The organism is Sphingomonas sp., assembly GCF_048595155.1.
Classification (GTDB): domain Bacteria; phylum Pseudomonadota; class Alphaproteobacteria; order Sphingomonadales; family Sphingomonadaceae; genus Sphingomonas_I.
In genome coordinates this window covers 1-57,671 of the sequence record NZ_JBMDXN010000074.1, presented here as the reverse complement: position 1 = coordinate 57,671, position 57,671 = coordinate 1, and the positions used below count along the sequence as shown (strand labels likewise).

The window sequence follows — 57,671 nt, the reverse complement described above, 5'->3', positions numbered from 1 at the left end:
GCCGCAGCGCCCGCGACGACCAGCGCGGCCCCGGCATTCAGTAGGACGGCGTCGCGATAGGCGCCGCGCTCGCCCTGCAACAGCGCCCGCAGCGCGGCCGCATTATAGGCCGCGTCGCCGCCACGAATGGCGTCCAGCCCATGCCGCTCGAGCCCGGCATCTTCCGGTGAGATGGTCGCACCGATCGAACATGGCCCGACCGGAACCGTCCGGCTCCGCCCGGCAATCGAAAGCTCGTCCAGGCTTTCTTCGCCGGAGACGACCAGGGCAGCCTCGGTCCCGAGTAATTCCAGCGCTTCGGCGACCGTCGCGAGGTAATCGACGCGCGCAACACCCATCAGCTGCCGTGTCACCCGGGCCGGGTTGGCGAGCGGGCCGACGATATTGAAGATCGTACGCCGCCCGATCGCCCTGCGGATCGGCGCCAGCCGACCCAATGCCGGGTGGTGCGTCTGCGCGAACAGGAAAGCGATGCCCAGATCGGCCAGGCTTTCCTCCGCCCGGGCGGCGGCGCGGTCGAGATCCAGGCCGAGCGCTTCCAGCGTGTCGGCCGCCCCCGCTTTGGAGGACGCAGCGCGATTGCCGTGCTTGGCGACAGGCACGTCGCATGCCGCAACCACGATCGCGACGGCCGTCGAGATGTTCAGGCTATGCGCACCGTCGCCACCGGTACCGCACACGTCGATCGCACCCTCGGGCGCGCGCACCTCGATCATACGTGCCCTCAGCGCGCGGGCGGCGGCGGCGATTTCGACGCTGGTCTCCTCGCGGATCGTCATTGCGGTCAGGAATTCCGCAATGGCCTGATCGTCGACCTTGCCGTCCAGAATGTCGGCGAACGCCTGCTCTGCGGTCTCATGCTCCAGCGGAGAGCTGGGATCGGGCAGGATCGCCAGCGTCGTCATGCGCGTTCGCGCGCTTCCATTCCAGCGAGTCGCATGAAATTGGCCAGCAGGTCGTGGCCATGCTCGGTCGCGATGCTCTCGGGGTGGAATTGCACGCCGTGGATGGGCAGCGTCGCATGGCGAAAGCCCATCACCGTGCCATCCTCCGTATGCGCGTTCGCGATCAACGTGCCCGGTGCCCCTTCCACCACCAGTGAATGGTAGCGTGTCGCCGTGAAGGGTGACGGGATGTCGGCGAACACGCCGCTATCGTCATGCAGGACCGGTGAGGTCTTGCCATGCATCAGCGCCTTGGCGCGCACCACAGTGCCGCCGAAATGCTGGCCGATCGCCTGATGGCCCAGGCACACGCCCAGCAGCGGCTTTTCCTGATCGGCGCAGGCTTCGACCAATTCCAGGCTGATCCCGGCTTCGTTCGGCGTGCACGGGCCCGGCGAAATCAGGAAGGCCTGCGCGCCGGACGACATGGCCTGGCCGACGCCGATGGCGTCATTGCGAACCACCTCAACCTCGGCACCCAGCTCCTGGAGATAGTGCACCAGGTTCCAGGTGAAGCTGTCATAATTGTCGATGACCAGGATCATGCGCCGCGCGGTAGGCGGCTGCTTGCCCTAAGGCAACTGAGACAGCGTTTGGACAGGTTAAGCGAAGGTTGGACCGTGGTGGGAATACGCCCTTCGCGATCAGGACCGGTTTGCCGTCTCTCGCATCTTCACCCACGGATAGGCGCGCGCCATTTCCTCGGTATAACCCAGGTTGAACACGGTGGCGCTTTTCGACGGCCGCTCCGCACGGGTGTATAAAGTCCCGAACAGGCGATCCCAGGCAAAATTGGTGATCCCGAAATTGCCGTCTTCGTCATGATAATGATGCTCCATATGTCGCCTTTTCAGCGTCGCCAGCCAGCGCTGGCGCGGCTTCCAGCCGAGATGCTGCACACAATGGGCGAATTCGTAGAAGCAGGTGCAGAGCAGGCCGGTGGCGAAACCGGCGAGCGCGCCGCCTGTACCGCCGATCAACCACCCGGGCAGGGCGGCGACGAACAGCAAGGTGGGCAAGGTCGTGTGAAGCGCGCCGAACAGGATTTCCAGCCGGTCCGGTTCCATATGATGATCATAGTGGATCCGCTTCCACAGGCCTGCCAGCGCGGGGACTTTGAACATCCACCGGCTGTGCAGCACCCAGCGGTGCAGCCCATACCAGATCAGCGGATAGGCCAGGGCAATCAGCAGGATTGTCGCCAGTGTCGGTACGGGCGGAGCGGGCCATCGCACGAAGGCGGCTGCGCTGAGCAGCGTGAGCGCCAGATAGATGAGGACTGCGTGATGCGAGAAATAGGCGTCCACCAGATCGCGAAGATCCATTTTGCCGAGATGATGGGTCCTGTTCCAGAACCTCTCGCTACCGGACATACGCGTCATGCTGTGCTTCCCGATCCATGATCGGACCGCCTTCGTCCGGGGCCGTGCAGCGCGCTTTGACGGCCGTCAAAGCTGCCGCCGTCAAGCCTGTCGGATCATCGCTGCAGCCATGCGCGCAAAGGCCTGACGCAGGATCGACGCCAGCGGGCGATCAACGCCGATGTCCTGCAGCGCTCGCTCCATTGCGTGGAGCCATTCGCCCGCAGTAGCTGGCGTTACGGCAAGGTCTGCATGCAGGGACATCACGCAACGGCTGTCCTGACGCATGAACCAATCCCGCGGACCGCCAAGCCAGCCGACGAGGAAGCCGGTCAGCGAAGCGCGAATGGGCGCGAGCTCCGCATGATGCATTGCTCGCAGCGCAGCATAACGCGGATCCTGGTCCATCAGGTCGTAGAAGCGATCGACCAGCTGCCGCACCGAATCGATACCGCCGATCTGCTCGAAGGCCGTAGGCATGATACGGGCAGTTTCGGTCACCGGCCGTCCCCTCTTTCAATGATGCATCAGCGCGTGGGACAGCGCCGCTCGAACCGGGCGCAAACGAGCGGCGGCGTGGAGTAGCGCGGGGCGCACCAACCGTGCCGCAGGCCGTTCGTCGGTATAGAGTTGCACGACGAAAGCGGTTGCTGCGAACACCGGCCCTGCGATCAGGCGATGCGCTGCTTCATAACGCCGTAGCAGCAATGGCGCGGCAATATCCTGCCCCACCGCCGCTGCGTGGGAAACGCGCTTCGCCAGCATGGTGGCGCCGCGCAGGCCGAGGTTGAAACCATGCGCTGTCACCGGGTGCATACCCACCGCCGCATCGCCTATCAGCGCCGCACGACGTGTCGCGAAATGATGGCTCCACACGGTCGCGAGTGGATATATGTGCGGGCGACTGACAGTCTGCATGGCGCCCAACCTGCCCGAAGATCGCGCCGTCAGCTCCCGCGCCAGGGTCACCGGATCGCCGCGCGCCAGCCGTGTCGCGGCGTCTTCGGTCAAGGTGAGTACGACGGACGAGTGACGCGGTGACAAAGGCAACAGCGCGATGGTTTGGCCATAGCCGAACCATTCCAGCGCAACACCATGGTGGTCCCGTCGATGGGCAACCTCGACCACGAGCATCGCTTTGCCGAGCCGCTCGACGTCTGCCCCTATGCGGAGCTTCTGCCGCACCTCGGAAAAGCGCGAATCCGCCCCGACCAGCAGCTTGCTCCGGACTGCCCTGCCGTCCTTCAGCACCACCATGGCATGGCGATTGTCACGTCTGATGTCCGCAATGCGAACATCCGTCATCAGCTCCAGACCGGGCTGGTTGCGGGTCGCATCGAACAATGCGCGACGAATATCGTGATTGGCGACGAGCTGGCCCAGCCGGCCTTCGCGGCCTGCTACCGGATCGACCGACAAAGCGACGGCCGATCTACCGTCGAGGACGGCTGCGCGCCGCAGCGGGTGAACTGCCGCCGGGATGATCTGCGACCAGGCGCCCAGCCGATCCAATATATCGACGGAGCGATGCGTCAGGGCGATGGCACGGCCATCCTCCGCGGGCTCGGCGATCGCCTCCCGCGGCTGCCGCTCGATCAGAATCGTCCGCAGTCCGCTGCCGTTCAACCCGCGTGCAAAGGCCAATCCCGCAGGTCCGGCGCCCACCACGATGACGTCGCATTCCATGCGCATGCGATAGGCGCGTTGCGCGCATCCGCCTTGACCACGGTCAATTTCTGGGCAGGCGTGCGACCGCCTGCCTGAGCCGCTTACTGGCCGAAACCGGCCTCGCCGGCGCGGATGATCGCCTCGCGCGCCGCCGCGAACAGCGCGCCCGCTTTGGCTTCGCATTCCTTCTGTTCCGACACCGGATCGCTGTCCGCCACGATGCCCGCACCGGCCTGGACGTTCATCACGCCGTCCTTCACCACCGCCGTGCGCAGGACGATGCAGCTGTCCATGCTGCCGTCGGGCGAGAAATAGCCGACGCCGCCGGCATAGGCGCCGCGCGTTTCCGGCTCCAGCTCGGCGATGATCTCACATGCGCGGACCTTGGGCGCACCCGACACGGTCCCCGCCGGGAAGCCGGCGAACAGTGCATCCAGCGCGTCCTTGCCCGCGCCCAGACGGCCGACCACGTTCGACACGATATGCATGACGTGGCTGTATTTCTCGACCGTATAGCTGTCGGTCACGACCACGGTTCCCGGCTCGGCGACCCGGCCGACATCGTTGCGGCCCAGATCGAGCAGCATCAGATGCTCCGCGCGCTCCTTGGGATCGGCCAGCAATTCGTCGCGATTGGCGATATCTTCCGCTGCGGTCGCTCCGCGTCGGCGCGTCCCCGCAATCGGGCGGATCGTCACCTCGCCATCGCGCACCCGCACCAGGATTTCCGGCGACGATCCGATCAGCGCAAAGCCGGGCAGATCCAGGTGGTACAGGAAGGGCGAAGGATTGATGCGGCGCAGCGCACGATACAGGTCGAAGGGCGGAAGCGAGAAGGGGGTCGTGAAGCGCTGGGCGAGCACGACCTGAAAGATATCGCCTGCGGCGATATAGTCTTTCGCGGCGGCGACCATCTGTCCGTACCGGCCAGGCGCGAGCTGCGGCGTCGCAACCGGCAGCGCCAGCGCGCCTGGCTCGCGGCGACCGACGGGGATCGGCGCGGCGAGTTGGGCTGCCACATCCTCGATCCGCTCGACCGCGCGGGCTACGGCGGACTCCGCATCCCCGGATCCCGCCCAGACCGGCGCGACCAGGAAGAGCGCATCCGCCAGCCGGTCGAACACCAGGATCAATGTCGGTCGCACGAACAACATGTCCGGCAGGTTCAGCGGGTTGGGCGCGGGTCGCGGCAGCTCCTCCACCAACCCCACCGTTTCGTACGCGAAATAACCGACAAGGCAGGATAAAGCCGGCGGCAAACCTTCGGACACGTCGGCGCGACATTCGGCAACGATCGCGCGCAGCGCCTTGAGCGGCCCCCCGTCCATTGGCGTGAACGCCTCGCGGTCGAGGATCCAGTGGCGATTGATCTCCGCGGCATCGCCCTGGGCGCGAAACACCAGATCGGGGGCGAGGCCGAGCAGGCTGTATCGCCCCCGAGTCGCGCCGTCCTCAACCGATTCCAGCAGGAAATCGCCGCGTCCCGGCTGGATCAGCTTCAGCGCGGCTGCGACCGGCGTCTCGGTGTCGGCCAACTGCCGCCGCCAGACCAGCGCCGAACGACCTTGGGTCAGGCTGGCAACGGCGTCGGCATCATGCTCTGCGCCGGCGGCCGCCATTATTGTGCGCCGCCGCCATTGTTGCCGCTGCGCAGATCCTGCTCCAACTTGCCCTGGGCGGTCAGGTTGCGCTTCACCTTCACCTCGACGCGGGCGGCGTTGGCGAATTGCTGCGCATATTCGTCACCTAGCCCGCGCTGCAATTCGCTGCGGGTCGCACCGATCACCATGGGCAGCATCTTGGCGTCGCCGGGTGCGATGCGATCCAGCTTCACGACGAACCAGCTGCCGTTCGGACCCTGCACCAGATCGGCCTTGCCCGGCGCCAGGCGAAACAACGTTCGGATCGGAGCCGGCACATCGGCGCCCGCGCGCGACAATTCGATCTGGCTAAGCGACAGCGGCTGCGGCGCCTTCATGCCCGCGGCCTGGAAGGCGGCGGCAGGTGCCTGGCCGCCATTGATCTTGCCAAGCAGGCTTTGCGCCTGCGTCTTGGCGCGGGCGGCGGCGCGTTCGAAGATGATCTCCTCCGCGACACGCGGTTTGATCTGGGCCAAAGGCACAGGTGCGGCAGCGACCACGCTGGCGACGCCCACCAGCGCAAAGTGTCCGTTCTGATCGAGCGTTTCGACCGTCGGCGCATCGTCCGCGCTGCTGTCCGCGGTGGCCTTCAGCAAGGCAGCAATCGTCGGATCGGCCTTGAAATTTGGATCGCTGGGGGCGGTGCCGTTCGGCAGCAGCGGCGGCGTGGTAACAGCCTGCAGCTTATGCTGGGCGACGACTTCATTGAAGTTGGCGCCATCGCCGACCGCATCCTCCACCTGCTGGACCAATTTGCCCAGCGCATCGTCCGCCTTCTTCTTGGTGAGCGCTGCCGCGATCTCGGACCGAACCTGATCCAGGGAGCGGGCGGGCACCGCCTTGATGGCTTCGACATGCGCGATCGACCAGCCGAGCGGCGATTGCACCGGCGCGGTGGTGCCGCCGGACGGAAGCGCGAAAGCCGCGGCCGCAATGGCGGCGCCATCGCTGGCGGCAAACGCGTCCTTGGTGACGGTACCGGCATTGATGTCGGCGGCGGCGAGGCCCTGGCCGGCTGCGGCCTGGGCGAAACTGGTGCCCTTGGCGACGGCGGTCGCGAAAGCTTTTGCGGCCGCCTCGTTGGGCAATACGACGCGCTGGATCGTGCGGGTTTCGCTCGCGGCATATTTGGCGGCATCCGCCTTATATTGGGCGGCGATTTCCGCCTCGGTCGGGGCGGGCGGGGACACGCTGTCCGGACCGATCAGGGCATAGCGCAGCGCATGCCGTTCGGGCAGCGAATAGCGCGCGATATGGCTTCGATAATAATCGGCCACCTGCTGGTCGGTCGGTGTCGGGATGCCGGCGGGGGCCGCCGCGACCAGCCCGATCACGCCTTCGCGCTTGTCGATCAGGCTCTGGGCATAGATGCGCAGCAGCCCGTCGGGCGCACGCGTTCCGGTCATGATCGGGTTCAGCAATTGGCGACGGATCAGCTCGTCGCGCACATCGTCGTGGAACGTGTTAAAGTTCATCCGCCGCTGGTTGAGCAACGCGTTCATCGCATTTTCGTCGAATTTGCCGGTCGCGCCGCGAAACGCCGGGAAGGAGGCGATCTCACTCCCGATCAGCCGCTCGCTCGCTGCCAGTCCATGGCGTTCGGCCCAGGCGGACAGCACAGCCGCGCCGATCGACTGTTCCACCAGCGGGTTGAGGCCGCCGATGGAGGCCAGGAATTGCGGCATGGTGAGCGCCGGCTGCTGTTCGCGCGCCTGCCGCAGCGCCGTCTGTGCCCGTTCGGAGATGACGTTCACCGAAATCGGCCGTCCGCCGACGGTCGCGACCGCGTCCGCGCTTGGGCCGCCGGTCAGGCTGCCGCCCGGTGTGCCCACCCCCGTCGCGACGAAGGCCAGCATGATCAGGGCGAGAAGCCCTACCGCCAGCCAGGAAGAAAGCGCACGACGAAAGAAGGCGAGCATGGATGTTCCGTGGCCATGAAGGGAGGCGGACCTAATAGAGGGGCGGCCTTAATGCTTCAAGCGCCGGTCTAGCCGGGGCGTGTATGGCTTGCTACCGGCAGCCGACCAGGGAGGACGGATGCGCACGCTGATCGCCGGAAATTGGAAGATGAACGGAACTCGCGCCATCTTGGCCGAGCTCGATCGGATCGCGGCGGCTGCTGCCGCCACCCCCAGTATAGACGTCGCGATCGCGCCGCCCTTCACGCTTATCGGGGAGGCTGTGGGACATGCTGGTGCCGTCATGATCGGCGGACAGGATTGCCACAGCGCGGTGAAGGGCGCGCATACCGGTGAGATATCGGCGCCGATGCTGGCGGAGATGGGCGCCGGATTTGTGATTTGCGGCCACAGCGAACGCCGCGCCGAATTCGGCGAAACGGATTCCATCGTGCACGAAAAGGCGCAAGCGGCGCAAAATGCCGGCCTGATCGCGTTCATCTGCATCGGCGAGGATGAGGCGGAGCGCGACGAAGGACGCGCGCTGATGGTGGTGGCATCGGAGCTCGACGGGTCGGTCCCTGCCTCCTCCACCGCCGCGAACCTGGTCATATCCTACGAGCCGGCCTGGGCGATCGGTACCGGCCGCACACCGACCGCGGACGAGATTGGCGAGATGCACGGCATCATTCGCGCCAAGCTGCTGCAGCTGCTCGGCGAAGAGGGGCGGGGCGTCCGCATCCTGTATGGCGGCTCGGTCAATGCGGGCAATGCGCACACGATCCTGGCGTGCCCGGACGTGAATGGTGCGCTGATCGGTGGGGCGAGCCTGACGGCCGATCAATTCGTGCCAATCATCGAGGCTGCCGCGAACGTCTCGCAATAGTCGTTTTCGCGTGACCCTTTGCGGGATGGGGCGTTAGGGCGTCGCGACTCTCTAGCCTGTGCAGGAGCAATCAATGGCCTTCGAACTTCCCCCTCTCCCGTTCGATAAGGCGGCGCTTGAGCCGCATATGTCCGCCGAGACTTTCGAATATCATCATGGCAAGCACCACCAGGCCTACGTCACCAAGGTGAATGGCTGGATCGACGAGAAGGGCTTGCAGGGCCTCTCCTTGATCGACGTGGTCAAGAAGGCGACGGAGACCAACGATCGCGGCCTGTTCAACAATTCGGGCCAGATCTGGAATCACAATTTCTTCTGGAAGTGCCTGGCGCCGGCCGGCTCGACCCAGCCTTCGGAAAAGCTGAAGGGCCTGATCGACAGCGGCTTTGGCAGCCACGAAGCGCTGCTCAAGAAGCTGGCTGAGGAAGCCGTGAACCACTTTGCCAGCGGTTGGGCGTGGCTGGTCCTGGAAGGCGATGCCCTGAAGGTAACGTCCTTCCACGATGGCGATTCGCCGATCGCGCATGGCGTGACCCCGCTCTTCACGCTCGATGTGTGGGAGCATGCTTATTATATCGATTACCGTAACGCCCGGCCGAAGTTCGCCGAGACGGTGCTCGCCAACATCGTCAACTGGGACTTCATCTCCCAGAATCTGGACGGGCAGGGCGCCAGCCGCGCCGACCAGGAACAGTAAGTCCGCCCCCGGCAGCCGCCGGGAAGGTACCGATCAAGACGGGCCGGTCTCCAGCAGGAGGCCGGCCCGTTTTCTTGTCGGTGGCTTATTCCTCGGGCGGCAGCACGACCTTGTTGTCGTCCGCGGCCAAGCCGTGCCGCATCAGCAGCGGGACGTTGCAGGCGGCAAAGATCACGGTCGCCGGCATCGCGCCCCAGAGCTTGTAGCCGAGCCACGTCGCGGTCGAATAATTGCGCCAGACGAATTCGTTGGCGATGGCCATCGCCAGGAAGAAGAACGCCCAATTGCGGGTCAGCAGGCGCCAGCCTTCCTCCGTCAATCCGGGATAGGCCTGCCCCAGCACCATCTGCAGCGTCGGCTTGCCCGTGACCATGCCCCACAGGAGAACCGCCGACACAGTCACGTAATAGATGGTGGGTTTGACCTTGATGATCCAATCCTTGTGCAGCCAGATGGTAAGGCCGCCCAGGACCAGCACCATTGCCGCCGAAAAGATCTGGATCGGCGTGATCTTGCCGAACCGCACCAGCGATATGATCATGGCCACCGCGGTCACCGCCATGAACAGCCCCGTGGCGATGTAGATATTGTGGCCGGTCAGCGTGAAGGCTGCGAAATAGACGACGATCGGCCCGAGATCGAGCGCGAGGCGCATGCCCATGCCGGGGTCGGGACGCGTCCCTTCGGAGACTTTGTTCATCGTGCCTTCTCCGGGGCGAGACGTTCGATGCCCGCAATGGCGCGGGCGACTTCCTGCGGGTCGAACGGCCGCAGGTCGTCGATGGTTTCGCCAAGGCCGATCGCGTGGATCGGCAGGCCGTATTTTTCGGCCGCGGCGACCAGCACGCCGCCGCGTGCGGTGCCGTCCAGCTTCGTCATGACCAGCCCGGTCACGCCCGCTTCCTTCTGGAAGACCTCGATCTGGCTCAAGCCATTCTGCCCTGTCGTCGCGTCGAGCACGAGCACGACGTCATGCGGGGCGGCCGGGTTGAGCCGGCCCAGCACACGCCGGATCTTGGACAATTCGTCCATCAGCCCGGCCTTGTTCTGCAGCCGCCCCGCCGTATCCACGATCAGTACGTCGATACCCTCGGCGGTACCGCGCTTCACCCCTTCATAGACCAGGCCGGCGGCGTCGCCGCCTTCATTGCCGGAGATGATCGGCACGCCGATCCGCTCGGCCCAAACCTTGAGCTGGCCGATTGCCGCCGCGCGGAACGTATCGCCTGCCACCAGCATGACCGAATAATCCTGTTCGGTCAGCAGATGGGCGAGCTTGGCGATCGTGGTGGTCTTGCCGGATCCGTTGACGCCGATCACCAGGATCACCTGGGGCCGCGGGAAGGCCTCGATCTCCAGCGGTTTGGCCACCGGCGCCAGGATGGCGGCGACCTCTTCGGCGACAATTTCCCGCAGGCGCGCTTCGGTCAGGCCGAGCGGGAAACGCTCGCCCGCCAGCCGCTGGCGGACGCGGCCCGCGGTGGCCGGCCCAAGGTCGGATGCGATCAATGCTTCTTCGATCTGGTCGAGCGTGTCGTCGTCCAGCGCGGCCTTTCCGAACAGGCCGGTCAGATTCTCGCCAAGCTTATCCGACGTCCGCCGAAAGCCGCCGAGGATCCGGTCGTGCCATGCGGTGCTCATGCCGGGATCCCGATGGCCATCTCACCGTCCACAGCGACGATGCGGGCGGTGACAAGGCTGTTGGGAATGGCAGGGGGCAGGGCCACGCGCATGAAATTCTCCGCATGACCGCTCACGCCGTCCAGTTCGACCAATATCTGCGTCACGCTTCCGATTTGCTCCTGTAGCCACGCCGCCTTGCGCGCTGCCGCTGCCGCCCGCAGCCGGGCCGCGCGCGCTTTTACCGTGGGCCGCGCCACTTGCGGCATCCGCGCCGCGGGCGTTCCCATGCGCGGCGAATAGGGAAAGATGTGCGCGAAGGCGATTGCGCAATCGTCGATCAAAGCCAGCGTGTCGGTAAACATGGCCTCGTCCTCGGTCGGGAAACCGGCGATCAGATCCGCGCCGATCGCCATCTCCGGCCGCTTGGCGACGAGGCGCTTGACCAGATCCACCGCCTGTTGCCGGCTATGCCGCCGCTTCATCCGCTTGAGGATCAGATCGCTGCCCGCCTGCAGCGACAGATGGAGGTGCGGCATCAACCGCCGCTCCTGCGCGATCAGATCGAACAGACGATCATCGACCTCGCACGGATCGAGCGAGGACAGGCGCAGCCGGGGCAGATCGGGTACGTGCCGTAAGATCCGTGCCACCAGCGCACCGAGCGACGGCTGGCCCGGAAGATCCGCGCCATAAGCGGTCAGATCCACGCCCGTCAGCACCACCTCTTGGGCGCCCGCATCCACTGCGGCCTTGATCTCGTCGATCACCCCGCCCGCCGGGAGCGACCGGCTTGGCCCGCGGCCATAAGGAATGATGCAGAACGTACAGCGATGATCGCACCCGTTCTGCACCGGCAGGAAGGTGCGCGCATGCGTCGCGCCGGCGAACGTGGGGACCGCAACAGGCCGGGCGCGATCTCTTTGAGCGCTCGCCGGGACATATCCGAAGCGATCGAGCTTGGATCCGTTGGGCACCAGCGCCGACACTTCGGCCATGTTCCGGAACGTTTCCGGCTCGACCTCCGCCGCGCATCCCGTGACCACGATGCGCGCATCCGGCCGCTCGCGCTTTGCCCGCCGGATCGCCTGGCGCGCCGTCTTCACCGCCTCGGCCGTGACCGCGCCGCTGTTGACGACCACCAGATCGCGTTCACCCGCCAGCATCGCCGCAATCTTGGCGCTTTCGGCGATGTTGAGGCGGCAGCCGTGGCTGATCAGCGTCGGCCCGCTCACAGCTCTTCCGCCTCGCCGGTGAAGACATGGGCGGCCGGGCCGGACATGCTGATATGGCCGCCCGGCACCCAATCGATCAGCAGTTCGCCGCCTGGCAAGGCGACCGTGACCGGGCTGTCGACCCGGCCCGCCCGGATCGCAGCGACCGCAGTGGCGCAGGCGCCGGTGCCGCAGGCGCGGGTCAGGCCGGCGCCGCGTTCCCACACCCGCAGGCGGATGCGGTCTGCCGCTTCGATCGTCGCCACGTTCACGTTCACGCGATCGGGAAAGAGCGGATCATGTTCGATTTGCGGTCCGATCCGCTCCAGATCGACCGCGTCGCAATCGTCCACGAAGAAGATGACATGGGGATTGCCGACATTCACCGCGGCCGGATCGCTGAGTTCGTCCCAGCCCACCGGCAGGTGCGCTGTGTCCATGGCATAGGCGAGCGGTATCGCGTCCCAGCTGAAATGGGGCGGCCCCATGTCGACCGTCGCCAGCCCGCCATCCGCGACAAGGTGCAGCGTGCCGCCCAGGGTCTCCAGCGTCGAGCGTTTCCCCAACAGCAGGGCGACCGCGCGGGAGGCGTTGCCGCACGCTTCCACCTCCCCGCCATCGGCATTCCAGATGCGCATCCGTGCGTCCGCCACATCGGACGGCTCGATCAGGATAACCTGGTCGCAGCCGATCCCCTCGCGCCGATCGGCGATGGCGCGCGCGCGGCCGCCATCCATGGCCACGGGCGTGGTTCGGGCATCGATCACGACGAAGTCGTTGCCCAGGCCGTGCATCTTGTGAAAACGAAAGGACATCGCCCGCGCCGTAAAGCCTAGCCGGTGGCGGTGGAAGCGCTTTGCGCCCCGTCAGCGCCGCTCAGCCCTTGAACGAGCACTATTTTTCCGGTCGAGGCCGTCTATAAGGGCGCCCATGCACGAGAAGATAGCGGGAGCGGTACTGAGCGAGGATGGCCCATGGGGCGGCGGCTCGGACGGCGGTGACGGTGGCAAGAAGCCGCGCAGGACGCCGATCGGCGCAGGCGCCGGGCCTTCGGCACTGGATGCGTTGATCCAGCGCGGGCGGGATCGCCTTGGCAATGGCGGCGGCATGGGCGGCGGACAGCGCTTCCCATTGGGCGGGGCCTGGCGCTGGGCGGTACTCGGCCTGGTGCTCCTGTGGGTCGCCTTGACCAGCACCCACACGATCGGGCCGCAGCAGCGCGGCGTCATCACGCGATTCGGCAAATATGTCGGCATGCTGCAGCCGGGCCTGGGCCTGTCCTTCCCGGCGCCGATCGACATCGTCAGCAAAATCGATGTCGACAATATCCATGTGATCGACATCGATACCGGCGTCGACGGCGGCTCGGGCCAGAATTTGATGCTGACCGGGGACGAGAATATCATCGACCTAGCTTATTCGGTGCGTTGGAATATCCGCGATCCCGAATTGTACATGTTCGAGCTGCAGGATCCCGACGGCACGATCCGCGAAGTCGCCGAAAGCGCGATGCGCGAGGCGATCGCCCGGGTCACGCTGGATCAGGCGATCGGCGCGCAGCGCGGCCAGATCGAACAGCAGGTCGCCCAGCATGCCCAGGAAACGCTGGACTCCTATCATTCGGGCGTCGTTATCCAGGGTGTGGCGATCAAGCAGGCCGATCCGCCGACCGAAGTGGTCGATGCCTTCAAGGAAGTGTCGGCTGCCCAGCAGAATGCGCAATCCTATCTGAACCAGGCGCGCGCTTACGCGACGCAGGTCACCGCCAAGGCGCAGGGCGAATCGACCGCGTTCGATGCCGTCTATGCCCAATATAAGCTCGCCCCCGAGGTGACCCGCCGGCGTATGTATTACGAGACGATGGAGAAGGTTCTGGCCAAGACCGACAAGACGATTGTCGAGCCGCGCAACGTGGTGCCCTACCTCGCACCCCCCGCGACGGTGGCAGCCAAGCCGCAGGAGCCCACCAAGTGAGCCTGGGCACCGCAATTACCCGCTATCCCGTCCTGTGGGCCGGCGCCGCGCTGGTTGCCATCGCGGTCGGGATGAGCTCGCTGACGATCGTGCCGGAAACCAGCCAGGCGTTGGTGCTGCGCTTCGGCGAACCGCTGCGGATCATCAACGCCTATAATCCGCGCGAGGAATTTGGGCGGACGGGGGCGGGCCTCGCCTTCCGTATGCCGTTCGTCGAGAACCTCGTCTGGGTCGACAAGCGCGTCCTGAATTTCGACATGCCCCGTCAGGCGGTTCTGTCGACCGATCAGGTGCGCGTCGAAGTCGATGCCTTCGCGCGCTATCGCATCGTCAATCCGGTGCGGATGTACGTGTCCGCGGGCAGCGAGCGCCGCGTCAGCGACGCGCTCAAGCCGATCCTCGGATCCGCGCTGCGCAACGAGCTTGGCAAACGCTCCTTCCGCACATTGCTCAGCCCGGAACGCGATACGGTAATGGATAATATCCGGGTGTCGCTGGCGCGCGTCGCGGCGCAATATGGCGCCGAGATCGTGGATGTGCGCATCAAGCGCGCCGATCTTCCGGACGGCACGCCGCTGGAAAGCGCGTTCAATCGGATGCGGACCGCCCGCCAGCAGCAGGCGCTGTCGATCCAGGCCGAAGGCCGCCGCCAGGCCTCGATCATCATGGGCGATGCCGATGCCGCGGCCGCCAAGACCTATTCGGCCAGCTTCGGCAAGGATCCCGCCTTCTACGATTTCTATCGGGCGATGCAGTCTTATCGCTACACGTTCGGAACGGATGATAATCAACCGCGTGGTGCGGCCACGATCCTGATGTCGCCGGACAACGATTATCTGCGGGAATTTGGCGGTCAGAAGCGATGACGGGATGCGGCGGGTTGAGGCCTACGACTCGACCTGTTGCAAAAATATCTCATTCAATTTGCATTCAGCCGTGGATCGGCACAATTCGTCATCCGTTCCCGGATAGCGGCACCAGGATCTTCGGCTCGCCGTAAAGTCTCAGGAGAGTTTACCAGTGCGTTATGCCTATGCAGTAACTGCCGCGATGCTTCTTGGCGGCGCCGCCGCGACCGTGGTGACCCAGTCGCCGCTCGGTGCCCAGGTGGCGCAGAACGCGCCGTCGCAAATGGCTGCGGTCGCACCGCGGGGCGCACCGATGAGCTTTGCGGATCTGGCCGCCAAGCTTCAGCCGGCCGTGGTCAACATCTCGACCACGCAAAAGGTGCAGGTCAATCGCCAGCAGAATCCGTTCGCGGGTTCACCTTTCGAGGATTTCTTCCGCCGCTTCGGTGGACAGGGCGGCGGTGGCGGCAGTGATGACAACAGCCCGCCGCAGACGCGTGAGGCGATGTCGCTGGGCTCGGGCTTCATCATCTCGGCCGACGGCTACATCGTCACCAACAACCACGTCATTTCGGGCGTGCCGACGGATCAGGGCAAGGTGACCGTGTCCTCGATCACGGTGACGCTGCCGGACCGCAAGGAATATAAGGCCACCGTCGTCGGCAAGGATGCCGCTTCGGACTTGGCCGTGCTCAAGATCCAGGCGACCAACCTTCCCTTCGTCGAGTTCGGAGACTCCACGAAGACCCGCGTCGGCGATTGGATTATCGCGATCGGTAACCCCTTCGCCCTCGGCGGCACGGTGACGGCCGGTATCGTGTCGGCGATCCATCGCTCGATCGGGTCCGGCCCCTATGATCGCTACATCCAGACGGACGCGGCCATCAACCAGGGCAATTCAGGCGGCCCGATGTTCGATCTGAACGGCAATGTCGTCGGCATCAACACCGCCATCTACTCGCCGTCGGGCGGCAATGTCGGCATCGGCTTCGCTATTCCGGCGGAGCAGGCCAAGCCGGTCGTGATGCAGCTGATGAAGGGGGAGCGTATCCATCGCGGCTACTTGGGCGTCGGCATCCAGGAAATGACCGACGACGTCGCCGCCGGCCTGAACCTGCCCAAGAATCGCGGCGCGATCATCTCGCGCGTCGAGCCGGGTCAGCCGGCCGCGCGCGCCGGCGTCCAGCAGGGCGACGTGATCGTCAAGGTCAACGGCCAGGATGTGTCACCCGACAATACCTTGTCCTATATCGTTGCCGGCCAGCCGGTTGGCTCGCGCGTCCGGCTGGATCTGATCCGCAACGGCAAGCCGATGACGCTTACCGCGGTGCTGGCGGAACGGCCGCCGGAAGATCAGCTGGCGGCCGCCGACGGTGACAATGACGATGCGACGCCAGACGGAACGCCCAACGCCCCGGCCAGCATCCGCAATTCGCTTGGCCTGTCCTTGCAGACCCTGACGCCGCAGATCGCACAGCAGCTGGGCCTTGCCAGCGGCACGCGCGGTGTCGTGATCGTCTCGGTCGATCCGTCGAGCGATGCCGGCGCCAAGGGCCTGCAGAAGGGCGATGTGATCCTGGCGATCGCGCAGCGCTCCGTCTCGACGACGGCAGAGGCCGCCGCTGCGGTCGACGCCGCCAAGCGGGCCAACTTCAAGACCGTGCTGCTCCTCGTGCAACGCGGCAACGGCCCCGCGCGCTACATCGGTATCGATCTGACCGGCAAATAAGACTGCGGCGTCGCTCCGGCAGAGGCCGGGGCGACGCTCAGGCTTTGCAGGCCTGCATGCTCTTTGGCGCGGGCCGCGGGCCGGACGCCTGGTACAGGGCCAGATAACCGCCGGCCTGCGGCATCTTGCGCCGCGAGACCAAACGATAGCCGACGGTCCGGAACTCACAATCCAGCAGCGCCGGCGGGGTGCCATGCGCCTGGGTGGGCCGATCGGCATCCACCACCACGACCATGCCGCTGGGATTCAGGGCAGGACGCATCCGCCACAGGAATTCATAGGGTTCGCCGATCTCATGGTACATGTGGACCATGAAGATCCGGTCGAAACTGTGCGGCGGCAGACCCGGATCGACCGGCCTGCCGAGCTTGACCGAAACATTGTCGAGCTGGTCGCGATAGACGCGTTCGGCCAGCCGGTCATGATAGGACCGTACGATGTCCTCGGCGAGAACGCGCCCCTTGGGGCCTACCCGCGCGGCCAGGCGGATCGTATAATAGCCCTCGCCCGCGCCGATATCGGCGACGGTCATGCCGGGCTTCACGCCGGCCGCGGTCATAACCGCTTCTGCCTCTTTCAAACGGTCACGATCCGGCTCGGTCGACCATTCGCCCGATACCGTGTTCGCGATCGGCCGCTCCGCCTTCGGAAAGCCCGTCGCCGTGCGCGGTTCGTCCGGTGTGCTCTGGCTGCATCCGGCCAGCATCAGCACCAGCGCGATCGCGCGGCGCTTCACTCGACATCCTCCACTTCCACCGTCTCGCCCGTCACGCGCTGCGACAATGCGGCGGCCATGAACTTGTCGAGATCGCCGTCGAGCACGTCGCTCGGTGCGGTGGAGGTGACGCCGGTGCGCAGATCCTTCACCAGCTGATAGGGCTGCAGCACGTAGGAACGAATCTGGTGCCCCCAGCCGATGTCGGTCTTGCTGGCATTGGTCGCGTTCGCCTCGGCCTCGCGCTTGCGCAATTCCTCTTCGTACAAACGCGCCTTCAGCTGCTTCATCGCCTCGGCCTTGTTCTTATGCTGCGAACGCTGGTTCTGGCACTGAACGACGATGTTGGTCGGAATGTGCGTGATGCGCACCGCCGAGTCGGTCGTGTTGATATGCTGTCCGCCGGCGCCTGATGCGCGATAGGTATCGATGCGCAGGTCGCTATCGTTCACGACGATGTCGATATCGTCGTCCACCTCGGGATAGACCCAGACGCTGGCGAAGCTGGTATGGCGCCGCGCCGCGCTGTCATAGGGGCTGATGCGGACCAGGCGATGGACGCCGCTTTCGGTCTTCGCATAGCCATAGGCATTCTCGCCCTTCAGCAGCAGCGTCGCCGATTTGATGCCCGCCTGTTCGCCGGCATGGAAGTCGACCAGTTCCACCTTCATGCCGTGGCGTTCGGCCCAGCGCGTATACATGCGTTGCAGCATGCCCGCCCAATCCTGGCTCTCAGTGCCGCCGGCGCCGGCATTGACCTCGACATAGCTGTTATTGGCATCGGCTTCGCCCGCCAGCAATGCCATCACCTTGTCGTGATCGGCGCGCTCGGCAAGATCGGCCAGCGCGCGCACGCCGTCGTCGACCAATGCCTCGTCGCCCTCGGCTTCCGCCATTTCCATCAGCTCGATCGTGTCGGTCCGCTCCTGATCGATCGCATTGACCGCCGCGATCGCGCTTTCCAGCCGGCGGCGCTCTTGCATGACCGCCTGCGCTGCCTTGGGATCGTCCCACAATTTGGGGTCTTCGACGCGATTGTTCAGCTCATCGAGCCGCCGCACCGCGCGATCCCAGTCAAGGAAACGGCGAACCAAAGACAGGGCGGCGTCGATCTGAGCAATATGGGCTTGCGCTTCAGCGCGCATGTAAAAGTCCTTTGGAATTCCAGACCCGGACGGCCGCCGGGCATATTTTCGACGGTGGAGCCGGATCCCCGACCTGCGCCGGGCAATCCGATATAATGGCTCCTAGCTAATAAATCCCCCCCTGCTGCTGCAAGAAGTCGCTGTCATTGTTCACGCGCGGGCGCTGCGCCGCCTTTGGCGGCGGCGGGCTGCTATCGCGGTGGCCGATGGCGCGGCGCGGCTCGCTTTCGGGCTTGAAAGCTTCCCAGATGATGGCCGATTTGGGATCGGCATCATTGGGCCATCCGCCGAATACCTTGCGGCCCGATCGGCGATCGATCCGCACCATGCGAATGCCCGGCGGCGCCTTGAACGGCACCACCGGCATGTCCTTCATCGCCACCTGCGCGAACTGCTTGAAGATCGGCGCCGCCAGCGTGCCGCCCTGGGCATAGCCGCCCATCGGGCGGGGACGATCGAAGCCCATATAGACACCCGCGACCAGATCCTGCGATCCGCCGACGAACCAGACGTTGGTCGGCCCGGTATTCGTGCCGGTCTTGCCGAACAGGGGCCGGTTGAGATCGCGCAGCACGGTCGCGGTGCCCCGCTGCACCACGCCTTCCATGATGTGGACCATCTGATAGGCGGTCATCGCATCCATGATCTGCGCCGATCGCGGGCGGGGGCGGGGCATGGGCCCGCCATTCCAATCCTTGGCGTTGCAGCCTTCGCACGGCCGCGTATCCGCGCGCCAGATGACCTTGCCCTTCCGGTTCTGGACATAGTCGATCAGCGTCGGCTTCAGCGCGCGTCCCTGGTTGGCGAGCATGGCATAGGCGTTGACCATGCGCAGCACGGTCGTTTCGCCCGCACCCAGCGAATAGGCGATGTAGGGCGGGTAATCGCCAACGCCCATTTTCTTGGCAAGCGCCACCACCTTGTCCATGCCCGCGGCCGTCGCGGCGCGCACCGTCATCAGGTTGCGCGACTGTTCGACGCCCCAGCGCATCGTCTGCGGGCCGGCATAGCCGCCGCTGAAGTTGCGGAAGCATTTGGTGCCCAAACTCACGCTCTGCAGGACGCAGAATGGGCCGTCGACGATGATCGATGCCGGCGTCATGCCGCTGTCGAGCGCCGCCGAATAGACGAACGGCTTGAACGACGATCCGGGCTGACGCAGCGCCTGGGTGGCGCGGTTGAAGCTGTTGCGGGAATCGAAGCCGCCCTGCATCGCCACCACCTGGCCGGTGTGGACATTTTCGGCGACCATGCCGCCGGATACGGCGGGAATGGAGCGCAGTGCCCAGCCATTCCCTGCTGGCGCCACGATGACGATGTCGCCGCGGCGCAGGAAGTCGAAGGCGCGACCGCCCACGCCGCGCTTCGGGGCGGACGCGCCCCAGGGGAAAAGTTGCGAAGTGGATCCATCGGCGAAGCCGAGCTCGGCACTGCTGGCCGAACGGCTCAGGATCACGGCCGCGCGCCAGTTGGAATAGCCTACCTCGACCGGTGCGTTGGCCAGCCGGGCAGGCCAGCCTGGCCCGACATCGATCTGCCCGGATCGTCCGCGCCATCCGCCACCCGAATCATAGCGGACCAATCCGTCGCGCAGCGCCTGCTCCACCGCCTTCTGGGCGGTAGGATCCAGCGAGGTGCGCACCCACAGGCCGCCGGCATAGACGCTGTTGGGGCCGTCGCCGATATCATCGCCATATTTGGCGATAAGCTCGCGCCGGACCTCCTCCATGAAATAGCCTTCGAACGGCTTTTCAGCTTCGCGCCGCGCGTCCGAACGTTCGATCGTCCCCAGCGGAGCGGCGGTCGCCTCCCGCGCTTGTTGCGGCGTGATATAACCATTGGCCTGCATCTCGCGCAGAACATAGGCCCGCCGTTCCAGCGCGCGATCTGCGTGCCGGTCCGGATCATAATTGGCGGGCGCCTTCGGCAGGGTCGCGAGATAGGCCATTTCCGGCAGCGTCAGCTCGGCGACGCTCTTGCCGAAATAGGCGCGTGCGGCCGCCTCGACGCCATAGGCGTTCCGGCCGAGGAAGATTTGGTTGAGGTAAAGTTCCAGGATCTGCTGCTTCGACATCGCATGTTCGATGCGGATCGCCAGCGCGGCTTCCTTCACCTTGCGCGTCGGCGAATATTCGTTGCCCAGCAGCAGATTCTTGGCAACCTGCTGCGTGATGGTGGAGCCGCCGCGTGCCCGCTCGCCCGTTCCGCTCTTCCGCGCATAATCGAAGATGGCGTAGAGGAAGGAGGTCGGATCGATCCCGTGATGGGTGAAGAAGTCCTTGTCCTCGGCTGAGATGAAGGCGTGGATCAGCTGGGGTGGATATTCGTCATACGCCAGCTCCACGCGTCGCTCGCGCGCGAAACTGTAGACAGGTGCGCCATCCAGCGCGCGCACATTGGTCGGGAGGGGCGGCTCATAGCTCAGCAACTTGTCGGTGGAAGGCAGCCCGCGCAGGAACAGCACCCAGAATATGGCATAGCCGAGCACGAGCAGCACGAGCAGGATCAGCGGCCAACGCACGCGGCGTCGGGCAAGCAGATGACGAATCGAACCTTCTGGCAGGCGGGGGAGCGCGAATTTCACCGACGTGCGTCTAAAGGCTGATCGGGCGCGGCGAAAGCCAATCCGTTACGATGCGGCCGGGCGGGCATTGCCGGAGCCAAGACGGCGATTCGGCCTCAACCCCTGCCGGGCTTGCGGAAGCGCAGGATGAATTGATCGGTATGTCCGCGGATCGCGGGATCGAAGACCTTGGCGGTATGCGGATCGGCCGGATTCGCCAGCAGCTTGCTCTCGCCATCGAATTTGAAGCCCGCTGCTTCCACTTCCTTGCGCACCACTGCCGGATCGATCCGGTGGAGCGTGTTGGTGTCGGCCGCGCCCGAACCCGCGGCAGCGGCGTGATCCAGCACGATATAGACGCCGCCCGGCCGTAACGCGCGATAAAGCGCCTTGTTGAAGGCGATCATGTCCAGGCCGGCGATATTGTGCAGGTCGTGATAGTTTTGCGAGGTCCACACCACGTCGGCGACATTGGCCGGCCCCGGCGCAAGCGCAGGATCGTGCAGGGCCTGGACGTTGCTATGGGCGGGCTCCGCCGCCAGCGCCTGAACCGCGTCGAGCGACTTGGGGCGGCCGGCATACATCTCATCCGGGACATAGCCGATCACCTTGCCGGTTGGGCCCACCGCCGTCGAGAATAGCCGCGTGAAATATGCGCCGCCGGGCAGCACGTCGATCACCACCATACCGGGCTTTACCCCGGCAAAGGCGAGCATCTCCGCCGGCTTGCGCGCAGCATCGCGGTCGCGGTCCGCCACTGGGCGTGTCGGATCGGTCACGGCAGCAGCAATGGACTGGGCTGATGCGGCGGTGAATGCGGGAATGCCCGCAAGCATCAAGGCGAATGTCAGGCGCGCGACGCGGATCATGGCAATTCCTCTCTATCCCTGGCTTTTCCCACCAGTTGTCGCGCAAAATGCGCCTCCACCGCGCGGCGGATGCCCAAGGCGATCTTGTGACGATACTCGTCCGACATCAACAAGGCGAGATCGTCATCATTGGAAATATAGCCCGTTTCCAACAGGACGGACGGAACGTCCGGCGCTTTCAACACCATCAGCCCGGCATATTTATGGAAGGTCGGCTTCAACCCGATCAGCGGGGACAATTCGCGCTGCAGGACGGCGGCGAAGGCCGATGAGCTGTTCAGCGTCTCCCGCTGCGCCAGATCGATCAGGATCGATGACACGTCATTGGTCTCGCGCGACAGATCGATGCCGTTGATGACGTCCGCCTTGTTCTCGCGGGCCGCCAGCGCGGCCGCCACGCGGTCGGACGAAGTTTCGGACAGGGTGTAGATCGTCGCCCCGCGCGCAGCCGGGTTGGGTGCGCTGTCGCAATGGACGGAGATGAACAGATCGGCCCGCAGCGCGCGCGCAATTTCGCGGCGCTCCTGCAGCACCAGGAAGCGATCGTCGGATCGCGTCATGGCGACCCGCACCTTGCCGCCGGCCAGCAATTCGTCACGAATGGCCCGCGCGATCTTGAGCGCGACGTCCTTTTCGCGCGCATTGCCGCTTTGCGATAGCGACCCGGGATCATGGCCGCCATGACCCGCGTCGATCACGACCAGCGGCGCGTCCGCCCGGCGTGGCCCTTGGACCGGCGGCAGCGATATGCGTGACGGTCGCGGCGGGATGGCGGCGCTGGCGCTGTTGGGCGGCCGCGCGCCACTCGCCGGAGCAGCCAGCAAGAGCAGGGGCAGCAAGGCGATCGGCATGCGCACGGCCGCGTCCTAGCAAGCTCGGTGCTGACTGTGAATCCCATCGCCGCAACGGCGATTTGACGCAATTATCGAATCGATTGGCTGCGCTCGACGTCGCCAAGATTGCGCTGGCGCGGTGGGTTGCCGGGGTGGGGGGTAGATGCTAGGCAAGTTATCGTCCGGCTCGGCGCGTTGAGTATCGCTCCGCCGGTCCACCCCGGCGCGAGGATCGCGGCCGGTGATCCAGGTTGAAGCTGCATGTGCCATTTTTCCCTTACCCATCGTCGAGCCGAACCGGCCGACGACGCGCGGGCAAAGGGCTTCACCGGCGCGAACCGCGCTCCGGATGGCATTGCGGCAGAGGCAATTTTCTACAGCATCGTCGGGATGGGGGACGCGCGTCTTCGCGCCAGCCTTGCGCCCTACCTTTATCGCGCCCGCCGCCGCGTGACGGCCAGGCTGGGCGCCCGGAGACCATTTAATGTCCATGCGTATGTTGATCGACGCGCGCCACCGGGAAGAAACCCGTGTGGCGGTCGTCAAAGGTAACCGCATCGAGGAATTCGATTTCGAGTCCGAAGAGCATAAGCAGCTCAAGGGGAATATCTATCTCGCCAAGGTGACCCGGGTCGAGCCGTCGCTCCAGGCGGCGTTCATCGACTATGGCGGCAATCGCCACGGCTTCCTCGCTTTTTCGGAAATCCATCCCGATTACTACCAGATCCCGAAGGAGGACCGTGAGGCCCTGCTGCGGGAAGAGGCCGAACATGCGGCCGAGGAAGAGGCGCTGCGCGCCCGCGAGGAGGAAGAGGACGAGATCGAGGCGAATGAGCGCTTCGACGACGATGGCGGCCGCGACGATCTCGATGCCGCCGAGGATCATGTCGATCATGATCATGACGGCGATGAGGATGAGGGCGATCGCCCGGCCAAACCGCAGGCTGCCGCCACTGGCGGCGACGACAGCAATGCCGTCGAATCGCTGCGCCAGAAGCGCATGAACCTGCGCCGCCGCTACAAGATTCAGGACGTGATCCGCCGCCGTCAGGTGCTGCTGGTCCAGGTCGTGAAGGAAGAGCGCGGCAATAAGGGCGCGGCGCTGACGACCTATCTCAGCCTCGCCGGCCGCTATTGCGTGCTGATGCCCAACACCAGCCATGGTGGCGGCATCTCGCGCAAGATCTCCAACGCGTCGGATCGCAAGCGGCTGAAGTCGATCCTGGCCGAGCTCAATCTGCCCCGCACGATGGGCTGCATCGTCCGCACCGCCGGCCTGCAGCGCACGAAGCCGGAAATCCGCCGCGACTTCGATTATCTCGCGCGCTTGTGGGACGAAATTCGCGAAAAGACGCTGCATTCGTCGGCCCCGGCCGAGATCTATCGTGACAGCGATCTGATCAAGCGTGCGATCCGCGATATCTACAACAAGGATATCGACGAGGTGATCGTCGAGGGCGGGGAGGGCTACCACGCCGCCCGCACCTTCATGAAGCTGCTCATGCCGAGCCACGCCAAGAAGATCCTGCCTTATTCGGACGCGATCCCGCTGTTTCAACGGTTCGGCGTCGAGGATCAGCTCGCGGCGATGTATCAGCCGGTCGTCCAGCTGAAGTCGGGTGGCTATATCGTCATCAACCCGACCGAAGCCCTCGTCTCGATCGACATCAACTCGGGCCGCTCCACCCGCGAACATAATATCGAGCAGACCGCGACCGCGACCAATCTGGAAGCGGCACAGGAAATCGCACGTCAGCTGCGCCTGCGTGACATGGCGGGCCTGGTCGTGATCGACTTCATCGACATGGAGAACAGCTCCAACAACCGTAAGGTTGAAAAGGCGATGAAGGAGGCGCTGAAGAACGATCGCGCCCGCATTCAGGTCGGCCGCATCTCCGGCTTCGGCCTGTTCGAGATGAGCCGCCAGCGCCTGCGCACCGGCGTGCTCGAAGCCTCGACCCGCACCTGCCCGCATTGCGACGGCTCCGGCTTCATCCGCACGCCGTCCTCGTCCGGCCTGCAGGCGCTGCGCCTGCTGGAAGAGGAGGCGGCACGCGGTCGCGGTTCACGCCTGACGCTGCGCGCGAGCCAGGAAGCGACCTTGTACGTGCTCAACCGCAAGCGCGCCGAACTCGCCGACATCGAAGATCGCTATGGTGTGCTGATCGAAGTGCTGAGCGACGGCCAGCCCGATGGTTCGCGCATGACGGTCGAAGCCAGCGGTCCCCCGCCGAGCCACGCCCCGCGCCTGCCGCAGCAGATCGCGCCCGAGCCCGACGAGGATTTCATCGAGGATGATGAGGACGAGGCGGAAGAGCAGGACGCGGTCGAGCAGAATGGCCGTGAGCGCGAGCCGCGCGAAGAAGGCGAGGGCGGCCGCCGTCGTCGTCGCCGCCGTCGCCGTGGCGGACGCCGAGATGACGCGGGCGAGGCCCATGGCGGCGACGCTGCGGCCGAGACATCGGACGACGCCATTGCCGACGAAGAGGGCGACGACATGCGCGCCGCCAGCGATCCGGGTGAAGGCGAAGGCGGCGGCGAAGAACGCCGTCGTGGCCGCCGCGGCCGCCGGGGTGGCCGTCGCCGCAATCGCGGCGAGGCGCAGGCCGGTGGCGACGCCATCGAGGTCGAGGTCGATGACAGCGCGCCTGTCGCCGTGACCGAAGCCGCATCCGAACCGCTTCCGGTCGAAGAAAGCGCCGCGGAGACGGTCGAGGGGGCTGCACCGGCCGAGCTGGCCGAGCCGGCGAAGCCTGCGACACGGCGCCGGCCGCGCGCCCGCAAGCAGGCCGATGCCGATGCTGCGGTGGAGGCCACGCCGGTCGAGGCGGTGGAAGCCCCCGCTGTCGCACCGGAACCGACTGCCGCCCCCGTGACGGAAGACGCCCCGGCCAAGCCGCGGCGCGGACGTCGTCCCAAGACGGCGCCGGTCGATGCGGAAACAACCGACGCCGCGCCGCCGGCGGCGGAGCCGGTCGCAGCCCCGGCCGAGGCAGAGCCTGCCGCTGCGCCGGCACCGCGCCGCCGCCGCTCGAGCAAGGCGGCCGCAGCGGATGCCGCACCGGCCGTGCTCGCGGAGGAGGCGCCCGCCGCAGCACCGGAAGCGCCGGCAGCACCCGAAGCCGACGCTGAACCCGCCGAACCGGCTGGCGAGCCCCGCCGCGGCTGGTGGCAGCGGACCTTTGGCGCCTGAACATCATCCCGCCCCGTCGCATCGGCGGGGCGGGATCATGATGTTTCAGCCCTGGTTCAGCGGCCCCCGCGCGAAGTGAAGGCGATGTCGCCAAAGCGTCTGACCTGGCTCGTCTGCGCGGCCGTCCTTGCGGTTGCGCTGCCGGCTGAACAGGTCTGTGCGCAGGGCAACGGCCCCTCCATCCTCCGCGACGCGGAGACGGAGCAATTCCTCTCGGATATCAGCGCGCCCATGGCGAAGTCTGCCGGGCTCTCGCCGGGCGCGCTGAAGCTCTACGTCATCAACGATCCCGAGATTAACGCCTTCGTCGCGACCGGGCAGGCGATCTACATCAACTCCGGCACGATCCAGCGGGCCGACAATGCCAACGAGCTGGAAGGCGTGATCGCGCACGAGCTCGGCCATATCGAAGGCGGCGATGCCGTGCGCAGCGGAGACGCGATGGCGTCGGCCGGCCGCATCACGCTGCTGTCCCTGTTGGCCGGCATTGCGGCGACGGTGGTGGCCGGCCCTGCCGGCATGTTGGCGATGGCGGCCGGGCAGAGTGCCGCGCAGGGCAAATATCTGGCTTATAGCCGTCAGCAGGAAGGCAGCGCCGACGCGTCCGCAGTCCGCCATCTCAACGACGCCCATTATTCCGGCAAGGGCATGATCAGCTTCTTCGGCAAGCTGCGCCAGGAAGAATATCGGCTCACGCCCAGCTATACCTCGATCGACCCGTTCGCGGTCGATCATCCGATGACGGCGGATCGCCAGGCGGCCCTGCTGGGCGATCTGGAAAGGTCGCCTTGGTGGAATGCGCCGCCCGATCCGGCCAAGCAGGCCCGCTTTGCGCGGGTGAAGGCGAAGCTCGTCGGTTATCTCGACGAACCGCCGGTCGTCATGAACAAATTCCCCGAACGTGATCAGAGCATCCCCGCCCATTATGCGCGCGCTTATGCATGGCACCGCAGCGGCTATCCCGATGCCGCCAATCGGGAGGTTGCCGCCTTGCTCGCCGCCGCCCCGCACGACCCCTATTTCCTGGAGCTGAAGGGGCAGATCCTGCTGGAAAGCGGCAAGCCGGCCGAAGCGATTCCCGCCCTGCGGGAGGCGGTGGAGCAATCGCGCTCGACGCCGCTGATCGCCGCATTGCTCGGCAACGCGCTCGTCGCCAGCGAGAATCCCGCGAACCTCAAGGAGGCGGCGCAGGTGCTGCGCGTGGCGGTTCAGCGCGATAATGAAAATCCGCAGGCCTGGTATGATCTGGGCCTGGTCTATACCCGCATGGGCGATGAGGCCCGTGCCTCGCTGGCGAGCGCGGAGCGCTTCAGCCTGCAGGGGCAACCGCAAATGGCGGCCGCCAATGCGGAGATTGCGCTGCGCGGCATCCCGGCGGGCACACCCGATTATATCCGCGCGCAGGATCTGGCGCTGACCGCACGTGACGAGGCCGACCGGGAGCGCCGCAGAAGACGATGAGCAAGACAATTCGCCTGCCTCTGGCAGTGGCCGCCATCGCCGCCGCTGCCGTCATCGGCGTGGGTGCCGGCCTGGGCGTCGGTCACTTCCTGCCGGAACGGGTCGCCACCTCGGATCGGGTGGCGGTGCGCAACTACGTGGTCGCCCATCCCGAGATCATCAACGAGGCGATCGACCGGCTGCGGATCGGCGATGATCGCGCAGCGATCGAACGGCCGTTCGGCAGTGCGTGGGCGGGCAATCCCAACGGCGACGTCACGTTGGTGATGTTCTCGGATTATAATTGCCCCTTCTGCCGGGCCAGCGCGGGCGAGATCGATGCGCTGCTTGCCGGCGATCCGAAGCTGAAGGTCGTCTGGCGCGAGCTTCCGGTGCTCGGTCCCGATAGCGATGCCGCCGCGGTGGCGGCGCTGGCCGCTGCCAAGCAGGGCAAATATCGCGCCTTCCACCGCGCGCTCTTCAGCGGCAACCATCCCGATAAGGCTGCCATCGCCATCGCGGCCACCAAGGCCGGGCTGGATCCCGCGCGCTTCCAGGCCGATCAGCGCGCGTCCGACGTCGCTGCGGAGCTGACGGCCAACCTCAACCTCGCGCGGCGCATGCAGATCAACGCCACACCGTTCTTCGTGATCGGCGAGCGGACATTCCAGGGTGCGATCGGCAGCGATATGATGACCGCCGCGATTGCCGAGGCACGCAAGCACGCCGGCTGACGTGACGGTGGTGGCATTTGTGCACGATCGACCGCCGTCATAAAAGCGCAACGTCACCGTCACCGAAAATCTACAAAGTCGCCGCTACCGCCCCCCGCATTGCAATGCAGCAAATCGGGGGAATAAATGGTCCGTTCGCAAATTTCGTTGATCGCACTGGCGTTCGCCAGCCTTGCGGCCGGTGCGGTGCAGGCGGCCCCGACCGATGCAGCGCCGGCCGCGGCCGCGCCGGCGGACCCCGCCGCACCAGCCGATGCGGCGGGCGACGCCGACGAAGGCACGATCATCGTTACGGGCGCCAAGACAACGCGATCGGCCACCGCCATCTCACAGGCAGAGATCCAGAAGATCCTGCCCGGCGTCTCGCCGCTCAAGGCGATCCAGACGCTGCCCGGCGTCTTGTACATCACCGCCGATCCGTGGGGCTATAACGAGCAGAATGCGCAGATCTTCATTCACGGCTTCGCTGCGAACCAGCTCGGCTACACGATGGACGGGCTGCCGCTGGGCGATCAGAGCTACGGCAATTATAACGGCCTGTCGCCGCAGCGCGCGGTCATCTCCGAAAACGTCGCGCGCGTCGTCGTGGCGGCCGGCGCCGGCGATCTCGCCACCGCCTCCAACAGCAATCTTGGCGGCACCGTCGAAACCTTCTCGTCGGATCCGCTAGCGCAAATGGGCCTGCAGGCCGCGCAGACGGTTGGCAGCTACAGCGCCTCGCGCAGCTTCCTTCGTGTCGACAGCGGCAATTTCGGCCCGGGCGGCGCCAATTCGCTGTATCTGTCGGGCGTGCGCCAACGCGCGCGGGCGTGGGATTTCAACGGCAAGCAGGGCGGCTGGCAGGCCAATGCCAAGTTCGTCCATGACGACAGCGCCGGCAAGCTGACCCTCTATTTCGACTATAACGACTTCACCCAGCCGAACGAGGATGCGACCGTCTTCTTCCGCCCCTTGCCCGGCGGCACCGCGTCCCCGGCGCAACTTTACACGCCCTATACCAAGCCGTTCTTCTACCCGGATTTCAACACCTACCGGACGAGCTATCTCAACCCGCTCGGCAATTCGCCGTCGGCGCAGGGCGGCAATTACCGCAATTATTATTCCGACGCGCAGCGCACCGACTATCTCGGCTACGCCCGCTATGATGCGCATCTTTCCAGCAACGTCACCTGGTCGACCACCGGCTATTATCATCACAATGACGGCGCCGGCGTCGTTGCCGGCCCGCTCGGCCAGTCGATCACGACCGCGCAGGCCTATCTCGATCCCAATTATGGCACCTTGCCCAGCAATTGCCGCTTCGGCGCCAATGGCAACGGCGTCCGTCCGTCCGCCTGTACCGGGCTGACCGACGCGCAGGCCGCCGCGTCCGGCGCAGCCTTGGTCGCCGCCACCGGCGGATCGGGCCTGATCACGCGCACCACCGAATATCGCATCTCGCGCTACGGCGTGATCTCCGCGATGAAGCTGGATCTCGGCGCGCATCAGATCGAATTCGGCGGCTGGTACGAACATAACAGCACGACCCAGTGGCGCCGCTGGTATGCGGTCGACGTTAACAATCCGGGCGACAGCACGCCTTATATCCGGCCGCGCGACGTCCAGAACCCACTCTTCACGCAATATCAGGGCGATGCGACCATCAAGCAGCTGCAGCTGCACATCCAGGATAGCTGGCGTGTTACCCCGAAACTGCTCATCCAGGGCGGCTTCAAGACCAGCGCGCAATGGGCCGACGGTCGTTTCCCGGTGCAGCCGAAGCTTGGGTCGCTGTCCGGCCTCACCGGCGGGCTGCCGCAAGGCACGATCAATACGAAGCGCTGGTTCCTGCCCGCCATCGGCGCAACCTATGACGTGACGGGCTCCGAGCAGCTCTACTTCAACATCCAGAAGAATCTGCGGCAATATCAGGCCTATCTGGCCGGCGGCGGCGGCCCCTGGTTCACGGGCAGCCAGGCGGCGTTCGATGCCTTTAAGAGCGAGGGCAAGCCGGAGACGAGCTGGACCTACGAAGGCGGCCTGCGCTCCAACCGTTCGTTCGGCAATGGCGTCAATCTGCAGGCGCAGATCAATTATTACCATGTCGTGTTCAACAACCGCCTGCTCGCCATCTCCACCAACCCGGGCGGCATCGCGGGCGGCAGCATCACGGGCGGTACGTCGATCCTGGTCAATGTCGGCGACGTCCATACCGATGGCGTCGATGCGGCCTTCACGCTGAAGCTTGGACGTGCTGTCTCGCTTTACAATGCGACGTCGTACAACCTGTCCAAATATCAGAGCGACTATACGTCGGCTGCCAGCGGCATCGGCGCCGCGACCGGCACGTGCATTGGCGGCAAGCTGGTCGTCGGCGGCGTGGTCCCAACCTGCGGCAAGCAGCTGCCGGGTACGCCGAAGTGGATGAACAAGACCGTCGCCACGCTGAATGTCGGTCCGTTCGAAGCGCAGGCGATCGGCGTTTTTGTCGGCCGCCGCTATGCGACCTTCAGCAACGATACGTCCGTGCCGTCCTACTTCCTGACGTCGCTGCGCATCGCGGCGCAGATCCCGTCGGATTGGCTCCACCTGCGCAAGGCGGAGCTCGCCCTCAACGTGACCAACCTCACCGACAAGAAGGGCTGGTCGTCGCTCTCGATCGGGTCGGCCACCAACAATTATTCGGCCTATCCGATCGCGCCGCGCCAATGGTTCCTGACGCTCTCGATCGGTCTCTGATATGATCTCGGTCAGCCGCAGGGAGGCGGCCCATATTCTCGCTGGGGCGGCCTGTATGATCGGCGGGGGCGGCGCATTCGCGGCGTCGCTCCCGCGCAGGGTCGAAATTTTCGGGCATCGCGGCGCCTCCGCATTGCGGCCCGAACATACGCTAGCATCTTACGCCAAAGCCATCGTCGACGGGGCCGATTATATCGAACCCGATCTATGCGTGACAAAGGACGGCGTGCTGGTGGCACGCCATGAGAACAACATCATCCAGACGACCGACGTCGCGAAACGCGGCGAGTTTGCGGATCGTAAGACGACGAAGACCGTCGATGGCCAGCAACAGGAAGGCTGGTTCGTCGAGGATTTCACGCTCGCCGAATTGAAGACGCTGCGCGCGATCGAACGACTGCCGCAATTGCGACCGCAAAATGCGAAATTCGATGGCCAATTCGACATCCCGACGTGGCAGGAAATTATCGATTTCGCCGCGGCGGAATCGGCGACGCGTGGGCGCATGATCGGGCTCGTGCCGGAGCTGAAGCATTCCACCTATTTCGCCGGCATTGGCCTGCCGCTGGAAGATCGCTTCCTCGCCAGCCTCGCCGCGCACGATTATCCGCAACGCTGCCCGCTGGAAATCCAGTCATTCGAGATCGCGAATCTGCGCTATCTGCGCGGCAAACTCGGGCGCAAGCCGAACATGCGCCTGATGCAGCTGGTGGAGCCTGCTGCCGGCAAACCTGCCGATGTCGTCAAGGCCGCGAGCGGTCCAAGCTATGCCGAGATGGTGACGCCGCCCGGGCTGGCCGAGGTTGCACGCTACGCCGATGTCATCGCCCCGCCGACGCGCGCGATCATCCCGTTGAACGCAGACGGCAAGCTTGGCGCGCCGACGCCACTCGTCGCCGACGCGCACAAGGCCGGCCTGCTCGTGCATATCTGGACCTTCCGGCCGGAAAATTACTTCCTCGCGGCGGATTTTCGCACCGGGACCGATCCCGCATTCCGCAATGAAGCGGGCTCGATCCGGGAAATACAAACCTATATCCGCACCGGCATTGACGGCTTCTTCAGCGACGATCCCGGTCTCGGCCGTCGTGCGCTGGATGGTCTTTGAACGCGCCGCCACGCATTCGGCTTGTCTTTGATCGATCTTCGGTCAAACTGGCGGGATGAACGCCCGCACCGCCGCGCTAACGCTCTTCCTGGACCGCATCTCCGCGCGATCGCTGCTGTCCGATGATGAGCGTGCGGCGATACTCGCACTGCCGGGCGATGTGATGGTCATCGACGCCAATCGCGATCTCGTCAGCTTGGGCGAAGTGGTCGATCGGACTTGCCTTGTCGGCGACGGCCTGATGGCGCGCTTCGGCGAGACCCGCGACGGCAATCGCCAGATCTCCGCCCTCTATATCCCCGGCGACATGCCGGACCTTTATTCCTACGTCCTGCCGCGCTCCAGTTGGGCGCTCACCGCGCTGACCAAGACGACGATCGTCCGCGTGCCCCACAGCGCGATCCACGCGCTCGTCGAGAAATATCCTTCGATCGGCAAGGCCTTCTGGCGCGATTGCACGCTTGATGGCGCCATCACCGCCGAATGGATTCTCAACATTGGTCGCCGCAACGCCCGCGCACGCATCGCGCATCTCTTCTGTGAGATGGCCGCGCGCTATGAGCGTATCGGCATGCTGGAAGGGATGAGCTTCACCTTCCCGATCAATCAGGCGCATCTCGCGGATGCACTCGGCCTCACCGCCATCCATGTGAACCGTACCCTGGCCGCGCTGCGCAAGGCGGAGATCGTCAGCGTCTCGGGCCGCACGGTCAAAGTCATGGATTGGAACGCGCTGCGATCGGCCGCCGATTTCGATCCCGGCTATCTGCAACTGGATGGTATTGCACCGTCGCTGCTACCGTAAACCGGTGTTGCGGCAAGGTTGATCCAGATCAACTTTCCAACAAATTCTGGAACTTAGCTGCCGGGCAACCTTTGTCTCCTCCATTACCGGAGACGATCGTTGAAGCTCGAGCTTGATTACGCCTATCCCGCCGGATCGAATATCGACGATATCGCGGCCAGCGTCTCCGGCGAGACCGACACGCTGGTCGAGGTCATTCTGGCGGTCCCGTCCCACCTCGAACCCGTGCCCTGCTGTGCAGCGACACGCGCGAGCTTGCGCGGGGGTTTTTCCGTGTCTCAGATGGAGGCGATGCGCCAGCATCGGGAGCTCCAGCGTGCGCTCGAACGATGGGACGTACGGTGTCGCCTGCTGCCGGCCGAACCCGATCTGGCTGATCTTTGCTTCACGCGGGACGCGGCGGTGACCACGCCTTGGGGTTTGCTCGGGCTCAACCCGGCCTTGCCACATCGGGCACGCGAAGTGGATTATCTGCTGCAGTTCGCGCGCAACGCCGGCATCCCCATCTTCGACACGCTGCGCCACGGAACGGCCGAAGGCGGAGATATCTGCATCGCCAGGCCGGGATTGATCTTTATCGGCTGCTCGGGCGAGCGCACCAGTGAGGAAGGGGCGCGGTCTATCGCCGCAATGTTCGAAGCGGCCGGATGGGATGCGGTGATCTACCATTTCGACCCCCATTTTCTCCATCTCGACACCCAATTCTGCATGGTGCGACCGGACCTCGCGCTCGCCTGCACCGACGTGTTGAGCGACGCCTTTCTGGCGAAGCTGGATGGGTTCGGCATCGAGACGATCGCGGTGTCCTACAAGGAAGCGATGCAGCTGGGCTGCAACATCCTTGCGGTCGGACAGGATCGGATCCTGTCATCGCTGCAGAATGATCGGGTCAATAGCCTGCTGCGCGACCGCGGTTTGGATGTGCAGGCGGTCGATATTTCCCAATTCACCCGGTGCGGCGGCGGCATCCATTGCCTGACCATGCCGCTGCTGCGGCAGGCGGTGCGCTAGACCGGGCAGGCCAGCCCGTCGCCCAGCAGCCGCGCACCGCGGCGCAGACCGCGAAAGCCCGTCGCGAATTGCGCCATCGTCTGGACGACGTCGCGCATCTGATCGGGATCGTCTGCCAGTGAGCGCCGCATCGCTTCGCGATCGAACCCGCCGTCCGGACGCATCGACACCGTGATGGCGTGCGGCAAAAGGTGACCGACCTCGTCGGACACGATCCGCACGATCGCAAACGGCAGCCCATGCGCACGGGCCACCTTGGCCGCGATGTGGCTTTCCATGTCGACCGCCAGAGCGCCGTGCCGCTCACCCAGCGCGCGCTTCTCGGCTACCGTGTCGATCATGCGCCCGTCCGCGAAAAAGGCGCCGACGCGCGCGCCGGGCAGCGCCGCCGCAATGGCGTCGCGCCAAGCCGTATCGCACGTATGATCGATCGCGCCAGTCAGCCGATCACCGACGATCCAGTCGCCAATGCGCAATCCTTCGGCAAGACCCCCGGTCAGCCCGTAGCTGACGATGCCACGCGCCCCTACGGTCGCCGCTGCGTCCAGCGCCTGCTCCAACTGGGCCGGCGCACCGCCGCCGGCAATGGCGACGATGCCCGGTCGCTCAACGGTCCGGACCTCCCGTGTGAACCCTGTCACGACGATGATGGGAAGTTTGGTTGACATGGTGTCCAATAAACCCGTTCGTGCAGAGTAGAGACCGAGTAGGCCTGCAAGGCCGTATCGAGGTCTTGTATCGAAGCACGCTTGCCTCGCTGATCCTTCGATACGGGCTCTCGATACGCGGCTTCGCCGCTACTCGACCCCTACTCAGGAAGACCGGAAACAGAGGAGGCTACTTCAAACAGGCGATCAGCCCCGTCACCACCGCCTTGGTCTCGGCCACATCGCGCACGCGTACCGTGTCGAGGCCCAGCGTCTTGGCGGGATAATCGTTGCCGCCCGGGAAGATCGCGTCGCCCAGGAACAAGATCTCGTCCAGCGCCACGCCGACCGTGTCGCTCAGATGCTTCAGACCATAGGCCTTGTCGACACCCTTGCGGGTGATGTCGATCGAGGTCGATCCGCCCATATTGATCGATAGGTCGGGCAGCATGCCCTGCAGGATCGACTGCAAGGTGCGGCGCTTTTCGTGATCCGGATCCCACTTTTCCTTGGCGTCCAGCGGCGCCTGCTGGCCGAGCGCCGAGAAGGTCACCTGGCTGCCGCGATCCTCGATCTGTTCGCCCCAGACCTGCTCATGCGCATAGCCGGCCTGCTCGACCGCGGCCTTCAGCGCGTCGCGGATCTTCTGGCTTTCCTCGTCGCTGAACAGCTCGGCATAGATCTGTTTCCAGGCATCGTCCTGATAACGGTAGAGCTTCGTCCCCGTGGTCGGCTGGACGATGAAGTTCGCCAGCTTCGCGTGCGCCGGCATGCGGCTGATGACCTGCTTCTCGAACTGCGGCCAGTCGCCGCCCGAGATGATGTCGACCATCGCGACGTTGGTCAGCTGCGCCAGCAGGTCCGCCATCTCGTCATCCAGCGGCTGCTTGCTCAGCGCGAGCGTGCCGTCGAGATCGAATGCAATCAGCTTTTTCATATCATCCCTTCAGCATCGGCAGCAGGATCGTCTCGATCGCATGCGCGACGCCATCATCATTGTTGCTGGTGGAAAGATAGCCGGCCTTGGCTTTGACCGCGTCGGGTGCCTGGCCCATCGCAATGGCGATGCCGGCGCGCTCGAACATCGGCACGTCGTTAAACTGGTCGCCCAGCACCGCGACGTCAGCAAGCTCCACGCCCGCCGTACGCGCCAGCGTGGCGACGCCTTCGCCCTTGTTGGCGACCGGGCTGGTCAAATCGAGATAATAGGTCTGGCTCTGGCCGACCGTCGCCGCCGTGCCGATCGCCGCATCCATCTGCGCGTGCAGATCCTTCAGCAGCGCGGGGTCGTCGCTCACCCAGGTCAGCTTGTCGACCTCGCCGAACAGGGGCGTCATATCGGTTTCGATTAGCGGCTGCTGCGCGGACGCCAGCACCTCGTGCGGTACATGCGGATTGTCGGGATCGACAATGTGCCAGCGCCCTTCGGCGAAGATCCACGGCGTCGCCGCGGACTTGCCGGCGATGGCGAAGCTTTTTTCGACCACCTCCCGATCGAGCATGTGGCGCTCGGCCACCGATCCGTCCGGCGCGATGATGGTGCCGCCGTTGAACGCCGCGATCGGCCCGGTCGGCTTCAGCGCCTCCACCAGGAAGGCGATGCCCGACGGCGGCCGGGCGCTGATGATCGTGAAGGGTACGCCCGCGGCCTGCAGCTTGGCGACCGCATCGATCGTCGGCTGGGTCAGCTTCTTGGCATTGTTGACGAGCGTCCCGTCGACGTCGGAGATGACGAAGCGCAGGCTCATCGGCCGATCTCGTGCCACTGGCGGCCATCGCGCTCCAGCAATTCGGCCGCGCCCGCCGGCCCGTCGGAGCCGCGCTTGTAGCGTTCGACCTTGCCCTTGCCCTTGGCCCAGGCGTCGAGGAACGGCTGGACGGCGGACCAACCCGCCTCGATCTGATCGGCACGCTGGAACAAGGTCTGATCCCCCATCATCATATCGTACAGCAAGGTTTCATAGCCGGTGCGGCCGCCAATCTTGAACCGGTCCGCATATTGGAAGTCGAGCGCCACCGGCACCGCCTGCAATTTCGGCCCGGGCTTCTTGACCATGAAATCCATGGAGATGCCCTCGTCCGGCTGTAGCTGCAGAACCAGCCGATTGGGCGGAAGATCGGCTACAGGCGTATCACGGAACAAAGCCAGCGGGACCGGCTTGAAGGTCACCACCACTTCGGTGTCGCGCGCCTTCAACGCCTTGCCGGTGCGCAGATAGAAAGGCACGCCCGCCCAGCGCCACGTGTCGACGAACAGCTTCACCGCGACATAGGTTTCGACATTGCTCTTGGCGGCGACATCGGGCGTTTTGCGATAGCCATCATATTGGCCGCGTACGCTGTCGGCACGCGCCTCCGCCGGGCTCGGTTCGCGCACCGCGACCAGCACCTTGGCCTTTTCGGTCCGCACGGAATCGGCCGACAGATCGTTCGGCGGCTCCATCCCGATCATCGCCAGCAGCTGGAACAGATGGTTGGGCACCATGTCGCGCAGCGCGCCTGTCGCGTCGTAGAAGGCGCCACGCGTGCCGACGTCGACCGTTTCGGCCGCGGTGATCTGCACGCTGTCGATATAGCGATTGTTCCACACCGCCTCGACCAGCGGGTTGGCGAAGCGGGCCACCATGATGTTCTGGACCGTTTCCTTGCCCAGGAAATGGTCGATCCGGTAGACCTGCGTCTCGTCCACCTGCGACAGTATTTGTGCATTGAGTGCGCGCGCGGAGGGCAGGTCATGCCCGAACGGCTTCTCCACCGCGACGCGGCGGAAGCGGCCGTCCGTCTCCTCCATCAAGCCGGCCTTGCTCAGGCTCTCGATGATCGGGCCGAAAAACTGCGCGGGCGTGGCCAGATAGAAAGCGGCATTGCCCTCGCCCAGGCGGGCCTTCAGATCCTCGAATACCTGCGGCTGGGTGAAATCGCCCTGCAGATAGGAGATGCGGCTGCGCAGCTGGTGCCAACAGTCGCCCTGCGGCGCGAACTCGTCGAGGCCAGCCCGCAAATCCTCATCGCCACCGTCGCGCGATCCGATGCCCAATATGTTCAGGCCGTCGCCGATCAGCCCGTCGCTGCACAGATTGGCGATCGCGGGCACCAGCAGCCGGCGGGCCAGATCCCCAGTCGCGCCGAAGATGACAAGGGTGGCCGGCGGCGCTTGCTTCAGTTTGGCGGCAGCCATGTCGGTCCCTCATGCCTGGAAGTGATGGCGCGCAGCCCCTTCGATCCGGCGCCGCACGAAAGGAAACGCCCCGCACCAACTCGGTACGGGGCGGCATCATAGTCTACTGGGGTATCTCGACATGCCCGCCGAAGCCGAAGCGCATCGCCGACAAGACCTGATCGCCGAACGTATGCTCGACCCGGCTGCGGTAGCGCGCGAACAAGGCGGTGGTCAGCACATTGGCCGGTACGGCTTCTTCCATCGCCGCCTCCACCGTCCAATGGCCTTCGCCGGAATCGGCGACGCGGCCGGAGAAATTCTCGAGCTCCGGATCCTTGGCCAGCGCGATGGCGGTCAGGTCGAGCAGCCAGGACGAGATGACGGAGCCGCGGCGCCACACCTCGGCAATGTCCTTGAGGTTCAGATCGAACCGTTCCTCTTCGGGCAGCTTGTCGGACTTCTTGCCCTTCAATATGTCGAAACCCTCGGCATAGGCCTGCATCAGGCCATATTCGATGCCGTTGTGGATCATCTTCACGAAATGGCCGGCGCCTGCCGGGCCGGCGTGGATATAGCCCTTCTCCGCGCGCTGATCGTCCTGGGTGAGGCCGGGCGTGCGCGGGATCGTGCCGATACCGGGTGCCAGCGCGTCGAAGATCGGATCGAGATGATCGATCACCGGCGCCTGGCCGCCGATCATCATGCAATAGCCGCGCTCGAGGCCCCACACGCCGCCGGACGTGCCGACGTCGACATATTCGATATTCTTCTCGCGCAGCAGCTTCGCGCGACGGATGTCGTCCTTGTAGAAGGTGTTGCCGCCATCGATGATGATGTCGCCGGCCTGGCCATGGTCGGCCAGCGTCGCGATCGTCTGTTCGGTCGGATCGCCCGCCGGCAGCATCACCCAGAAGATCGCTGGCGTCTCGAGCTTGCCGCGCAGGTCTTCCAGGCCCGACGCGGCAATCGCGCCTTCTTTCACTAGATCGTCGATCGCCTGCTGGCTGCGATCATAGACGACCGCTTCATGGCCCGCCTTCATCAGGCGCCGGACAATACCAGCGCCCATACGGCCGAGGCCGATCATCGCGATCCGCATACCTTCAACTCCCGATTTGCGGTGCTTCTACACCGTCACCCCGGACTTGTTCCGCAGCCTGCGAAAGCGCGCGCCGGAATGACCCGAATCCGCGCTTTCATGGATAGCCGAACCGGCCGGGGTGACGGCCAAGCACCTCAGTTCAAAGCTTCGCTCACCAACGCTTCCAGGCGGCCGACGTCGCCCGTCTTCAGATGGACGCGCAGCACCCGCTGCCCGCGCTCGGCCAGCACATCCAGGTCGCCGCGCGCCTGTGCGATCTGCACCGTGCCGAAGCTGGCCTTGCGACCCGGGATCGCCAGATCCGGATCGGGGTGGCGCGTGATTTCCAGGAACACACCGCTCTTGGGCCCGCCCTTATAGGCCTGGCCGGTCGAGTGGAGGAAACGCGGACCGAAGCCTGCGACCGTCGCCACGCCGCGTGCCTCGACCACCTTTTCGCGCATGCGGGCGATCGCCGCCTCATGCTCGTCATTGCGTTCGATATAGGCGAGGAAGCCGACATAATCGCCCGGGTTGGCGCTCGCGAAATGGGTGCGCAGGATCTCGACCGGATCGCTCGGCGCGAAGCCATGATCGCCCGGTGCGAAGAAGGCGATCTCCTCATCTTCGTGGAACGCCGTCTCCGGGGCGAGGCTGCCCGATTGCTCATAGGCATCGACCAGTTCGCGCGTCTTGATCTTGGCATCCTCGACGTCGGGCTGATCGAACGGATCGATCCCGATCACCGCACCCGCAATCGCGGTCGCGATCTCCCACCGGAAGAATTCCTGGCCGATCAGCTGCTTGTCCGCCAGGCTGATCTTCACGACCGGCTGGCCGGCTGCGATCAGCGCCTCGACATGCGCGTCCAGATCGGCATCCTCGTCACCCTTCAGCGTCAGCACGGCAAAGATCCGGTCCGCTCCATAATCCTCGGCCGGGCTCAGCGGCTCCAGATCGACCGGAACGATGCCCTTGCCGTGCTTGCCGGTGGACTCCGCCAGCAGCTGCTCCAGCCAGGCGCCGATCGGCTCCAGCTCGGGTGACGCAAGGATCGTGACCTTGTCGCGGCCCGCCACTGCGGCCTCGCCCAGGATCGCGCCCAGATGCACGCCGGGGTTCACCGCCGGCGGTGCGTCCGGCCCGCACGCCTGCACCATCGGCGCGGCCTTGGCGAAGAAGTCGTCGACGTCGATGTCCATCAGCGCGGCCGGCACCATGCCGAACACGGACAGGACCGAATAACGCCCGCCGATCGCCGGATCGCCCAGGAAGATAGCCGAATAGCCATGCTCCTTGGCGAGCTTCTCCAGCTTCGATCCCGGATCGGTGACCGCGATGAAGCGGCTGCCGTCCTGTCCCGCCAGGTCCCAGAAATAGGCCCGCAGCAATTCAGGCTCCATCGTCGAGCCCGATTTGGACGCGACCAGGAACAGCGCTTCCTTCGGATCGATCTTGCCCGCGACCGTGCTGATCTGGCCCGGATCGGTCGAATCGAGCGCGTGCACGGTTGGCGATCCCGGCGCTGCGCCGATCATCTCGGCCAGCACTTCGGGCCCCAGGCTGGAGCCGCCCATGCCGAGCAGCACCACATCCTTATGGCCCTTGGCCATTTCGCCCAGCGCCTTCAGCGCCGCATGATCGACCTGCTTGCCCTGGCCCGCCGCCAGCCAGCCGAGCCACTTGGCCTCGTCGCCACCCGTCCAGACCGATGCGTCATGCTGCCACAGCCGGCGCGCCCAGGCGTCCGCCCGCGCCGTCTCCAGCCGCGCCTCGACCGCCTTGCCGAGCGCTTCCGGCAGCGATGCGTCGAGCGTAGCGATCTTGTCGCCCGCCAGCGCCACCCGCTTGGCCGCGATCGCGCCAAGCAGCGAATCCGCCGCATCCGCGAACAGCTTAACGCCGTCCTTGACCAGCGCCTCGGTCACGCCGGCCAGGTCGAGCCCGAGCCGCTCCGCTTCGGCCAGGACATGCTTGGCGGCGTCCACATCCGCATCCAGCGTGCGCGCCAGCGTGCCATGGTCGCGGAAGGCGTCCATCGTCTTGGGCGGCAGCGTGTTGACCGTCTCCGGCCCGATCAGGCTGTCGACATAGAGCGTGTCGGGATAGGCCGGATCCTTGACGCCGGTCGAGGCCCACAACAGCCGCTGCCGCTGCGCGCCCTTGGCTTCCAGCGCCTTCCAGCGATCGGACGCGACGAACTCCAGATACCATTGATAGGCCATCTTGGCGTTGGCGATCGCGACCTTGCCGCGCACCGCCTTCAGCGCCTCGCTCTCGCCGTCATTGGCGGCAAGGCGGGCGTCGATCTTCTTGTCGATCTGCGCGTCGATGCGGCTGACGAAGAAGCTCGCGACGCTGGCGATCTTGTCGATCGGCTCACCTTTCTTGACCCGCGCCTCCAGACCCTCGGCATAGGCTTCGGCGACCGCGATGTAGCTTTCCAGGCTGAACAGCAACGTCACGTTGATGCTGAGGCCATCCTCGATCAGCTGGCGGATGGCGGGAGCGCCGGCCTTGGTGCCCGGCACCTTGATCATCAGATTGGGCTTGTCGACCTGCTTCCACAGGCGGCGCGCTTCCTCGATCGTCGTCTCGGTGCCGTTGGCGAGGTAGGGCGAGACTTCCAGGCTGACATAGCCGTCATGCCCGCCGGTACGGTCATAGACCGGCCGCAGCGTGTCGGCCGCCGCCTTGATGTCGCTGATCGCCAGCGCTTCATAGGTGTCGGTGATCGACGCACCGGCATTGGCCTGCACGAACTGCCCGAACTCTTCGTCATAGGCCTCGCCATGGCCCATCGCCTTCTCGAAGATCGACGGGTTGGAGGTGACGCCGGTGACGCCATCCTCCTCCACCAGCTTCTTCAGGCCGCCTTCCTTCAGGAAGGTGCGATCAACGAAATCGAGCCACGGCGCCTGGCCGCTGTCGCGCAGCTGTTCGAGCAGACTGGTCATGTTAGTTCTTCCCAAGCAATTCGTTGGCAACCGTCACGATATGGTCGGCGGTGAAGCCGAACTTGTCCTGCAGCTTGGCGAGCGGCGCCGACGCGCCGAAGGTCGACATGGTGATCGTGCGGCCCGAACGGCCGACATAGCGATCCCAACCCACCTCGCTGCCCATCTCGACCGCGATCCGTGCATCGATATGGGGGGGCAGCACGCTGTCCTTATAGGCCTGGTCCTGCTTCTCGAAGAGGTACCAGCTCGGCATCGACACGACTTGCGAGCGCACGCCCGCGGCGGTCAGTTTCTCATGCGCCGCCACGACCAGGCTGACTTCGGATCCGGTGCCGATCAGCACCACTTCCGGGTCGTCCGAACCGGCGAGCACATAACCGCCCTTCAACACGCCCTCGGCGCTCGCATATTTCGAACGATCCAGCGTCGGCATCGCCTGGCGCGAGAAGATCAAAGCGGTCGGCTGGTTGCCCGACAGGATCGCCGATTTCCATGCCCAGGCGGTCTCGTTCGCATCGCCCGGCCGGATCACGTTCAGGCCCGGAATCGCGCGCAGCGACACCAGCTGCTCGATCGGCTGGTGGGTCGGGCCGTCCTCGCCGACGCCGATCGAATCGTGCGTGAACACGAACACCGCGCCGATTTCCATGATCGCCGCCAGCCGCACCGGCGGCCGCATATAATCGGAAAAGACCATGAAGGTCGCGCCGTAGGAACGCAGGTGCGACAGCGCCATGCCGTTCACCGCCGCGCCCATGCCATGTTCGCGCACGCCGAAATGCAGGTTGCGCGCGTCATAGCTGGCCGCCTGGAACGAACCGCCATTGTCGATCAACGTCTTGGTCGACGGCGCCAGATCGGCCGATCCGCCGACCAGCCACGGCAGGTTGGCCGCGATCGCGTTCAGCACCTTGCCGCCGGCATCGCGCGTCGCCATGCCCTTCTCGTCGGCGTCGAAGGTCGGGATATTGGCATCCCAGCCCTCGGGCAGTTTGTCGCTGAGCAGCGCATCCAATTCCTTGCCGAGGTCGGGATAGGCGTCCTTGTAGCGCGCCAGCGTCGCTTCCCACTCCTCGCGCAGCGCCTTGCCGCGGCTGGAAATCGCATCGTGGAAGCGCTCGGCGACACCGTCGGGTACCAGGAATTGCGCGTCCTCGGGCCAGCCATAGGCCTTCTTGGTGCCGCGGATGTCGTCCGCGGTCATCGCCTCGCCATGCGCCTTGGCTGTGCCCTGGATCGAGCTGCCATAACCGATGATCGAATGAACGACGATGAAGGTCGGCTTGTCGTCGGTCTTCTTGAACGTCTCGATCGCGGCTGCGACCGCCTTTGTGTCGTTGGCGTCATCGACGTGGATGACGTTCCAGCCATAGGCTTCGAACCTTTTGCCCACGTCCTCGTCGAAGGCGAGATCGGTGCCGCCTTCGATCGACACTTGGTTCGAATCGTAGATCCAGCACAGGTTGGACAGCTTCAGGTGGCCCGCCAGGCTCGCGCCCTCGCTCGCCACGCCTTCCATCATGTCGCCGTCGCCGCACAGGACATAGACATCGTGATCGAACAATGTGTGGCCGTCACGGTTGTAACGCGCCGCCAGCCAGCGTTCCGCGATCGCCATGCCGACCGAATTGCCGCACCCCGCGCCGAGCGGGCCGGTGGTCGTCTCGACGCCCGTTGTGTGGCGATATTCGGGGTGGCCCGGTGTCTTCGATCCAAGCTGGCGGAAATTCTTGATGTCGTCCAGGCTGACGGCGGGCTGGCCGCTCGGCTTGCCGTGCTTGTCGATCTCCTTGATCCCGGCGAGGTGGATCAGCGAATACAGCAGCATCGACGCATGGCCGACGGAGAGGACGAAGCGGTCGCGATTGGGCCAGTCCGGCCGATCCGGATCGGGGCGCAGAAATTGCGTCCAGAGCGTGTAACCAACCGGCGCCAGGCCCATCGGCGTGCCGATATGGCCGGACTTCGCCTTGGCCACCGCATCCATCGAAAGGGTACGGATCGTGTCGATCGCAAGCCGGTCGGGCGAACCGTCCTCGTGAACGTTGGAGGGCGCGGGGCTGGTCGACATATGATTCCCTTCTATGGTCGTCGGGCAGAGGGCCGTTAGACCCGATATCGCGACAGGTGCAACGCTTGGAGCGGGCGAACTGCCCTTTGGTAGTAACGTAGAGCGACTTTAGTCTGTTAGAAGACGCTCCTTGACGATTAGTTGCCCCGCATCGGAGATATAGGACGCATCGACCTCGTCGATGAACAGGCCATGCCCGATCATGCCGGGGATTGATGACAGCCGTGCGGCCAGCTGCCCTGGATCGGCGATGAATCCGAAATGGCAATCGAGCACGAAATTGCCCTGGTCGGTGCGGTAGGGCGCGTCATCCTTTTGCCGGAGCACCGCACGCGCGCCCAGCCGCTCCAGGGCGGCCTGCACAAAGGCTTGGGCGAAGGGCAGCGTCTCGCACGGCACCGGCATCGCACCCAGCTGCGCGACCCGCTTGGATCCATCGGCGATCACGATCATGCGCGCCGCCGCCGCCGCCACGCATTTCTCCCGCAACATCGCCCCGCCCGCACCCTTGATCGCGCGAAAATCCGGATCGATCTCGTCTGTGCCGTCAATGGCCAGGTCGATCGCGGCGACCTCCGCGAACGGAAGCACCTCGATGCCGAGCTGGCTGGCCTGCTGCTCGCTCTTCAACGACGTCGCCACAGCGCGAAATTTCAGTCCCCCCGCCCGGAGGCGGCCAAGTTCATCGATCAGGAACGCCGCGGTCGATCCCGTGCCGAGCCCGACGATCATGCCCTCCTTCACCTCCGCGGCAGCGGCGCAGGCGGCAAGGCGTTTGTCGGCATCCTGGGACATGGCTGCACAGATGGTTCTTCCGTCCGCCACAGGCAACCCATTCTCTATGTCGGATGATACGCAGCTATCGGCGTGCCCGCGCGAAGCCCAGGGCGGCAAGCCAGCCGAGCAACAGCGACAGGCCGATCGCAGTCAGGCCATACGCCAGCGGGTGTTGTTCCGCCGCGTTGGCGATGAAGCGTTCGAAACCGGATTTGCCGATCGCGATCTCGCGCGTCGCCACCGCCACGATCCGGCCGTTGCGGATCAGGTAGGTCTCGGCCGTGTAATTGCCGATCGGCACGCGCGCCGGAATGGCGATGAGCGCGCGATACAATACGCCTTCGCGCACGGAGACGGCGCCGACATGTTCGGCATACAGGCCGCTATTGCGCTTAAGCTCGATCAGGCCGCGTTCGAACCGGGCCTGTTCCTTCGCGCTCGATCCGTTTGCGGGGGACAAGAGCAGGTTGCCGATACCGATCTCGTAAATGGCGGCGGTGCGCGGAGAGACCAGCCTGTCCAACGGCCGCGACGTCGCCACCGCATAGAAGCTCGGCACCGAACGGAAGCGCTCGCTCGCATGGTTGACCCAGATGCCGGCAATTTTGGCCTTTTCGCGCACCAGCAGCGGCTCCGACGGCCCCTTGATGACGACGACGACATCGGTATCGGGCGTAGGCGGCCGCCCGCCCGGATAGAGGATGGCGCCGAACAGCAAGAGCTCCGCGCCGGTGAAGCTGTAGGCGATGTCGATCCGCGTGTCCGACACATCCGGCACCAGCCGCGGTTCCGACGCGCCGATCAGCAACGGCAATGCCGCGAGCAGGGCCAGCAGCCGCTTCACAGCACCTGCACCGTATAAATGGCATCGGGACGCCAGGTCAGCCCGAACGCCATTCGGATCGCCACCGCCAGCACGATCAACGCCAGGAACAGGCGCGCCCGCTCCGGCCGCACCCGCTGCACCAGCCGCGATCCGATCTGCGCGCCGGTCACCGATCCGATCAGCAGCAATCCCGCCAGCACCAGATCCACCGCATGCGTCGTCAGCGCGTGCACCAACGTTGTCGTCGCCGTGACGAACAGACCCTGGAACAGGGACGTGCCCACCACCACGCGCGTCGACACGCCGAAAATGTAGATCATTGCCGGCACCAGGATGAAGCCGCCGCCGACACCCATCAAAAACGTCAGCAGCCCGGTCACCAGCCCGAGAAGGAAGGGCGCCAGCGGCGAAATATACAGGCCTGCACCATAGAAACGCCACCGCATCGGCAGTGCCGCGACCAGCCGCCGCTGTCGTTTCTGCGTCGGCGCGGCGGCGCCCTGCTTGTGCGCGGCCGCGGTCCGCAGCGATTCGCGCGCCATCGTCAGGCCGATCCAGCCGAGCAGCGCCACATAGAGAATGCCGATGATCGTATCGATCTGGCCGGTCTTCTGCAGCAGCCGGAAGATCAGGCCGCCGATCACCGATCCGACCGCGCCGCCCGCAACCAGGACGATTCCCATCCGGAAATCGACCCCCTGGCGCTTGCTATGCGCAATCAGCCCCGAAACGCTGGCGCCGGTAATCTGCGTGGCCGACGAGGCGACGGCGACGGCAGGCGGCACGCCATAGAAGATCAGCAGCGGCGTCGTCAGGAAACCGCCGCCCACGCCGAACATGCCCGAAAGAATGCCGACGGCGCCGCCGAGCAGCACGATCACCAGCGCATTGACGGAGAGACCGGCAATGGGAAGGTAAAGGTGCATACCCCGTTAGACCCGGTCCCGGCCGCCCTTTCAACCATCGCGTTTCCGCCGCGCCGTGGAACGCAGGTCTCTCGTCCGCCGCCCCTCCAGCGGAGACCGTCCCTCTTCCTCCACCGTCGCCCCAGCCCTTCGGCTGCCTGCAAGGCAGGCGCTCAGGATAAACTTCAGCCTTCGGCTGAAGGCAGGGCCCCATGGCGCCTGCCACGGGCGACGGCGTCGTGTCGCGGAGCTCGAGCGCGGCAATCCGGTCGGCCGCCATCAGCGGCGGGGCAGGCGGAGAAATCCGTGGATGCCAGCCTGCGCTGGCATGACGGTCGGAACGGATCAGCGCCAGCAAGCCAAACGCGAGCGCCCCACCCCCGACGCTTCCGAACAGGCCCGGAGCCCCCCCGTTGCCCCAGCGCAGGCTGGGGCCCATGGCGCGTGCCACGGGCGACGGCGTCGTGTCGCGTAATTCGAGCGCGGCAATCCGGTTGGCCGCCATCAGCGGCAGGACAGGCGGAAAGGTCCGTGGATGCCAGCCTGCGCTGGCATGACGGCCGGAAGGGATCAGCGCCAGCAAGCCGAACGCGAGCGCCCCACTACCGACGCATCCGAACAGGCCCCGAGCCCGCACCCGTCGCCCCAGCGAAGGCTGGGGCCCATGGCGCGTGCCACGGGCGACGGCTTTGTGGCGGCACCATAACGATGCCCCCCCGCACGGGGCGACGCCGAGTGACGGATTGTGATAACGAGGCACTCATGCCAGACTATCTCGACCGCCCCGGCCTGCCGCGGCTCGCCTATGAACAACGCGATGGCGCCGGTCCCACCATCGTCTTCCTGCCCGGCTACGGATCCGACATGAGCGGATCGAAGGCGGTCGCGCGGGACGCCTGGGCGGAAACCCACGGCCACGCCATGCTCCGCTTCGATTATCGCGGCTGCGGCGCCAGCGAAGGCGTCTTCGGCGATGCGACGCTGGACGATTGGCGGGACGACGCGCTGGATGTGATCGATCGATTGACGCAGGGGCCGCTGATCCTGGTCGGATCGTCGATGGGCGGCTGGTTGATGCTGTTGATCGCGTTGGAGCGACCGGAACGTATCTCTGGCCTGGTCGGCATCGCCGCCGCGCCCGATTTCACCCAATGGGGCTATGACGAAACGCAGCGCGCGACGCTGGCCAGTGACGGGCTGATCGTCAGTCATCATCCGGACTATGAGACGCCCGAAATCACCACCCAGGCTTTCTGGGCGAGCGGCCAGGCCAATCTCCTGCTGGACGGCGAAATTCCGATCGATTGCCCGGTTCGCTTGCTCCAGGGCCTTGATGACAGCGACGTTCCGCCCTCCGTCGCCTTTCGGCTGGGCCGCGCGCTGCGTTCAGCCGATGTGCAGACCCTGTTGGTTAAAGGCGGCCAGCATCGCCTTTCGCGCCCGGGGGATCTCGGCCTGCTGCTGACCACCACCGCCGCCCTCACCGAGAGCTTATGATCCCCTTCCTTTTTGCCGCTGCTGTCCTCACCGACTTGTCGGATGACGCGGCCCGCACCGCCGCCTGCCGGACATTGGTCGCGCGTGACGCCAACGCTGCGGTCGAGCAGGCCACCGCCTGGGCGGATCGCGACAAAAGCGTGGCAGCGCGCCAATGCCTTGGTATCGCTTATGCCGCGCTGGAGCGATGGGCGCCGGCCCAGGCCGCGTTCGAACAGGCCGCGACCGACGCGCAGGCACAAAATGTCGGCCGCCCCGCCGAATTGTGGAGCCAGGCCGCCAACGCGGCGCTGGCCGCCGATCAACCCGCGCGGGCCCGCGAAGATATCGACCATGCCCTTGCTTTGCCCGCGCTGCCGCCGACGCTCGCCGGCGAAGCCTGGGTGGATCGCGCCCGCGCCGATGTCGCGCTCAATCAATTGCCGCAGGCCCGGATCGATCTTGATCGGGCCTTGGCGCTGGTGCCGCAGGATCCGTTCGCATGGCTGTTGTCCGCCACACTGGCGCGGCTGCAGAAGGATCTGCCGCGGGCGCAGAAGGATATCGAGGTCGCGATGAAATCGGCCGCTGATGATCCTGCCGTCCAGTTCGAAGCCGGTAATATCGCCGCGGCCGCCGGCAGGAATGATGTGGCACGTCTCGCTTGGACGCGGGCTGCGCAACTCGGCCCGTCGGATCCCGCCGGTCAGGCGGCGTCCGCACGATTGGCGCAACCGCACTAAACGCAGGTGACGTCGCGCCGGCCGTTCGCCCGGCGAAGGCAACCTCCAACAAACTTCTATGATCTGGATCATGCTGCATTGCGGCAAAGATCATGGCGCGTTACGGTCAGCGCTCGGCAGTACGAAGGGATTCGTATTATGCGCGGCGCAACACGTCGGATGTCACTGGCCTGTATGCTCGGCCGGCACAAACGCGGGTCCGTTTTATGCGTGGACCGCCGCCTCTATTCGGAATGTCATCATTGCGGCAGCGACCTTATTCGCAAGGGTCGGCGCTGGCATGTTGCCGCACCGCACGAATTGCCCGGCGACTGGAAGGCGCAGCATTCGCCGCGCTGGGGTGTGCCGCCGTCGCTGTTCGCCGCGGTCGCAGGCTTCGTCTTGCTGGGCGCCTTGCTCTTCCTGATACAACGGTAGCGCGGCGGGGCAATTGCCCGGCGACAGGGCTCGCATCCGGTCCGCCGGACCGCTATTTGCCACGCCATGACCAAATATCTTCACACCATGATCCGGGTGTCCGATCCCGAAGCCACGATCCGCTTCTTTGAGCTGATCGGCCTGCGCGAGATACGCCGGATGGACAATGAAGCGGGCCGCTTCACGCTGATCTTCCTGGCTGCGCCCGGCGATGAAGACGCACAGGTCGAACTCACCCATAATTGGGATCAGGCCGGTTATGACGGCGGGCGCAATTTCGGCCATCTCGCTTACCGCGTCGACGATATCTACGCGACCTGCCAGCGCTTGATGGATGCCGGGGTGACGATCAATCGCCCGCCGCGTGACGGCCATATGGCCTTCATTCGCACGCCCGATAATATCTCGATTGAGCTGCTGCAGGACGGGCATCTGCCGCCGCAGGAACCCTGGGCCTCCATGCCCAACACCGGCGTCTGGTGACGGCCACCTGGCGTGATCGTCGGCTGCTCGATCTGTTCGGGATCGAGACGCCGATCGTGCAGGCGCCGATGGCCGCGGCACAGGATGCGGCGCTGGCTATCGCCGCGATCCGCGCTGGTGCCCTTGGGTCGCTGCCCTGCGCGCTGCTGACGCCCGATGCCGTTCGCGCCCAGGTTGCGGACGTGCGGGCTGCAGTCACGGGTCCGCTCAACCTCAATTTCTTCTGCCACTCTCTCCCCGGCGAGGTTGACGATCGCGCATGGCGCGCCGCGCTACAGCCTTATTATCGGGAATATGGCGCCGCGCCGCCGCTCGCGCCGCCACCGCTCCGCCAGCCGTTCGACGAAGCGATGGCTGCGCTGGTGGCGGATCTGCGGCCGCAGGTCGTCAGCTTTCATTTCGGTCTGCCCGACGCGCCTCTGCTGGAGCGTGTTCGGTCCGCCGGCTGTCGCATCATCGCCAGCGCCAACAGCCCGGCTGAAGCCCGCTGGTTGGCGGACCGGGGTGTCGACGCCGTGATCGCGCAGGGCTGGGAAGCGGGCGGCCACGCGACCTGTTTCCTGCCGGCGGACAGCTCCACGCGCATGGGCCTGTTCGCGCTGGTGCCGCAGATCGTCGATGCCGTCGACGTACCGGTGATCGCGGCGGGCGGCATCGCCGATGCGCGCGGTATCGCCGCGGCGATGATGCTGGGCGCCAGCGGCGTGCAGATGGGGACGGCGTTCCTCGCCACGCCGAACAGCCGGATCAGTCAGTTCCATCGCGATCGCCTTGGGACCGAAGCGGGCGAGGTGACGGTCGTCACGAACCTGTTCACCGGTCGTCCGGCGCGCGGTTTGCAGACGCGGCTCACGCGGGAGCTGGGGCCGACCAATCCGATCGTGCCGCCCTTTCCCCATGGTGGCGACGCGCTGGCCGAGCTGCGGGCGCATGACCCGGCGAATTTTGCGGCGATGTGGGCAGGGCAGGCGGCGGCGATGGTCCGTCCGGAGGGCACCGAACGCCTGATCCGCCGTTTGACCGTCGAAACATTGGACCTGTTGAAATGATCGAGATCGCGCGCGTCCCCGCCTTCCGCGACAATTATATCTGGCTTCTCCATGAACCTGACAGCGGCGAGACGATCGTGGTCGATCCGGGGGAGGCGGAGCCTGTGCTGGCGGAGGCGGATCGCCGCGGCTGGCGGATCAACCAGGTCTGGAACACGCACTGGCATGCCGATCACACCGGCGGCAACGCCGCCATCAAGGCCGCGACCGGATGCCGCATCACCGGCCCTGCCGCCGAACTCGGCAAGATCCCGACCCTGGATGTGCAGGTGAAGCAGGGCGATCGGGCGCACATCGGCGGCTATGGAGCGCAGGTGCTGGAGATACCCGCCCATACGGCCGGCCACATCGCCTTTCATCTGCCGGAGGCGGAGATGGTCTTTGTCGGCGATACGCTGTTCGCCATGGGATGCGGCCGCCTGTTCGAAGGAACGGCCGCGCAAATGTGGCATGCCATGCAGACGCTGGCCGCGCTGCCGCCGCAGACGCGCGTCTATTGCGGGCACGAATATACTCAGTCGAACGGCCGCTATGCGCTGGTCGCCGAACCGGACAATGCCGCAATCGCGACGCGCATGCGGGAGGTCGACGCGATGCGCGCACGCGGCGAGGCCACTTTGCCCACCATGATCGCGCTGGAGCGTGCGACCAATCCCTTCATGCGGGCGGGAAGCGCCGAGGAACTGGCGCGGCGGCGCACGGAAAAGGACAATTTTTCAGGCTGATGCGCGCAGTGCGCCACCAAAGGCGCGTGCCGGCGTTCAACAGGGGAGGAGACAGGATGATGCCTAATCTTGCCCATGCCGTGATCGTGGCGGCTATGATCGCGGCGCCGGCCGCGGCGGTTCAGCGGACGCCCGACGAACAGCTGGCGAAGCTGCTGGAAGGGCGGGTTGCGGGCCAGCCGGTCAACTGCATCAGCCTTGGCCGGCTCAACAGCAGCAGCGTCACCATTCCCCGGACGGCGCTCGCCTATCGCCAGGGGGGCACCTGGTACGTCAATCGCTTCCACGATGATTGCCAGCAATTGAATGACGACACGATCGTGGTGACGCGCACGCCCACCTCGCGCTTGTGCCGCGGCGACATTGCCGATCTCGTCCGCAGGCCTGCCAACATTCCGGCGGGAAGCTGCATCTTCGACGATTTCATCCCTTACAGGAAGGCCGGCTGAACCGTCCCGCCGCGTCAGCCAGCGGCGTATTCAGCGGCCGTATAACGCGTCGAGGCGGGGACCATAATGCTCCCGCAGCACATGGCGACGCACCTTCAGCGACGGCGTCAGCTGGCCATTCTCTATGGTGAAAGGCTCGTCCGCAACGATGATGCGGCGTACTTTTTCGGTTACCGCCAAGCCCCCATTCACCCGGTCCACCGCCGCCATCAGTGCCTTGGCAAGATCGGTGCCGGCGGGGAGCGTGGCCTGCCATTCCTTGTCCGGTACGATCAGCCCGACCAGATGGGGTCTGCGATCCCCCACCACCATCGCCTGGGCGATCTCCGGCTCCAGCGTCAGCATGCCTTCGACGCGCTGGGGCGATACATTGTCGCCCTTGTCGTTGACGATCAGGTCTTTCTTGCGATCGGTGATGACAATCCGGCCGGCCTCATCCAGGTGGCCGACATCGCCCGTATGCAGCCACGCGTCGACCAGCACGCGCGCGCTTTCCGTATCGTTGCGCCAATAACCGTGCATCACATTCTCGCCGCGGACGAGAATTTCGCCATCGTCGGCGATCCGCACCTCGGTGCCCAAGACGGGCGGCCCGACGCCCTCCATCGAAATGCCCGCGCGCGGCCGGTTGACCGAGATGAGCGGCCCGCACTCCGTCTGGCCATAACCCTGCAGCAGGGTGATGCCCAAAGCGCGGAAAAAGCGGCCCACCTCCGGATTGAGGGGCGCGCCGCCGGAGACGAGCGCCTTGATCCGGCCGCCGAAGCGCTTGCGGACCTTGCGCCGTACCGTCGCGTCCAGCAGCAGGTCGAGCGGCTTGTCGGCGATGCTCTTGTGCGGCTTGGCGTCGAGCGCGAGCGCCTGCGCCAGCAGCCATTGTGCGGCCTTGCCCTGCTTCTCCATCTGCTTGAGGATGCGGCCCCGCAGCAATTCGAACAGGCGCGGCACCACGACCATGATCGTCGGGCCGACCTCTTCCATGTTGGACGCCAGCTTCTCGATACTTTCCGCATAGTGGATCTGCCCGCCCAGGCTGATCGGAAAGTGGAACCCGGCCGTATGCTCATAGGCATGGCTAAGCGGGAGCAGGCTCAGGAATCGTTCCAGCTCGGTCGTGAAGTCGCCCTGGATCACGTCGCCCGCGCCCGCACAATTGTGCAGGATCGCGCCATGATGCTGCCGCACGCCGCGCGGGCTTCCGCCGGTGCCGCTGGTATAGATGATGCAGGCGATATCCTCGCGGGTGAAATCCGCCTGCGCGCGCGCGGCTGCGACATCGCCCGGCTGATCCGCGACAAGCTTGTCCCACTGGTGGATGCGCACCGCGCCGATCCGCTCGCGCTGGAGCGGCTCGATCGTGATCACCATTTCGCATTGGGAGGATCGCGCGAGTGCCGGCAGCAAATTCTTTGCCAGCGATGCGGTCGAAACGATCGCCGCGCGGGCGCCGCTATCGTTCAGGACATGCGCATGATCGCCGATCGTGTTGCTCGTATATGCCGGGACGGTGATGCAGCCCGCCGCCATGATCGCCAGGTCCGCGATCGCCCATTCGGGCCGGTTTTCCGATACGAGCAGGACCCGATCACATCGTTTCAGGCCCAGCCCGCGCAACGCCTCCGCCAGAGCCGCGACCCGCCGTGCCGTCTCCGCCCAGCTCAGCGACTGCCAGGCGCCGTCGTCCTTCCAGAAGAGCAACGGCGCATCGCCATGCTCGGCGGCGCGCGCGAAGAACATCGTCACCAGGTTGGGAAAGGGTTCCAGCGCCATCGTCTCTCCTGGTGCCTGTTAACGCACCTTTTACCCTATCCGTTCAGTGCGAATAGTGGTCGAGCTGCTGCGTTAGCAGCCTCTCGAGACGATGTATTGAGGGATCTGCTGTCCCAATGCTCCGGTACTTAGCCTCGCTAGCACGCCGTCGTGACGCGGCACGATGGCACGGTCGCGCTCATTCGTGTGGGGCGTTAGGCGCCTGATCGATCCGGCGGATGGCGGCATCGGCGCCCTGCACATCCATCACCACGCCCTCGCTGCGCGGATCGGCGCCGCCCGACCAGCGACCGTCGACCTGCTCGACCGCATTGGCCTTCAGGCCCAGCGGGGCCGCCCGCAACTGCTCGCCCAGGGCCGCCAGCGCCGGCAGCATCGGCTCCAGCTGCGTGCCTTTCTCCACCACGCCGCCCGGGCCGGGCGTATAGATCAGGCCGAGCCGGATTGCGTCCTGCGCGCTCATCTTCCAGTCGAGCACCGCGATCAGCGTCTTGGCGACCTGCGCGATGATGGTCGATCCGCCCGCCGCGCCGACCGCGATGCGCACCTTGCCGTCCGGTCCGTAGACGATGGTCGGCGACATGGAGCTGCGCGGCCGCTTGCCGCCCTGAACCCGGTTGGCGGCCAGATAGCCATCCTGCTCGGGCACGATGTCGAAGTCGGTCAGCTCGTTGTTGAGGAAGGTGCCGTCGACGGTCAGCCCCGATCCGAACGGGCTTTCGATCGTGGAGGTGACCTCCGCGACATTGCCTTGCGCATCGGCGACGGCCAGATCGGTCGTGCCATGTTCAGGCCCGGGAGCGACCCGCACCCGCGGCGGAGCACCCGCCGGCGTGCCCGGCGCCACCGCCGCCATCGTCCGATCGGGCGCGATCATGGCGGAGCGTGCCGCGATATAGGCCGGGTCGAGCAGGCCCGCCTGGGGAATGACGACATGGTCGCCATCCGCCAGCCACGTATCGCGATCCGCATAGGCCAGCCGCTCGCTCTCCGCGAGCAGATGCCAGGCCATCGGCGAATCCTTGCCCATCTTGGCCAGATCGAAGCGCTCCAGCTGCTTCAGGATCAGCAGCACGGTGATCCCGCCCGCCGACGGCGGCCCCATGCCGCAGATACGATAGACGCGATAGGTGCCGCACACCGGCGTACGCGCCTTCGCCCGATAGGCGGTCAGATCGGCCGGCGTCATCTTCGAAGGGTTGACCCGCGCCTCGTTGACGGTCGTCACCAGCTTCTGGCCCTGCGCGCCCTGGTAGAAGCTATCCGGCCCGCGCACCGCGATCCGCGTGAACAAAGCCGCCTGATCGGGGTTTTTCAGGATGGTGCCGACCGCCTTGGCGCTGCCGTCCGCATTGAAGAAGTGCGCGCGGCCCCAGTCGGAAATGATCGCGCTGCCATAGCTGCTGAGCGAATTGTGCAGGCGCGGCGTGACCGCGAAGCCGTCCCGCGCCAGCCGGATCGCCGGCTGGAACAAGGCCTTCCACGGCAGTTTGCCATGCGCGGCATGGGCCAGCGCCATCATCCGCAGGTTGCCGGGGACGCCGACGCTGCGTCCGCCGGGCACGGCCGCGCGATGCCCCAGCGGCACGCCATCCTTGTAGAACCAGTGATCGTCCGCCGCGGCCGGGGCCGCCTCGCGTCCGTCATAGGTCGTCGTGCCGCGGTCCGCCGCGTCATAATGGACCATGAAGCCGCCGCCGCCGATGCCGGAGCTTTGCGGCTCGACCACGTTGAGCGCCAGCATCACCGCGATCGCCGCGTCGGCCGCACTTCCGCCCTTGCGCAATATCTCCACGCCCGCCGCCGCGGCGCGCGGATCGGCCGCGGACACGATCCCCGCGGTCACCGGCGGCGCCTTGGCCATGCTGGGCGACAGAGGCAAGGCGACGGCGCACAGCGCAAGCAACAGACGTTTGATCATGCCGCCTTGATAGTCGCCGGCCCCCCTTGGGCAAGCGCACAATGTCTCGTGCGCGTGAAAGACACTCTTACCGGCTGTGAGATCTTATCAGCTTGCCGAATCAGGCAGGATCGGCCCCGATCGCGTCGCGCACATGGGCAAAGCCCTCGCGCGCCAGCAACGTCGTCAGCTCGCGCGCGATTCGCTTCGCCAGCCACGGCCCGTGATAGACCAGTGCGCTGTACAGCTGCACCAGGCTCGCCCCCGCCTTGATCCGCGCCAGCGCGTCGGCACCGCTGGCAATGCCGCCCGCCGCGATCAGCGGCAGCGCCCCGCCCGTCGCCCGGCGGAAATCGCGCAACCGTTCCAGCGCCAGCGCACGCAAGGGCGCGCCGGACAGGCCGCCGCTCTCGCCCGCATGCCCGCTGCGCAAGGGCGGCCGTGCGATCGTCGTGTTGCTGACGATCAGCGCGTCGATCCGGTGCGCCATCGCCACCCGCGCGATCGCGTCGATGTCGCGCGCCTCCAGGTCCGGCGCGACCTTCAGGAAGATCGGCGTATCCGTGCGCGCCGCCATCACCGCCGCCAGCAGCGCATCCAGCGCGCTTTCGTCCTGCAGCGCGCGCAGCCCCGGCGTGTTGGGGGAGGAGATGTTGATCGTCAGATAATCGGCCACCGGCGCCATCGTCCGCACGCCCTGCACATAATCGGCGATGCGGTCGCGCGCCTCCTTGTTGGCGCCGACATTGACGCCGACGATCCCCGGCCGCCCGGCCCGCGCGCGCAGCCGCGCCAGCGCCGCCGCCTGGCCTTCATTGTTGAACCCCATCCGGTTGATCACCGCCTGGTCCTCGACCAGCCGGAACAGGCGCGGCTTGGGGTTGCCCGCCTGCGGCAGCGGCGTGATCGTGCCGACCTCGACGAAGCCGAACCCTGTGCCCAGAAAGGCGTCGGGCGCCACCGCATCCTTGTCGAGCCCCGCCGCTAGCCCGATCGGGTTGGGGAAATGCAGCCCGGCGAGCTCCACCGCCAGCGCCGGATCGGGGCGCGCGGGATGCGCCGGCAGCGCCGTGATCAGGCGCAGCGCCAGGCCGTGCGCGCGCTCCGCATCGAACCGGAACAGGAGCGGGCGGACGAGGGGATAGAGCGACATGCCCGGCCTATAGGGTGCGCGCGCGGCTTTGTCGCGGAGAGGGGATTGGGGCGGGCTCAGGCCTCGCTCATGCCGACGCGGCCCAGATAATCCATCTTGCCGACCGGCACGCCTTCCTTGCGCAGCAGGGCATAAGCGGTGGTGACGTGGAAGAAGAAGTTCGGCAGCGCGAAGCCCAGCACATAATCGCGCGCGGTGAAGGCCATGGTCCGGTTGGGCGTGCGCACTTCCACCGGCGCCTCGTCCTTGCCGTCAAAGCCCTCGCGCGGCGTCGCCTCCAGCAGGCCGATCGTGCGGGCGATGCGCGCGCGCAGGTCCGCGATCGTCACTTCCGTGTCGGGCATGGCGACATGCTCGATCCCGCCGACGCGCACCGCCACGCCCTTGGCGCTGTCGCTCGCGCGCTGGATCTGGCCGGTCAGCGGCGCCATGTCCTCGATCAGCCGGGCTTCGGTCAGGTCGCTTTCCGGGCGGCCCTGCTCGGCGAACCACGCCGCGCCTTTCTCCAGAAACGCATCCATGTTGCGCAGCTGGCGCAGGAACAGGGGGATGCTGACATCGTAGAGCGAAAGCATGAAGGGGGGACTCCTGAGGGGCGGGCGCGGGCCGATCGCCCGTCGTGCGCCGCAGATGGTCCGGCGCGGAAAGGATGGCAAGCGGCGGCGTCGCCCCTCCGCGCATCTTCACATCCGCCCGCGCGTTCCCATCTACATCAGGACTGCGTGCCCTTGGCGCTTGCCTTCCGAACATAAGTGGAACAAACTCGACCTATGGCCTTGACCCATATTTCCGTCCGCGGCGCGCGTGAACATAATCTCAAGGGCGTCGATGTCGACATCCCGCGGGAGACGCTGACGGTCATCACCGGCCTCAGCGGATCGGGCAAGTCCAGCCTCGCCTTCGACACCATCTATGCCGAGGGGCAGCGCCGCTATGTCGAGAGCCTGTCGGCCTATGCGCGCCAATTCTTGGAGCTGATGCAGAAGCCCGACGTCGAGCATATCGAGGGCTTGAGCCCCGCCATCTCGATCGAGCAGAAGACGACCAGCCGCAACCCGCGCTCCACCGTCGCCACCGTCACCGAAATCTACGATTATATGCGCCTGCTGTGGGCGCGCGTCGGCATTCCTTACTCGCCCGAGACCGGCCTGCCGATCAGCGCGCAGACCGTCAGCCAGATGGTCGATCGCGTGATGCAGCTGCCCGAGGGCACGCGCTTCTATCTGCTCGCCCCCGCCGTGCGCGTCCGCAAGGTCGATTATAATAAAGAGCTGGCCGTATGGCAGAAGGCCGGCTTCACCCTCGTCCGCATCGACGTCGCGATTATGGAGATTGAGGACGCCCCCGCGCTCGACAAGAAATATAAGCACGATATCGAAATCGTGGTCGATCGCCTCGCCATCCGCGAAGGCATCGAGACCCGCTTGGCCCAAAGCTTCGAAACCGCGCTCAAGCTCGCCGAAGGC

Annotated in this window: 48 protein-coding genes and 2 pseudogenes (1 of these 50 running past the window's edge); 20 read left to right on the top strand and 30 right to left on the bottom strand. The window is 65.7% G+C overall.

Annotated features, from left to right (window positions below; all coding sequences use genetic code 11):
- The 7 genes from trpD to ACOJSI_RS11770 form a co-directional block, all read right to left on the bottom strand.
- Positions 1–905: the 5' portion of an anthranilate phosphoribosyltransferase gene (trpD, locus tag ACOJSI_RS11800; protein WP_420138486.1), read on the bottom strand. The gene continues 88 nt to the left of window position 1, outside the view; the window shows 905 of its 993 coding nt (coding positions 1–905); its start codon is at positions 903–905; its stop codon lies off the left edge, out of view.
- Positions 902–1,489: an anthranilate synthase component II gene (locus ACOJSI_RS11795; protein WP_420138485.1), complete on the bottom strand. Its 588-nt coding sequence runs from the start codon at positions 1,487–1,489 to the stop codon at positions 902–904. Before ACOJSI_RS11795 ends, trpD begins: the two co-directional genes overlap by 4 nt.
- Positions 1,490–1,588: 99 nt before the next feature.
- Complete coding sequence (locus tag ACOJSI_RS11790) at positions 1,589–2,326, bottom strand: sterol desaturase family protein (RefSeq protein ID WP_420138484.1); 738 nt, start codon at positions 2,324–2,326, stop codon at positions 1,589–1,591.
- Positions 2,327–2,407: 81 nt separating this feature from the next.
- On the bottom strand, positions 2,408–2,806 hold the full coding sequence (locus ACOJSI_RS11785) for a group II truncated hemoglobin (protein WP_420138483.1): 399 nt from the start codon (positions 2,804–2,806) through the stop codon (positions 2,408–2,410).
- A gap of 15 nt (positions 2,807–2,821) precedes the next feature.
- Entirely contained in the window at positions 2,822–3,991 is a 1,170-nt protein-coding gene (gene ubiM, locus ACOJSI_RS11780) for a 5-demethoxyubiquinol-8 5-hydroxylase UbiM (protein ID WP_420138482.1), read from the bottom strand.
- An 83-nt stretch (positions 3,992–4,074) separates the two neighbouring features.
- A complete protein-coding gene (gene trpE, locus ACOJSI_RS11775; protein ID WP_420138481.1) occupies positions 4,075–5,592 on the bottom strand; it encodes an anthranilate synthase component I in 1,518 nt (505 codons plus the stop codon).
- Complete coding sequence (locus ACOJSI_RS11770; RefSeq protein WP_420138480.1) at positions 5,592–7,532, bottom strand: SurA N-terminal domain-containing protein; 1,941 nt, start codon at positions 7,530–7,532, stop codon at positions 5,592–5,594. Before ACOJSI_RS11770 ends, trpE begins: the two co-directional genes overlap by 1 nt.
- 118 nt (positions 7,533–7,650) lie before the next feature.
- On the opposite strand from ACOJSI_RS11770, the gene tpiA reads away from it, so the two are divergent.
- Positions 7,651–8,397 carry a triose-phosphate isomerase gene (gene tpiA, locus ACOJSI_RS11765; protein ID WP_420138479.1) on the top strand — a complete coding sequence of 249 codons (747 nt, stop codon included), beginning with the start codon at positions 7,651–7,653 and terminating at the stop codon, positions 8,395–8,397.
- 73 nt (positions 8,398–8,470) lie between these two features.
- Positions 8,471–9,094: a superoxide dismutase gene (locus tag ACOJSI_RS11760; RefSeq protein WP_420138478.1), complete on the top strand. Its 624-nt coding sequence runs from the start codon at positions 8,471–8,473 to the stop codon at positions 9,092–9,094.
- Positions 9,095–9,179: 85 nt separating this feature from the next.
- On the opposite strand, the gene ACOJSI_RS11755 is transcribed toward ACOJSI_RS11760, so the two are convergent.
- From ACOJSI_RS11755 to dapF, 4 genes are read right to left on the bottom strand one after another with little or no spacing between them, the layout of a single operon-like run.
- A complete protein-coding gene (locus ACOJSI_RS11755; protein ID WP_420138477.1) occupies positions 9,180–9,794 on the bottom strand; it encodes an inner membrane-spanning protein YciB in 615 nt (204 codons plus the stop codon).
- Positions 9,791–10,735, bottom strand: coding sequence for a signal recognition particle-docking protein FtsY (ftsY, locus tag ACOJSI_RS11750; RefSeq protein ID WP_420138476.1), 945 nt, complete (start codon positions 10,733–10,735; stop codon positions 9,791–9,793). Before ftsY ends, ACOJSI_RS11755 begins: the two co-directional genes overlap by 4 nt.
- Positions 10,732–11,949: a tRNA (N(6)-L-threonylcarbamoyladenosine(37)-C(2))-methylthiotransferase MtaB gene (gene mtaB / locus ACOJSI_RS11745; RefSeq protein WP_420138475.1), complete on the bottom strand. Its 1,218-nt coding sequence runs from the start codon at positions 11,947–11,949 to the stop codon at positions 10,732–10,734. Before mtaB ends, ftsY begins: the two co-directional genes overlap by 4 nt.
- Entirely contained in the window at positions 11,946–12,743 is a 798-nt protein-coding gene (gene dapF, locus ACOJSI_RS11740; protein WP_420138474.1) for a diaminopimelate epimerase, read from the bottom strand. The genes mtaB and dapF overlap by 4 nt, the downstream gene beginning before the upstream one ends.
- 115 nt (positions 12,744–12,858) lie before the next feature.
- On the opposite strand from dapF, the gene hflK reads away from it, so the two are divergent.
- The 3 genes from hflK (at position 12,859) to ACOJSI_RS11725 (ending at position 16,479) form a co-directional block, all read left to right on the top strand.
- Positions 12,859–13,902: an FtsH protease activity modulator HflK gene (gene hflK, locus ACOJSI_RS11735; protein WP_420138473.1), complete on the top strand. Its 1,044-nt coding sequence runs from the start codon at positions 12,859–12,861 to the stop codon at positions 13,900–13,902.
- A gap of 71 nt (positions 13,903–13,973) precedes the next feature.
- Complete coding sequence (gene hflC, locus ACOJSI_RS11730) at positions 13,974–14,768, top strand: protease modulator HflC (RefSeq protein ID WP_420138615.1); 795 nt, start codon at positions 13,974–13,976, stop codon at positions 14,766–14,768.
- Positions 14,769–14,922: 154 nt separating this feature from the next.
- Positions 14,923–16,479 carry a Do family serine endopeptidase gene (locus ACOJSI_RS11725; RefSeq protein ID WP_420138472.1) on the top strand — a complete coding sequence of 519 codons (1,557 nt, stop codon included), beginning with the start codon at positions 14,923–14,925 and terminating at the stop codon, positions 16,477–16,479.
- A gap of 37 nt (positions 16,480–16,516) precedes the next feature.
- Here ACOJSI_RS11725 and ACOJSI_RS11720 read toward each other — a convergent pair whose 3' ends face one another.
- From ACOJSI_RS11720 to ACOJSI_RS11700, 5 genes and pseudogenes are all read right to left on the bottom strand, one after another.
- Complete coding sequence (locus ACOJSI_RS11720; RefSeq protein ID WP_420138614.1) at positions 16,517–17,185, bottom strand: class I SAM-dependent methyltransferase; 669 nt, start codon at positions 17,183–17,185, stop codon at positions 16,517–16,519.
- Positions 17,186–17,211: 26 nt separating this feature from the next.
- Positions 17,212–18,339, bottom strand: a complete 1,128-nt coding sequence (prfB, locus tag ACOJSI_RS11715; protein ID WP_420138471.1) for a peptide chain release factor 2 — start codon at positions 18,337–18,339, stop codon at positions 17,212–17,214.
- A 106-nt stretch (positions 18,340–18,445) separates the two neighbouring features.
- Positions 18,446–20,923 (bottom strand): penicillin-binding protein 1A, encoded by a 2,478-nt coding sequence (locus tag ACOJSI_RS11710; protein WP_420138470.1) that lies wholly within the window; start codon positions 20,921–20,923, stop codon positions 18,446–18,448.
- Positions 20,924–21,018: 95 nt separating this feature from the next.
- Complete coding sequence (locus ACOJSI_RS11705) at positions 21,019–21,771, bottom strand: class I SAM-dependent methyltransferase (protein WP_420138469.1); 753 nt, start codon at positions 21,769–21,771, stop codon at positions 21,019–21,021.
- Positions 21,768–22,586, bottom strand: a pseudogene (locus tag ACOJSI_RS11700) (N-acetylmuramoyl-L-alanine amidase family protein); the annotation flags it as partial. The pseudogene ACOJSI_RS11700 and the gene ACOJSI_RS11705, both read right to left, overlap by 4 nt.
- Before the next feature lie 502 nt (positions 22,587–23,088).
- On the opposite strand from ACOJSI_RS11700, the gene ACOJSI_RS11695 reads away from it, so the two are divergent.
- The 7 genes from ACOJSI_RS11695 to ACOJSI_RS11665 all read left to right on the top strand — a co-directional run bounded on the left by ACOJSI_RS11695 (position 23,089) and on the right by ACOJSI_RS11665 (position 33,613).
- On the top strand, positions 23,089–25,797 hold the full coding sequence (locus ACOJSI_RS11695) for an Rne/Rng family ribonuclease (protein WP_420138468.1): 2,709 nt from the start codon (positions 23,089–23,091) through the stop codon (positions 25,795–25,797).
- Positions 25,798–25,881: 84 nt separating this feature from the next.
- Entirely contained in the window at positions 25,882–27,258 is a 1,377-nt protein-coding gene (locus tag ACOJSI_RS11690) for a M48 family metalloprotease (RefSeq protein ID WP_420138467.1), read from the top strand.
- Positions 27,255–27,971 carry a DsbA family protein gene (locus ACOJSI_RS11685; RefSeq protein WP_420138466.1) on the top strand — a complete coding sequence of 239 codons (717 nt, stop codon included), beginning with the start codon at positions 27,255–27,257 and terminating at the stop codon, positions 27,969–27,971. The genes ACOJSI_RS11690 and ACOJSI_RS11685 overlap by 4 nt, the downstream gene beginning before the upstream one ends.
- 126 nt (positions 27,972–28,097) lie before the next feature.
- Positions 28,098–30,689, top strand: coding sequence for a TonB-dependent receptor (locus ACOJSI_RS11680; RefSeq protein WP_420138465.1), 2,592 nt, complete (start codon positions 28,098–28,100; stop codon positions 30,687–30,689).
- 55 nt (positions 30,690–30,744) lie between these two features.
- Positions 30,745–31,797 carry a glycerophosphodiester phosphodiesterase gene (locus tag ACOJSI_RS11675; protein WP_420138464.1) on the top strand — a complete coding sequence of 351 codons (1,053 nt, stop codon included), beginning with the start codon at positions 30,745–30,747 and terminating at the stop codon, positions 31,795–31,797.
- Between the two features lie 55 nt (positions 31,798–31,852).
- The gene (locus ACOJSI_RS11670; protein WP_420138463.1) at positions 31,853–32,602 is read left to right on the top strand and encodes a Crp/Fnr family transcriptional regulator; all 750 of its coding nucleotides are present in this window, start codon (positions 31,853–31,855) and stop codon (positions 32,600–32,602) included.
- A 99-nt stretch (positions 32,603–32,701) separates the two neighbouring features.
- Entirely contained in the window at positions 32,702–33,613 is a 912-nt protein-coding gene (locus ACOJSI_RS11665; protein WP_420138462.1) for a dimethylarginine dimethylaminohydrolase family protein, read from the top strand.
- Here the strand turns inward: ACOJSI_RS11665 and ACOJSI_RS11660 are convergent.
- From ACOJSI_RS11660 to ACOJSI_RS11615, 10 genes are all read right to left on the bottom strand, one after another.
- On the bottom strand, positions 33,610–34,281 hold the full coding sequence (locus ACOJSI_RS11660; protein ID WP_420138461.1) for a hypothetical protein: 672 nt from the start codon (positions 34,279–34,281) through the stop codon (positions 33,610–33,612). The genes ACOJSI_RS11665 and ACOJSI_RS11660 overlap by 4 nt on opposite strands.
- Positions 34,282–34,450: 169 nt before the next feature.
- On the bottom strand, positions 34,451–35,197 hold the full coding sequence (locus ACOJSI_RS11655; RefSeq protein ID WP_420138460.1) for an HAD-IIB family hydrolase: 747 nt from the start codon (positions 35,195–35,197) through the stop codon (positions 34,451–34,453).
- Between the two features lies 1 nt (position 35,198).
- Positions 35,199–36,008: a Cof-type HAD-IIB family hydrolase gene (locus tag ACOJSI_RS11650; RefSeq protein ID WP_420138459.1), complete on the bottom strand. Its 810-nt coding sequence runs from the start codon at positions 36,006–36,008 to the stop codon at positions 35,199–35,201.
- Entirely contained in the window at positions 36,005–37,438 is a 1,434-nt protein-coding gene (gene zwf / locus ACOJSI_RS11645; protein WP_420138458.1) for a glucose-6-phosphate dehydrogenase, read from the bottom strand. The genes ACOJSI_RS11650 and zwf overlap by 4 nt, the downstream gene beginning before the upstream one ends.
- 103 nt (positions 37,439–37,541) lie before the next feature.
- The gene (gnd, locus tag ACOJSI_RS11640; RefSeq protein WP_420138457.1) at positions 37,542–38,519 is read right to left on the bottom strand and encodes a phosphogluconate dehydrogenase (NAD(+)-dependent, decarboxylating); all 978 of its coding nucleotides are present in this window, start codon (positions 38,517–38,519) and stop codon (positions 37,542–37,544) included.
- 137 nt (positions 38,520–38,656) lie between these two features.
- A complete protein-coding gene (locus ACOJSI_RS11635; protein ID WP_420138456.1) occupies positions 38,657–41,458 on the bottom strand; it encodes a bifunctional transaldolase/phosoglucose isomerase in 2,802 nt (933 codons plus the stop codon).
- Position 41,459: 1 nt separating this feature from the next.
- Complete coding sequence (tkt, locus tag ACOJSI_RS11630) at positions 41,460–43,532, bottom strand: transketolase (protein ID WP_420138455.1); 2,073 nt, start codon at positions 43,530–43,532, stop codon at positions 41,460–41,462.
- Between the two features lie 108 nt (positions 43,533–43,640).
- Positions 43,641–44,327, bottom strand: a complete 687-nt coding sequence (gene rpiA, locus ACOJSI_RS11625; RefSeq protein WP_420138454.1) for a ribose-5-phosphate isomerase RpiA — start codon at positions 44,325–44,327, stop codon at positions 43,641–43,643.
- Between the two features lie 64 nt (positions 44,328–44,391).
- On the bottom strand, positions 44,392–45,153 hold the full coding sequence (locus tag ACOJSI_RS11620; RefSeq protein WP_420138453.1) for a TIGR02186 family protein: 762 nt from the start codon (positions 45,151–45,153) through the stop codon (positions 44,392–44,394).
- Positions 45,150–46,061 carry a sulfite exporter TauE/SafE family protein gene (locus ACOJSI_RS11615; protein WP_420138452.1) on the bottom strand — a complete coding sequence of 304 codons (912 nt, stop codon included), beginning with the start codon at positions 46,059–46,061 and terminating at the stop codon, positions 45,150–45,152. Before ACOJSI_RS11615 ends, ACOJSI_RS11620 begins: the two co-directional genes overlap by 4 nt.
- Positions 46,062–46,802: 741 nt before the next feature.
- Here ACOJSI_RS11615 and ACOJSI_RS11610 point away from each other — a divergent pair.
- The 7 genes from ACOJSI_RS11610 (at position 46,803) to ACOJSI_RS11580 (ending at position 51,382) form a co-directional block, all read left to right on the top strand.
- Entirely contained in the window at positions 46,803–47,537 is a 735-nt protein-coding gene (locus tag ACOJSI_RS11610) for an alpha/beta fold hydrolase (protein WP_420138451.1), read from the top strand.
- The gene (locus ACOJSI_RS11605) at positions 47,534–48,259 is read left to right on the top strand and encodes a hypothetical protein (protein ID WP_420138450.1); all 726 of its coding nucleotides are present in this window, start codon (positions 47,534–47,536) and stop codon (positions 48,257–48,259) included. Before ACOJSI_RS11610 ends, ACOJSI_RS11605 begins: the two co-directional genes overlap by 4 nt.
- Positions 48,260–48,469: 210 nt before the next feature.
- Complete coding sequence (locus ACOJSI_RS11600; protein WP_420138449.1) at positions 48,470–48,676, top strand: hypothetical protein; 207 nt, start codon at positions 48,470–48,472, stop codon at positions 48,674–48,676.
- Positions 48,677–48,742: 66 nt separating this feature from the next.
- Positions 48,743–49,159, top strand: a complete 417-nt coding sequence (locus ACOJSI_RS11595; protein WP_420138448.1) for a VOC family protein — start codon at positions 48,743–48,745, stop codon at positions 49,157–49,159.
- Positions 49,156–50,208 carry an NAD(P)H-dependent flavin oxidoreductase gene (locus ACOJSI_RS11590; RefSeq protein ID WP_420138447.1) on the top strand — a complete coding sequence of 351 codons (1,053 nt, stop codon included), beginning with the start codon at positions 49,156–49,158 and terminating at the stop codon, positions 50,206–50,208. The genes ACOJSI_RS11595 and ACOJSI_RS11590 overlap by 4 nt, the downstream gene beginning before the upstream one ends.
- The gene (gene gloB, locus ACOJSI_RS11585; protein ID WP_420138446.1) at positions 50,205–50,933 is read left to right on the top strand and encodes a hydroxyacylglutathione hydrolase; all 729 of its coding nucleotides are present in this window, start codon (positions 50,205–50,207) and stop codon (positions 50,931–50,933) included. Before ACOJSI_RS11590 ends, gloB begins: the two co-directional genes overlap by 4 nt.
- 56 nt (positions 50,934–50,989) lie before the next feature.
- On the top strand, positions 50,990–51,382 hold the full coding sequence (locus tag ACOJSI_RS11580) for a hypothetical protein (RefSeq protein WP_420138445.1): 393 nt from the start codon (positions 50,990–50,992) through the stop codon (positions 51,380–51,382).
- A 30-nt stretch (positions 51,383–51,412) separates the two neighbouring features.
- Here the strand turns inward: ACOJSI_RS11580 and ACOJSI_RS11575 are convergent, their stop codons facing one another.
- The 4 genes from ACOJSI_RS11575 to ACOJSI_RS11560 all read right to left on the bottom strand — a co-directional run bounded on the left by ACOJSI_RS11575 (position 51,413) and on the right by ACOJSI_RS11560 (position 56,780).
- Positions 51,413–53,152: an AMP-dependent synthetase/ligase gene (locus ACOJSI_RS11575; RefSeq protein WP_420138444.1), complete on the bottom strand. Its 1,740-nt coding sequence runs from the start codon at positions 53,150–53,152 to the stop codon at positions 51,413–51,415.
- A gap of 178 nt (positions 53,153–53,330) precedes the next feature.
- Positions 53,331–55,073, bottom strand: coding sequence for a gamma-glutamyltransferase (ggt, locus tag ACOJSI_RS11570; protein WP_420138443.1), 1,743 nt, complete (start codon positions 55,071–55,073; stop codon positions 53,331–53,333).
- Between the two features lie 100 nt (positions 55,074–55,173).
- Entirely contained in the window at positions 55,174–56,205 is a 1,032-nt protein-coding gene (locus tag ACOJSI_RS11565; protein WP_420138442.1) for a quinone-dependent dihydroorotate dehydrogenase, read from the bottom strand.
- Between the two features lie 56 nt (positions 56,206–56,261).
- Positions 56,262–56,780, bottom strand: coding sequence for a DUF1993 domain-containing protein (locus ACOJSI_RS11560; protein WP_420138441.1), 519 nt, complete (start codon positions 56,778–56,780; stop codon positions 56,262–56,264).
- Positions 56,781–56,975: 195 nt separating this feature from the next.
- Here ACOJSI_RS11560 and ACOJSI_RS11555 point away from each other — a divergent pair.
- Positions 56,976–57,671, top strand: a pseudogene (locus tag ACOJSI_RS11555) (excinuclease ABC subunit A); the annotation flags it as partial.

Bases quoted from the DNA above. Each gene is read 5' to 3' on its own strand.
- ACOJSI_RS11795 (WP_420138485.1), bottom strand. From the start codon at position 1,489: ATGATCCTGGTCATCGACAATTATGACAGCTTCACCTGGAACCTGGTG.
- ACOJSI_RS11790 (WP_420138484.1), bottom strand. From the start codon at position 2,326: ATGACGCGTATGTCCGGTAGCGAGAGGTTCTGGAACAGGACCCATCAT.
- ubiM (WP_420138482.1), bottom strand. From the start codon at position 3,991: ATGGAATGCGACGTCATCGTGGTGGGCGCCGGACCTGCGGGATTGGCC.
- trpE (WP_420138481.1), bottom strand. From the start codon at position 5,592: ATGGCGGCCGCCGGCGCAGAGCATGATGCCGACGCCGTTGCCAGCCTG.
- ACOJSI_RS11770 (WP_420138480.1), bottom strand. From the start codon at position 7,532: ATGCTCGCCTTCTTTCGTCGTGCGCTTTCTTCCTGGCTGGCGGTAGGG.
- tpiA (WP_420138479.1), top strand. From the start codon at position 7,651: ATGCGCACGCTGATCGCCGGAAATTGGAAGATGAACGGAACTCGCGCC.
- ACOJSI_RS11760 (WP_420138478.1), top strand. From the start codon at position 8,471: ATGGCCTTCGAACTTCCCCCTCTCCCGTTCGATAAGGCGGCGCTTGAG.
- ACOJSI_RS11755 (WP_420138477.1), bottom strand. From the start codon at position 9,794: ATGAACAAAGTCTCCGAAGGGACGCGTCCCGACCCCGGCATGGGCATG.
- ftsY (WP_420138476.1), bottom strand. From the start codon at position 10,735: ATGAGCACCGCATGGCACGACCGGATCCTCGGCGGCTTTCGGCGGACG.
- dapF (WP_420138474.1), bottom strand. From the start codon at position 12,743: ATGTCCTTTCGTTTTCACAAGATGCACGGCCTGGGCAACGACTTCGTC.
- hflK (WP_420138473.1), top strand. From the start codon at position 12,859: ATGCACGAGAAGATAGCGGGAGCGGTACTGAGCGAGGATGGCCCATGG.
- hflC (WP_420138615.1), top strand. From the start codon at position 13,974: ATGAGCTCGCTGACGATCGTGCCGGAAACCAGCCAGGCGTTGGTGCTG.
- ACOJSI_RS11720 (WP_420138614.1), bottom strand. From the start codon at position 17,185: ATGCTGGCCGGATGCAGCCAGAGCACACCGGACGAACCGCGCACGGCG.
- prfB (WP_420138471.1), bottom strand. From the start codon at position 18,339: ATGCGCGCTGAAGCGCAAGCCCATATTGCTCAGATCGACGCCGCCCTG.
- ACOJSI_RS11705 (WP_420138469.1), bottom strand. From the start codon at position 21,771: ATGATCCGCGTCGCGCGCCTGACATTCGCCTTGATGCTTGCGGGCATT.
- ACOJSI_RS11695 (WP_420138468.1), top strand. From the start codon at position 23,089: ATGTCCATGCGTATGTTGATCGACGCGCGCCACCGGGAAGAAACCCGT.
- ACOJSI_RS11690 (WP_420138467.1), top strand. From the start codon at position 25,882: ATGTCGCCAAAGCGTCTGACCTGGCTCGTCTGCGCGGCCGTCCTTGCG.
- ACOJSI_RS11685 (WP_420138466.1), top strand. From the start codon at position 27,255: ATGAGCAAGACAATTCGCCTGCCTCTGGCAGTGGCCGCCATCGCCGCC.
- ACOJSI_RS11680 (WP_420138465.1), top strand. From the start codon at position 28,098: ATGGTCCGTTCGCAAATTTCGTTGATCGCACTGGCGTTCGCCAGCCTT.
- ACOJSI_RS11675 (WP_420138464.1), top strand. From the start codon at position 30,745: ATGATCGGCGGGGGCGGCGCATTCGCGGCGTCGCTCCCGCGCAGGGTC.
- ACOJSI_RS11670 (WP_420138463.1), top strand. From the start codon at position 31,853: ATGAACGCCCGCACCGCCGCGCTAACGCTCTTCCTGGACCGCATCTCC.
- ACOJSI_RS11660 (WP_420138461.1), bottom strand. From the start codon at position 34,281: ATGTCAACCAAACTTCCCATCATCGTCGTGACAGGGTTCACACGGGAG.
- ACOJSI_RS11655 (WP_420138460.1), bottom strand. From the start codon at position 35,197: ATGAAAAAGCTGATTGCATTCGATCTCGACGGCACGCTCGCGCTGAGC.
- ACOJSI_RS11650 (WP_420138459.1), bottom strand. From the start codon at position 36,008: ATGAGCCTGCGCTTCGTCATCTCCGACGTCGACGGGACGCTCGTCAAC.
- zwf (WP_420138458.1), bottom strand. From the start codon at position 37,438: ATGGCTGCCGCCAAACTGAAGCAAGCGCCGCCGGCCACCCTTGTCATC.
- gnd (WP_420138457.1), bottom strand. From the start codon at position 38,519: ATGCGGATCGCGATGATCGGCCTCGGCCGTATGGGCGCTGGTATTGTC.
- ACOJSI_RS11635 (WP_420138456.1), bottom strand. From the start codon at position 41,458: ATGACCAGTCTGCTCGAACAGCTGCGCGACAGCGGCCAGGCGCCGTGG.
- tkt (WP_420138455.1), bottom strand. From the start codon at position 43,532: ATGTCGACCAGCCCCGCGCCCTCCAACGTTCACGAGGACGGTTCGCCC.
- rpiA (WP_420138454.1), bottom strand. From the start codon at position 44,327: ATGTCCCAGGATGCCGACAAACGCCTTGCCGCCTGCGCCGCTGCCGCG.
- ACOJSI_RS11615 (WP_420138452.1), bottom strand. From the start codon at position 46,061: ATGCACCTTTACCTTCCCATTGCCGGTCTCTCCGTCAATGCGCTGGTG.
- ACOJSI_RS11610 (WP_420138451.1), top strand. From the start codon at position 46,803: ATGCCAGACTATCTCGACCGCCCCGGCCTGCCGCGGCTCGCCTATGAA.
- ACOJSI_RS11605 (WP_420138450.1), top strand. From the start codon at position 47,534: ATGATCCCCTTCCTTTTTGCCGCTGCTGTCCTCACCGACTTGTCGGAT.
- ACOJSI_RS11595 (WP_420138448.1), top strand. From the start codon at position 48,743: ATGACCAAATATCTTCACACCATGATCCGGGTGTCCGATCCCGAAGCC.
- gloB (WP_420138446.1), top strand. From the start codon at position 50,205: ATGATCGAGATCGCGCGCGTCCCCGCCTTCCGCGACAATTATATCTGG.
- ACOJSI_RS11580 (WP_420138445.1), top strand. From the start codon at position 50,990: ATGATGCCTAATCTTGCCCATGCCGTGATCGTGGCGGCTATGATCGCG.
- ACOJSI_RS11575 (WP_420138444.1), bottom strand. From the start codon at position 53,152: ATGGCGCTGGAACCCTTTCCCAACCTGGTGACGATGTTCTTCGCGCGC.
- ggt (WP_420138443.1), bottom strand. From the start codon at position 55,073: ATGATCAAACGTCTGTTGCTTGCGCTGTGCGCCGTCGCCTTGCCTCTG.
- ACOJSI_RS11565 (WP_420138442.1), bottom strand. From the start codon at position 56,205: ATGTCGCTCTATCCCCTCGTCCGCCCGCTCCTGTTCCGGTTCGATGCG.
- ACOJSI_RS11560 (WP_420138441.1), bottom strand. From the start codon at position 56,780: ATGCTTTCGCTCTACGATGTCAGCATCCCCCTGTTCCTGCGCCAGCTG.